Here is a 57,671-nt window from a genome sequence, read left to right on the forward strand (position 1 = left end):
TGATATATCTCTTTTTCTTGGGGCAATATAGTTAATGCAGGCTGTTTTTTTGTCATACATATAGAATGTGCAAGTCAGAAACACAATGTTACCGTCTTTTTGGAAAGTATGGTAAAATGCAATACATACTCGTTTCGTTTCAAGAATCATTTTCTTTTGCTCTGCCGGTAAAAGAAAAAGTGAGACAAGATTAAGGGGTGAAAGAATGTTTAAATTCAACGAGGAAAAAGGACAATTAAAATGCTCGTTCTGTGGAAAAACACAAGATCAGGTTCGTAAGCTTGTAGCTGGACCTGGTGTATATATATGTGACGAATGTATCGAACTCTGCACTGAAATTGTGGAGGAAGAACTCGGAACAGAAGAAGAAGTAGAATTTAAAGATGTGCCGAAGCCGCAGGAAATTCGTGAAATTCTGAATGAATATGTAATCGGTCAGGATCAGGCGAAGAAATCACTAGCTGTTGCGGTGTATAACCACTACAAACGCATCAACTCCAACAGCAAAGTGGACGATGTCGAGCTTTCGAAAAGTAACATTTCATTAATCGGCCCGACAGGAAGCGGTAAAACCCTTCTTGCGCAAACTTTAGCCCGTATTTTAAATGTGCCGTTTGCGATTGCTGACGCTACGTCCCTGACAGAAGCTGGATATGTAGGTGAAGATGTAGAGAATATTCTCTTGAAACTCATCCAAGCTGCTGACTATGACGTGGAAAAAGCGGAAAAAGGCATTATTTATATTGATGAAATCGATAAAGTGGCAAGAAAGTCTGAAAACCCGTCTATTACACGTGATGTGTCAGGTGAAGGCGTGCAGCAGGCATTGCTAAAAATTCTTGAAGGAACTGTGGCGAGCGTGCCGCCTCAAGGTGGACGTAAGCACCCTCATCAAGAGTTTATTCAAATTGACACAACAAACATTTTGTTCATTTGCGGCGGTGCCTTCGATGGTATCGAACAAATCATCAAACGCCGTTTAGGACAAAAAGTGATTGGCTTCGGTTCAGATAATAAGGCTGCAGATCTGGAGAAAGAAGACCTTCTTTCAAAAGTGCTTCCAGAAGACTTGCTCCGTTTCGGATTAATTCCGGAATTCATCGGACGTCTTCCGGTTATTGCAAGTCTTGAAAAGCTTGACGAAGAAGCGTTGGTTGCGATCTTAACAAAACCGAAAAACGCTCTTGTGAAGCAGTTCAAGAAAATGCTTGAGCTTGATAATGTTGAGCTTGAGTTTGAAGAAGAAGCACTGTCTGAAATTGCTAAAAAAGCAATTGAGCGTAAGACAGGAGCACGCGGACTCCGTTCCATCATTGAAGGCATTATGCTTGATGTGATGTTTGACCTGCCTTCCCGTGATGACATTGAAAAATGTGTGATTACTGGGGCGACTGTAACGCATGGAGAACCGCCTCGCCTTTTGTTAAAGGATGGAACTGAAGTTAGCCAAGATAAAACGTCTGCTTAAAAATGAAAATGAACCTCCTGAGTGGTAACATTCAGGAGGTTTTTTTGTTGTGTAAACTCTTCCGGAAAACGTTTATTCCCCTCTTTTGTGGGAGATACTAGCAATCAGAGGAATGAATTGGATACATAAATTGTTTTTCAGGAGGGACCACCATGAGTTGGACAGGGATCGCATTATTTATTCAGCTGTTTTTTGGGATTATCATTGGTTTGTATTTTTGGAATTTGCTTAAAAATCAAAGGACACAAAAAGTCACGATAGATAAGGAATCAAAGAAGGAAATGGAGCAGCTTCGCAAAATGCGGGCTATCAGCCTGTCCGAACCGTTATCTGAAAAGGTGCGCCCTAAAAGCTTTCAAGATATCGTCGGTCAGGAAGACGGGATTAAAGCGTTAAAAGCGGCATTGTGCGGACCGAATCCCCAGCACGTCATTGTCTATGGACCGCCGGGAGTCGGAAAAACAGCTGCTGCAAGGCTTGTGTTAGAGGAAGCCAAAAAACATAAGCAATCACCTTTTAAAGAGCAGGCTGTTTTTGTGGAACTCGATGCGACAACGGCTCGATTTGATGAAAGAGGAATTGCCGATCCGCTCATTGGATCTGTACATGATCCGATATACCAAGGGGCCGGAGCGATGGGACAGGCGGGTATTCCGCAGCCGAAGCAGGGGGCTGTCACGCATGCCCACGGCGGTGTATTGTTTATTGATGAAATTGGGGAGCTGCATCCTATTCAAATGAATAAAATGCTGAAGGTGCTTGAGGACCGGAAAGTCTTTTTAGACAGCGCTTATTACAGCGAAGAAAATACACAAATACCGAACCATATTCACGACATTTTTCAAAATGGGCTTCCGGCTGATTTTCGTTTGATCGGTGCGACAACGAGAATGCCTAATGAAATCCCTCCGGCAATCCGATCCCGCTGTTTAGAGGTATTTTTCCGCGAGCTTGAGAAAGATGAGCTGAAATCAGTTGCCAAAACAGCAGTGGATAAGATTGAAAAGAATATTTCTGAAGAGGGGCTTGATTTGCTGACCAGCTATACGCGGAACGGCCGGGAAGCCGTCAATATGATTCAAATCGCGGCGGGAATGGCGGTGACCGAAGATCGGAAGGACATCACCATTGAGGATATAGAATGGGTGATTCATTCCAGCCAGCTTACCCCTAAGCACGAGCAGAAAATCGGCACTGCACCGCAAATCGGCATTGTAAACGGACTCGCAGTGTATGGCCCTAACAGCGGTTCGCTGCTGGAAATCGAAGTGAACGTAACACCGGCTCAGGATAAAGGGTCAATTAACATTACCGGAATAGCAGAAGAAGAAAGCATCGGCAGCCAATCAAAATCAATTCGCCGGAAAAGCATGGCAAAGGGCTCGGTTGAGAATGTGCTAACCGTACTGCGTACAATGGGAATGAAGCCTTCAGACTATGATATCCACATTAATTTTCCGGGCGGCATTCCGATTGACGGGCCGTCGGCAGGTATTGCCATGGCGGCGGGAATTTTTTCAGCCGTTCATAAAATTCCGATTGACAACACGGTTGCCATGACAGGCGAGATCAGTCTAAACGGACTTGTAAAACCGATTGGAGGCGTGATCCCGAAAATTAAAGCGGCAAAACAGTCCGGTGCCAAAAAAGTTATTATCCCGCATGAAAATCAGCAATCGATCTTAAAACAGATTGAAGGGATCAAAATTGTGACGGTGAAAACGTTCCAGGAAGTGCTTGATGAAATTTTAGTGAACCCGCCTACTGAACAAAAACCGTTTAACATGCAAATGAATAAAGAATCGGTCTGACCCTATTTTGAAAATAGGGTTTTTTTCATGAAGGACATCTTTTCCTTTTTCAGATCAGAAAGAAAGGGTATACTACAGGAGACTGTGTTATAGAAAATGAAACCATGCCGTTTATTGTACAAGGATGAAAAAGTTGTATTATAATGGTTCATACTAAAGTCACGGAGGTGTCAGTCACATGGCAGAAGAATTAAAACGCAGCATCCCGCTCCTCCCTTTAAGAGGTTTATTAGTGTACCCGACAATGGTTTTGCACTTAGATGTAGGACGTGACAAGTCGGTTCAGGCCCTTGAACAGGCAATGATGCATGATCATATGATATTTTTAGCTACTCAGCAGGATATTTCGATAGACGAACCGGGTGAAGACGAAATTTTTACTGTCGGCACCTATACGAAAATTAAACAAATGCTGAAGCTTCCGAACGGTACGATCCGTGTTCTGGTGGAGGGCATACAGCGCGCCCAGATCATTGAATACAGTGAGCATGAGGATTATACATCGGTAGACATTCAGCTGATCCATGAAGATGATTCAAAAGATACAGAAGACGAAGCGCTGATGCGGACTTTGTTGGACCACTTTGATCAGTACATAAAAATTTCTAAAAAAATCTCAGCCGAAACGTATGCCGCGGTTACTGATATCGAAGAGCCGGGCAGAATGGCAGACATTGTTGCTTCTCACCTGCCTCTTAAACTAAAGGATAAGCAGGATATTTTAGAAACGGCCGATGTCAAAGACAGACTGAATAAGGTCATTGATTTTATCAACAATGAAAAAGAAGTGCTTGAGATCGAGAAAAAAATTGGCCAGCGTGTCAAACGTTCAATGGAGCGTACGCAAAAGGAATATTATTTGCGCGAACAGATGAAGGCGATCCAAAAAGAGCTAGGCGATAAAGAAGGCAAAACAGGTGAAGTTCAATCGCTGACCGAAAAAATCGAAGAAGCGGGTATGCCTGAACATGTGAAGGAAACGGCTCTTAAGGAATTAAACAGATATGAAAAAATTCCGTCCAGTTCTGCCGAAAGTTCTGTTATCCGCAATTATATTGACTGGCTGGTCGCTCTCCCATGGACGGATGAGACAGAAGATAAGCTTGATTTAAAAGAGGCTGAACATCTTTTGGACAAAGAACATCACGGACTTGAAAAAGTGAAAGAGCGTATTTTAGAGTATTTGGCTGTTCAGAAGCTGACAAAATCCTTAAAAGGTCCGATTCTCTGTTTGGCTGGACCTCCAGGGGTCGGAAAAACGTCCTTGGCCAAATCGATTGCTAAAAGTATGGATCGGAAATTTGTCAGAATTTCACTTGGCGGGGTGCGCGACGAATCAGAAATTCGCGGGCACAGACGGACATATGTCGGGGCAATGCCGGGACGTATTATTCAAGGCATGAAAAAAGCCGGCAAGCTGAATCCGGTCTTCTTACTAGACGAAATTGACAAAATGTCTTCTGATTTCAGAGGCGATCCGTCATCCGCAATGCTTGAAGTGCTTGATCCGGAGCAAAACAGCACCTTCAGCGACCACTACATTGAGGAGACCTTTGATCTGTCAAAAGTGCTCTTTATCGCTACGGCTAACAATTTAGCGACAATCCCGGGACCGCTTAGAGACAGAATGGAAATCATTAATATTGCGGGCTACACAGAAGTGGAAAAACTTGAAATTGTGAAAGATCACCTTCTTCCGAAGCAGATCAAGGAGCATGGGCTCAAAAAGAGCAACCTGCAGCTGCGTGATCAGGCCATTCTTGATATTATTCGCTATTATACGAGAGAAGCAGGTGTGAGAAACCTCGAACGCCAGCTTGCTGCCATCTGCCGCAAGGCCGCAAAAGCCATTGTTTCTGAAGATAGAAAACGGATTACAGTTACGGAGAAAAATCTTCATGACTTTATCGGAAAACGAATTTTCAGATATGGACAAGCAGAAACGGAAGATCAGGTGGGCGTAGTCACGGGGCTGGCTTATACAACTGTCGGCGGAGATACGCTGTCGATCGAAGTATCGCTTTCTCCAGGGAAAGGAAAATTGATCCTGACGGGTAAGCTTGGCGATGTCATGAGAGAGTCTGCTCAGGCGGCTTTCAGCTACGTGCGTTCAAAAACAGAAGAACTTGGCATTGAACCTGACTTTCATGAGAAGTATGATATTCATATACATGTTCCTGAGGGTGCGGTGCCTAAAGATGGTCCGTCTGCCGGTATCACAATGGCGACTGCGCTTGTTTCTGCTTTAACAGGACGGGCTGTATCGCGTAAAGTCGGAATGACTGGCGAAATTACGCTTCGCGGACGCGTGCTTCCGATCGGCGGACTGAAAGAAAAAGCACTCGGGGCACATAGAGCGGGATTGACGACCATTATTGCGCCTAAAGATAATGAAAAAGATATAGAGGATATTCCAGAAAGCGTCAGAGAGGGGCTTACCTTTATATTGGCATCCCACTTAGACGAAGTTTTGGAACATGCCTTAGTAGGAGAGAAGAAATGAAAGTCACAAAGTCAGAAATCGTAATCAGTGCAGTTAAACCTGAACAGTACCCTGAAGGGGGGCTTCCGGAGATTGCACTGGCCGGAAGATCGAACGTTGGAAAGTCATCTTTTATCAATTCATTGATTAATCGTAAAAATCTTGCGAGAACATCATCAAAACCGGGAAAAACACAAACATTAAATTTCTACATTATTAATGACGAATTGCATTTTGTTGATGTACCGGGTTACGGTTTTGCCAAAGTGTCAAAATCCGAGCGTGAAGCTTGGGGCAGAATGATTGAAACCTACATCACGACACGCGAGGAATTGAAAGCAGTGGTGCAGATCGTTGATTTGCGGCATGCACCGTCTAATGATGATGTGCAGATGTATGAATTCTTAAAGTATTACGGCATTCCTGTTATTATTATCGCTACAAAAGCCGATAAGATCCCGAAAGGAAAATGGGACAAACACGCGAAGGTTGTAAGACAGACATTAAATATTGATCCGGAAGACGAGCTGATTCTCTTCTCCTCAGAAACGAAAAAGGGGAAAGACGAAGCTTGGGGAGTGATCAAAAAAATGATAAACCGGTAGAGAATACTCTCTGCCGGTTTTATTTATCGTATAGATTTTTTTCGTTTTATCAATAATAACAATAAACTGATTCCGATAAATACAAATGGCCAATACTCTTTCAGCAGGGCCGTGGGAACATGCGCAGACTCGAGCCATGCCATAATCTGTTTGAAAAAGTAAAGAAACAGGGAAAAACAAATCATCGAAACAGATTCATATACATATTCTTTTTTCTGAACGGTTGAAACGAGCAGTGAGAAGCCGACCATGAAGAGTAGCATTTCAAAATCATCCGGCCACCATGTCCACTTTGGCTTAGCGAAAAAGTGCAAACCGATTCCGAAGAGAAGCAAGCCGATAAAGAAATGGGGGGAGACAGCTTCTTTTTTTCCTTGGTATATAAAGGATGCGCCTAACAGCATAAGAAGAACAGGCCATTGATCCTGACCTGAAAACAGTTCGGCTTGGCCGCTTTCAAGCCATGCGTAAACGGATGCGGCGAGCAGCAGACAAGGAAATAAAATTGATTTTTGTTTCATGCATATCACCTTCTTGTTTTCTAGAGCTGATTTTGAGTAAGTTTCTGCTGTTTTTGGTATTGTCAATAGGAACATATTTTGTTCGTGAAGCTTTTTCTAATATAGCACAAGATTTTTGAAATCTGTTCACAATTTGCGAAAGAAACTATGTTATAATTATTATAAATAATGAATTCTATGTTAGAATGATTATAAATTAAAGTTTGGGTGTTGGGGGTGTAAGGAAAGCTATGCATATACTTGTTGTGGGAGTAGATTATAAATCCGCCCCTATTGAGATACGTGAAAAAGTAAGTTTTCAGCCGAATGAGCTTGCAGAAGCGATGGTGCAGCTAAAAGCAGAGAAAAGCATTCTCGAAAATATCATCGTATCTACCTGCAACCGCACTGAAATTTATGCGGTAGTCGACCAGCTCCATACCGGCCGTTATTATATAAAGAAATTTTTAGCTGACTGGTTTCACTTAAGCAAAGAAGACCTGTCGCCGTTTTTAAGATTTTATGAAAGCGATGCGGCTGTTGAGCATTTGTTCCGTGTAGCCTGCGGATTGGATTCTATGGTGATCGGTGAAACGCAAATTCTCGGCCAGGTGCGCGATAGCTTCAAAACAGCTCAGCAAGAAAAAACGATCGGCACGATTTTTAATGAGCTGTTTAAGCAGGCGGTTACAGTGGGTAAACGGACTCACGCCGAAACAGACATTGGCTCTAATGCAGTGTCTGTTAGCTATGCGGCCGTTGAGCTTGCGAAAAAAATCTTCGGAAACCTTTCAAGCAAGCATATATTGATCCTTGGTGCAGGAAAAATGGGCGAGCTTGCAGCCGAAAATCTGCACGGACAGGGAATCGGAAAAGTGACCGTCATTAACAGAACATACTTGAAAGCGAAAGAACTTGCAGACCGTTTCTCCGGTGAAGCACGAAGCTTAAATCAGCTTGAAAGCGCGCTTGCAGAAGCCGATATTTTAATCAGCTCTACCGGTGCGAGTGATTTTGTTGTGTCTAAAGAAATGATGGAAAACGCGAATAAGCTTCGCAAGGGCCGTCCTTTATTTATGGTGGACATCGCCGTGCCAAGAGACTTGGATCCCGCTTTAAACGATCTAGAAGGCGTCTTCCTTTATGATATAGACGATCTTGAAGGGATCGTAGAAGCGAACCTGAAAGAGCGGAGAGAAACCGCTGAGAAGGTTGAACTGTTAATCGAAGAAACCATTGTGGAGTTTAAACAATGGCTGAATACACTCGGTGTAGTGCCCGTCATTTCCGCATTGCGTGAAAAAGCGCTGGCAATCCAGTCTGAAACGATGGACAGCATCGAACGGAAGCTGCCGCATTTGACGACAAGAGAGAAAAAACTTTTGAATAAACATACGAAAAGTATCATTAATCAAATGCTCCGCGACCCGATATTAAAGGTGAAAGAACTGGCGGCAGAGGCTGATTCTGAAGAAAAGCTGGCTTTGTTTAAGCAGATTTTTGATATAGAAGAAGCTGCGGGCCGGCAAATGATCAAAAGCGTTGAAGGCAGCCAAAAGGTCCATTCTTATAAGAAGGCTGAATCAAGAGCGGGGTTTGCCCCACTTGTAAGTGAGTGAAAGCTGAATGATTGATACTGCAATGGCAAGACTTAATGAAGGGACAATCGTCATTTACGCATTAAGTGTACTCTTTTATTTTATAGATTTTCTTCAACACAACCGGAAGGCTGGGAAAATGGCCTTCTGGTTGCTTTCTATTGTCTGGACTCTGCAAACCGTGTATTTAGCCTACTTTATGTGGGTGACGGGGCGGTTTCCGGTATTAAATGTGACGGAGGCGCTTTATTTTTATGCTTGGGTGCTTGTCACACTGTCACTTGTACTGACGAAGCTGCTGCGTGTTGATTTTATTGTGTTTTTTACAAATGTAATAGGGTTTGCTATGATCGCCATTCATACATTTTCACCGACGGAGCAGCAGTCAGCGGCTTTTTCGGGTCAGCTCGTATCGGAGCTGTTAGTGATTCATATTACAATGGCGATTCTTTCTTACGGCGCTTTTTCCCTTTCTTTTGTATTTTCTGTGCTCTATTTGTTTCAATATCATCTGTTAAAAAAGAAAAAATGGGGAAAGTGGCTGTTGAGAATAGAAGATTTGTCTAAGCTTGATTATATGGCGTATGTTCTGAATGTCATCGGAGTTCCGATGCTTTTGCTGAGTTTGATTCTTGGCGTCATTTGGGCGTATGTGTCTCTAGAAACGCTGTATTGGTTCGACGCCAAAGTGCTTGGTTCGTTTGTCGTCCTGCTTCTGTACAGCTATTATCTCTATATCAGGCTGATTAAAGAGCTTCAGGGGAAGGTCGCCGCACTGTGGAATACGGCTTGTTTTCTCGTGCTGATGATCAATTATTTCCTGCTCGGAAGCCTGTCTCAATTCCATTGGTTCAGTTAAATAATGTGCCCAAGCAGATTCGGGAGGAAAGAAAAAATGAGAACGATAAAAGTAGGTTCCAGACGGAGCAAACTCGCTATGACCCAAACAAAATGGGTGATTCGCAAACTGAAGGAAATCAATCCTTCTTTTGCTTTTGACATAAAAGAAATCGTCACAAAGGGTGACCGGATCGTTGATGTTACCCTGTCAAAAGTGGGAGGGAAAGGGCTGTTTGTCAAAGAAATCGAACAAGCGCTTTTAAACGAAGACATTGATATGGCTGTTCACAGCATGAAGGATATGCCTGCCGTTTTGCCTGAAGGCCTTGTGATCGGCTGTATTCCTGAACGGGAAGATCCTCGTGACGCTCTTATTTCAAAGAATCGTGTAAAGCTTTCTGAATTGAAGGAAGGTGCTGTAATCGGCACAAGCAGTTTAAGAAGAAGCGCGCAGCTTTTGATTGAGCGTCCTGACATTACAATTAAATGGATTAGAGGTAATATAGATACGAGACTTCAAAAGCTGGAAAACGAAGATTATGACGCAATTATTTTAGCTGCAGCAGGGCTTTCCAGAATGGGCTGGAAGCAGGATGTCGTAACTGAATTTCTTGAGCCTGAGCGCTGTCTTCCGGCTGTTGGCCAAGGCGCTCTTGCAATTGAGTGCCGCGAATCCGATCGACAGCTTTTAACGTTATTTTCTCAGTTTACGGATGAGTACACAAAACGGACTGTACTGGCAGAACGTGCCTACTTAAACGCGATGGAGGGCGGCTGTCAGGTGCCGATCGCCGGCTACTCGGTGATAAACGGCCAGGATGAAATTGAACTGACAGGGCTTGTGGCTTCGCCTGATGGAAAAATCATTTTCAAAGAAACCGTCACCGGAAACGATCCGGAGGAAGTCGGTAAGCGCTGTGCGGCTCTCATGACTGATAAAGGCGCTAAAGATTTAATCGATCGCGTAAAACGGGAGCTTGATGAGAATGGTAAATGATTTTCCTTTGAAAGGAAAAACAGTGCTTGTCACCCGAAATAAGACGCAGGCAAAATCGTTTCGGCAGAAAGTGGAGCAGCTTGGCGGAAAAGCGGTATTGGCCTCATTGATCACGTTTCGCAGAGCTCTGCCGAATGATCTGGCGGAACAGGTGCGACTAGATCTAACCATACCCGGCTGGCTTGTGTTTACGAGTGTAAATGGAGCGGATTTCTTTTTTTCTTATCTGAAAGAAAATCAGCTTATTGTTCCCGGTCATAAAAAAATTGCGGCTGTTGGTGAAAAAACCGCACGCCGTTTAGAATCGTACAACGTATCGGTTGATGTAATGCCTCATGACTATATTGCAGAACAATTGGCGGACGCTCTTAAGCAGCATGCCGAACCGTCAGAACGAATTTCAGTCATAAAAGGCAATTTATCTCGCGATGTGATAAAAACAGAGCTTGCGCCTCTTGGCTTTGAGGTGAAGGAATGGGTCGTATATGAAACTGTTCCTGATGAAGATGGCATCGAGGAATTAAAAAATGCCGCGAATCAGTATTCATTTGATTATATGACATTTACAAGCTCATCAACCGTACATACATTTATGCATGTTCTGGGAGAAGGAATAAAAAAATGGCCGGCGCACCAGACGGCCTGCATCAGCATCGGACCGCTAACGAGGGACGCTCTGCTGTCGTACGGAATCACGTCGTATATGCCTGATACATTTACAATTGACGGCATGCTTGATTTAATGTGCCGCATGTCTAGAAAGGAAGATAGAATATGAGTCAATCATTTAACAGACACCGCCGTTTGCGGTCATCAAAAGCAATGAGAGAGATGGTGAAAGAAACTCGTCTGCATCCATCTGATTTTATTTATCCGATCTTTGTCGTTGAAGGTTTAGAAGGAAAAAAAGCTGTTCCTTCAATGCCTGATGTTTATCATGTATCTTTAGATCTATTAAAGGATGAAGTGGCTGAGCTGGTCAGTCTCGGAATTCAATCCGTCATTGTTTTCGGCATACCTGAAGAAAAAGATGATTGCGGAACGCAAGCTTACCATGACCACGGGATTGTGCAAGAAGCAATTGCCGAAATTAAAAAGCACTTCCCTGAGATGGTTGTCGTTGCTGATACATGCCTATGTGAATATACAGATCACGGACATTGCGGTCTCGTCAAAGACGGACAGATCCTGAATGATGAATCCTTGGAGCTATTGGCACAGACAGCTGTCAGCCAAGCAAAAGCCGGAGCGGATATCATTGCGCCTTCTAACATGATGGACGGATTTGTGACGGTTATCAGAGAAGCGTTAGATAAAGAAGGCTTCATCAATATTCCGATCATGTCTTACGCCGTGAAATATTCAAGTGAGTTTTACGGTCCGTTCCGTGATGCAGCAAACAGCACGCCTCAATTTGGCGACCGCAAAACGTATCAAATGGACCCTGCCAACCGTCTGGAAGCACTCCGTGAAGCCCAATCAGATGTTGAAGAAGGCGCGGACTTCCTGATTGTGAAACCTTCACTTTCTTATATGGATATCATGCGGGATGTAAAAAATGAGTTTACATTGCCGCTTGTGGCTTATAATGTAAGCGGAGAGTATTCTATGGTGAAGGCTGCAGCTCAGAACGGCTGGATCAAGGAAAAAGAGATTGTCTTAGAAATTTTGACAAGCATGAAGCGTGCGGGTGCCGACCTGATTATTACGTATCATGCAAAAGACGCAGCAAAATGGCTTGCGGAGTAATTTTATTCAGTTGACAGGAGTTGAGGCAGATGAGAAGCTATGAAAAATCAAAAGCGGCTTTTAAAGAAGCGCAAAAACTCATGCCGGGCGGTGTAAACAGCCCCGTTCGCGCCTTTAAATCGGTAGACATGGACCCGATTTTTATGGAGCGCGGAAAAGGCTCTAAAATCTATGATATTGATGGAAATGAGTATATTGATTACGTCTTGTCATGGGGGCCTTTAATTTTAGGACACACAAATGACCGCGTTGTAGAGAGCCTCAAAAAAGTGGCTGAATACGGGACAAGCTTCGGAGCTCCGACTGAGGTGGAAAATGAATTGGCGAAGCTCGTCATTGACCGAGTGCCGTCAGTAGAAATTGTACGGATGGTCAGCTCGGGAACCGAGGCGACCATGAGCGCGCTTCGTTTGGCAAGAGGATATACAGGCCGCAATAAGATTTTAAAATTTGAGGGCTGCTACCATGGACACGGAGATTCTCTGCTGATTAAAGCGGGTTCAGGAGTGGCAACACTCGGTCTGCCTGACAGCCCGGGCGTACCTGAAGGAATAGCGAAAAACACCATCACCGTTCCGTACAATGATTTAGAAAGTGTAAAGCTTGCATTCCAACAGTTCGGTGAAGATATTGCAGGCGTCATCGTAGAACCGGTTGCCGGAAACATGGGAGTAGTTCCGCCGCAAGAAGGCTTCCTGCAAGGATTGCGTGATATTACTGAACAGTACGGCACGCTGCTGATTTTTGATGAAGTCATGACTGGCTTCCGGGTCGATTACAAATGCGCTCAAGGCTATTTCGGCGTAACGCCTGATCTGACTTGCTTAGGAAAAGTAATCGGGGGCGGACTGCCTGTCGGCGCTTATGGCGGTAAAGCCGAAATTATGGAGCGGATTGCTCCGAGCGGTCCGATTTATCAGGCAGGTACGCTGTCAGGCAACCCGCTTGCGATGACGGCTGGACTCGAAACATTAATGCAGCTCACGCCTGAATCATACAAGACCTTTATGAAAAAAGGTGACAGGCTGGAAGAAGGCATATCAAAAGCGGCAGAGGCGCACGGTATTCCGCATACCTTTAACCGCGCAGGTTCAATGATCGGTTTCTTCTTTACAAATGAACCTGTCATCAATTATGAAACAGCCAAAGCATCGGATTTGAAGCTGTTTGCCAAGTATTATAAAGGAATGGCAAACGAAGGTGTGTTCCTTCCGCCGTCTCAATTTGAAGGGCTTTTCCTCTCGACGGCTCATACTGATGAAGATATTGAAAAAACAATTCAGGCAGCTGAGAACGTATTCGCTGAGATCAGCCGCGGATAAGTACGATAAAAACCGGTATCAAGGACATCCTTGTACCGGTTTTTCTATGCTTCCCCATTCATATTTTCTCCATTTCATACATACACCTTTAGTGACATCTAATTTTAAGGATTAGATGAAAGGAGGATATGAACTTGCCGCAAAATCATCGATTGCAATTTTCTGTAGAAGAATCGATCTGTTTCCAAAAAGGACAGGAAGTTTCTGAACTGCTTTCCATTTCATTAGATCCTGATATTAGGGTTCAGGAAGTAAATGATTACGTTTCAATCAGAGGATCGCTTGAACTTACAGGTGAGTACAACATAGATCAGAGCAAAAATACTGAAGAGTTTTATACCGATAAGCGGTTTGTCGAAGAGGTCAGAACGAGAGAGGATGGAACTGCGGAACTGACTCATTGTTTTCCTGTCGATATTACCATCCCGAAAAATAAAGTCAGTCATTTACATGAAGTTTTTGTGTTTATTGATGCATTTGACTATCAACTAACAGACTCGCGCATCCTGACGATCCAGGCTGATTTAGCAATAGAAGGCCTTCTTGATGACACAGCAGACAGAGAGCAAGACATTCCTCTCTATGAAGCTCCTGATGAAGGTTTTTCTGAGCCGCCAGAGCTATTTGCTTTAGAAGCAGAGGACAGCGAAGAAGAAGCGCCAGCCGAGCCGCCGGAGCTTCTAGTCTCGGAAGCAGGGCTTCGTGAAGAGCAGGAAAATGAAGAGGAAGAAGCTGAGCGGTCAGAGCCATTGGCTTTGAAATCAGAGGACAGCGAAGATATAAAGGCGGAAGAAGCGCCAGCTGAGCCGCCAGAGCTTGTTGTCTCGGAAGCGAGGCTTCGTGAAGAGCAAGCAGATGAAGAGGAAGAAGCTGAGCGGTCAGAGCCATTGGCTTTGAAATCAGAGGACAGCGAAGATATAAAGGCGGAAGAAGCGCCAGCTGAGCCGCCAGAGCTTGTTGTCTCGGAAGCGGGGCTTCGTGAAGAGCAAGCAGATGAAGAGGAAGAAGCTGAGCGGTCAAAGCCATTGGCTTTGAAATCAGAGGACAGCGAAGATATAAAGGCGGAAGAAGCGCCAGCTGAGCCGCCGGAGCTTGTTGTCTCGGAAGCGAGGCTTCGTGAAGAGCAGGAAAATGAAGAGGAAGAAGCTGAGCGGTCAGAGCCATTGGCTTTAAAAGCAGAGGACAGCGAAGGTATAAAAGCGGAAGAAGCTGAGCGATCAGAGCCATTGGCTTTAAAAGCAGAGGACAGCGGCGGTATAAAAGCGGAAGAAGCACCAGCTGAGCCGCCGGAGCTTCTAGTCTCGGAAGCGAGGCTTCGTGAAGAACAGGAAAATGAAGAGGAAGAAGCTGAGCGATCAGAGCCATTGGCTTTAAAAGCAGAGGACAGCAAAGATATAAATGCGAAAGAAGCGAAGCCGCCGGAGCTCATTCTTTCAGAGGCAGAGCTTCGTGAGGAAGCGGAAACAATAGAAGCAGATTCCCCAAAGGCTGCTTCAGGAATAGAGATCCGCGAAAAAGCAGAGACGGAAGAAGAGCAGGCTGAACTGTCAAAACCGCTTGTTTCAGCGGCGGAAATATCACCTGCTGTAGAAGCTGAGCTTCAGCAAGAGGCTGAGCGTGGTGAAGAAAAAATAGAAAAGCCAGATTCTCCTATTCTTGAGCATGCTCTGCGTCAAGAATCCCAAAAAACAGAATCGGAGCTATCGGATCACATAGAGCCTGCACCTCGACAGGATGCAGAACAACCGGAGGAAGTCGAGGAAACTATACGTGAAGACGTTGTTTCTTTAGAAGGAAGCAGAGAGCAGGAAGAAGCGCCAGCTGCACTTTTAAAGGAAGAAGCAGCAGCTCCAACCCTGCATTTTAATCAAAAGATAAGTGCTGAAGAGGAATCTCAGGAAGAAGAGCTTACGCCGGCCTACCGTACCTTCCTGCCGGAACAAGATTCAGAAGAGCATTCCTTTTATTCAGCGCCTAAGCTGCTGGAGGAAGAAGAGCAGAAGAAAGAAAGCTTTGAAATTGAAGTGAGAAAAACACCTACACCTGAAGAACCTGAGGAAGAGGCGTCTTTTCATTCTTACCAGCTGCCAGACACTTCCGAACCTGAAAGGAAGGAAACAGATGCTATTGCTGGGGCTGTTCCTGCTGCTCAAACAAAGGGAACTGAAACAAAGGAAAATCATAATTCTCTTTATTTAACAAAACTCTTTACGAGAGAAGAGGATGAGTTTTCTAGAATGAAAATCTGTATTGTTCAGCAGGAAGATACCATTGAACGTTTATGCGAACGGTACGACATTACCTCCCAGCAGCTGATCAGGATGAATTCTTTGGCGCTGGATGATGAATTGAAAGCAGGGCAGATTCTTTATATCCCTCAATACAACAGCAGCCATGCGTAAGCCGTAAGCGATCGGAAAATGTGGTGAATGGAATGGAAGATGTCCAATCGGTTCTTCAGGAATACGGACTGACGGCTCAATTTATTGAGCCAGTCAGTTCTCGTGTGTGGAAAGTGTATTCAGATTATGGGGTATTTGCGCTGAAAAAAATGAAATCGGTTCGCGGCAAACATTTTACAGATCAAATGGTGGCAATTGAGGAAAAAGGCTTTCATTCCTTTGTTCCCATTTACAGAACAAATGGGGGAGAGTTTTTCTCCGGGGGCGTACAAACTGGAGACTCCTATTACTTAATGCCTTGGCTCCAATTTGACCAAGAGGAAGAGCGGGATCAGAAACATGCCTATCTATTTAGAGAAACAGCCCGCCTTCACGAGAGAACTGCGCAGGAAATCAAGGTCAGGCGTGAAGACATTGAACACCACTATGAACAAACGAGAAAAAAGTGGGAAAATGAAAAGGTCATTTATGAACAGTTTGTAGACAGAGCTGAGAAAGAATGGTACCTTTCCCCCTTTGAATTGCAGGCTGTAACCTATTATTCAGAAACCATTTCCGCCGTAAACTTTGCGCTTGAGCGGATTAAGGACTGGTATGAAACGGCAAAAGAAAAAGGCTCCTCAAGGGTTGTCATTACCCACGGCAGCCTGTCTATTCACCATTTTCTGTATAATGATGCAGGGACCGGATACTTTACGAATTTTGAGAGAGCGTCTGTGGGGCCGCCGCATAACGACTTGCTCGGCTTTTACACACGAATGTTCAGCGGTTTTCCAAAAGCTTGTCCGGAGTGTGTCGATTGGTTTTATGCATATACGAAAGCATTTCCTCTGCATGAGGCTGAAATCAGTCTTTTTCTCAGTTACATGGCTTATCCGGCAGCGGTGTACAAAGTGCTGAACCGCTATCAGACCGGGAAAAGACGGCGTGAAAAAGATGAATGTACACACTTATTAAAGGCATACTGGCAAATGAAAAATATTGAGCCGTTTGTGATGAAAATCCATCAAATTGAACAAGAGAAAAAATTTCAGGCGGAAAACGAGTCCACGTCTTAATTGGCGCGGACTTGTTTGTTTATATCCATTCCAAATGAAGCGCACAGGCTAACAGAATCAATATTGCGAGCAGCAAGACATCAAAGGTTGTCGGAAAGAAAATGGTTCTGATACCTTGGAAAATCGTAATCGGGATAATCACTTGCGCGGATACAAGCCGAATTTGCCTGACCCACGGCGGCAGGGAATAAGAGCTGAAACGTTTCTTCACGGTGCATCCTCCTCAACGCATTTACAAGCATCATATGTATACTTGGTCAATAGGTGCCTGCCCATCTTGTATAGGACGCAGTATTTTTGGAAAAGATGATTGACGAATCAAAAACACTTTTACTATAATAAAGAACATAAATAAAGTATATAATGAGCTGATAGATACACCTGCTTAGAACGGGAAGAGTACAAGAAAGACGCATGCAGAGAGAGGAGCCGCTTGCTGAAAGGCTTCTTATGTTGTCTGATTGGAAGGTCGCCCGGGAGCATAATTTCTTGAAAGAAGAGTAGAGAAATTCGGGAAACCCCCGTTATCCGTTGAAGCGCATGAACTGACAAAGTTCATGAAAAAAGGTGGTACCGCGAAAGAGCTTTTTCGTCCTTTTCCCAAGGATGAAGGGCTCTTTTTTCGTTCTCAGCCATTTTAAACATGCTGGAGGGTTATGATGGAAACGAATGAACAAACAATGCCGACGAAATACGATCCGGCTGCGGTTGAAAAAGACCGATATGATTTTTGGCTAAAAGGTAAGTTTTTTGAAGCAGGCAGCGATCAGACAAAGGAGCCGTACTCTGTCGTTATTCCGCCGCCAAACGTAACAGGAAGGCTTCACCTTGGCCACGCTTGGGATACAACGCTGCAAGACATTGTAACAAGAATGAAACGCATGCAGGGTTATGATGTACTGTGGCTTCCGGGTATGGACCACGCCGGTATTGCGACACAGGCTAAAGTTGAAGCGAAACTTCGTGAAGAAGGCACAAGCCGTTACGATTTAGGCCGTGAGAAATTCCTTGAAGAAACGTGGAAGTGGAAGGAAGAGTATGCTGACTTCATCCGCAGCCAGTGGGCGAAATTAGGGCTTGGCCTTGATTATTCCCGTGAGCGCTTCACGCTTGATGAAGGCTTAAACAGAGCGGTTCGCGAAGTGTTCGTCAAACTTTATGAAAAAGGCTTGATCTACAGAGGCGAATACATCATAAATTGGGACCCTGCAACAAAAACAGCTTTATCAGACATTGAGGTCATTTACAAGGATGTTCAAGGCGCGTTTTATCACATGAGCTATCCGCTTGCTGACGGATCAGGTTCAATTGAAATCGCGACGACACGTCCAGAAACGATGCTTGGTGATTCAGCCGTTGCGGTTCACCCTGAAGATGAGCGCTACAAGCACCTTATCGGAAAAACGGTTATTCTGCCTATCACAAATCGTGAAATACCGATTGTCGGCGATGACTATGTTGATATGGAATTTGGTTCAGGTGCGGTAAAAATTACGCCTGCCCACGATCCGAACGACTTCGAGCTGGGCAACCGTCATAACTTAGAGCGCATTCTTGTCATGAATGAAGACGGCACGATGAATGAAAATGCGCTGCAATATCAAGGCATGGATCGCTTTGAATGCCGCAAAAAGCTCGTTAAAGATTTACAGGAGGCAGGCGTTCTCTTCAAAATCGAGGATCATCTGCACTCTGTCGGGCATAGTGAACGAAGCGGAGCAGTTGTTGAACCTTATCTTTCTACCCAATGGTTTGTGCGCATGCAGCCGCTTGCTGATGCAGCAATAGAATTGCAGGAGAAAGAAGAAAAAGTCAACTTTGTTCCTGACCGCTTCGAAAAAACGTATTTGCATTGGATGGAAAATATCCGCGACTGGTGTATTTCCCGTCAATTATGGTGGGGCCACCGCATTCCTGCCTGGTATCATAAAGAAACAGGCGAGTTATATGTCGGTCTTGAAGCGCCGGAGGACAGCGAAAATTGGGAGCAGGATACAGACGTGCTGGATACATGGTTCAGTTCTGCGCTCTGGCCTTTCTCCACTATGGGCTGGCCTGATTTGACAGCTGAAGACTTTAAACGCTATTATCCGACTGACGTTCTCGTTACAGGCTACGACATCATTTTCTTCTGGGTGTCACGCATGATTTTCCAAGGGATTGAATTTACTGGCGAACGTCCGTTTAAAGATGTTTTAATCCATGGCTTAATCCGTGATGAGCAAGGCAGAAAAATGAGTAAATCTCTTGGCAACGGTGTCGATCCGATGGACGTGATTGACAAGTACGGAGCCGATTCTCTTCGCTATTTCCTGGCGACTGGAAGCTCTCCTGGCCAAGATCTTCGCTTCAGCTATGAAAAAGTGGAATCGACTTGGAATTTTGCCAATAAAATTTGGAACGCTTCTCGTTTCGCATTAATGAACATGGATGGCATGACATATGATGAGCTTGATCTTTCAGGTGAGAAATCAGTAGCTGACAAGTGGATTTTAACGCGTTTAAACGAAACGATCGAAAGTGTGACACAGCTAGCTGATAAATATGAATTTGGTGAAGTCGGCCGCCATTTATATAACTTTATTTGGGACGATTTCTGTGATTGGTATATTGAAATGGCGAAGCTTCCTCTATACGGAGAAGACGAAGCGGCTAAGAAAACAACCCGTTCCATTCTTGCTTATGTTCTGGACCAAACGATGCGCCTGCTCCATCCGTTTATGCCATTCTTAACGGAGGAAATTTGGCAGCACCTGCCTCACCAAGGAGAATCCATTACTGTAAGCACATGGCCTGCTGTTGTGCCTGAGCATACAGACACTGAAGCTGCTGCTGACATGAAGCTTCTCGTTGAACTGATCCGTTCTGTGCGTAATATCCGCAGCGAAGTAAACACACCGATGAGCAAGCAAGTTGAATTGTACATTAAAGCGAGCACGGACGAGGTCGCAGCCCGTCTCGAAGCAAACCGTTCTTATGTGGAACGCTTTACAAATCCGAGCGCGCTGAAAATCGGTACAGATATCGAAGCTGTTGATAAAGCAATGACGGCAGTTGTCACAGGAGCAGAGGTCATACTTCCGCTTGAAGGTTTAATTAATATCGATGAAGAAATCGCCCGTCTGCAAAAAGAATTCGATAAGCTGACGAAAGAAGTCGAGCGTGTCCAAAAGAAACTTGGAAACGAAGGATTTATAAAAAAAGCGCCTGCACACGTAATTGATGAAGAACGTGAGAAAGAGAAAGATTATGTGGCAAAGCGTGACGCTGTTCAAAAACGAATGGCTGAGCTGAAGGGCTAATGAAAAGCCGAGGCGGTTTCTTGAGAAACCGCCTTGTCTTATAAAAGAGGGGATTATCATTGTTTACTGCATATGAAGAAGCGCGCAGCTGGATTCACAGCCGTCTAAAATTCGGAGTGAAGCCCGGTCTTGATCGAATGAAGCAGCTGATGGCGCGATTGGACCATCCTGAAAAGAAAATCCGCGCGCTCCACGTGGCGGGAACAAACGGCAAAGGATCAACTGTCGCTTTTATCCGTTCTATGCTGCAAGAAGCGGGATACACTGTCGGTACGTTTACATCGCCTTATATCATCACATTTAATGAGCGCATCAGCGTAAACGGCACACCTATTACAGATGAGGAGTGGGTCACACTCGTTAATCAGGTGAAACCGATCGTTGAAGAGCTTGATCAAACTGAACACGGTCAGCCGACAGAATTTGAAATTATGACGGCTTGTGCATTTTTATATTTTGCTGCGTATCATCAGGTCGATTTTGTTATTTTTGAAACAGGTCTGGGCGGAAGGTACGATTCTACTAATGTTGTCGAGCCGCTTTTAACCGTCATCACAAGTATCGGACACGACCATATGAACATTTTAGGAAACACCATTGAAGAAATCGCAGGCGAAAAAGCCGGGATTATAAAAGAAGGCATTCCGATCGTGACAGCCGTTACCCAGCCGGAAGCCTTACAGGTAATCCAGCATGAAGCTGAGCGAAAATCTGCTCCTTTTCAGTCATTGCATGATACAAGCAGGATTTATAATGAAAAGGCTCTCCCTGCAGGAGAACAGTTTTCTTTAAAAACCGGAGAAACGTGTTATGAAGATATTCGAACATCTCTCATCGGTACGCATCAAAGACAAAATGCGGCATTGTCCATTTTGGCTGCCGAGTGGCTTAACAGGGAAAACATTGCTGAAATGAGTGATTCTGCGTTAAGAAGCGGGCTCGTAAAGGCTGCTTGGCCGGGCAGATTAGAGTTGGTTCAGGAACATCCGCCGGTATATTTAGACGGCGCCCATAATGAAGAAGGGATCGATAAGCTGACTGAAACGATGAAGCAGCGTTTCCCAGATTCCGATATTTGTGTGGTGTTCAGTGCGTTAAAGGATAAGCCGTATCATGACATGATTAAGAAACTGGAAACGATCGCGCACTCGATTCATTTTGCTTCTTTTGATTTTCCGCGTGCTTCTCTTGCGAAAGATCTGTATGATGCTAGTGAAATCAGCAGCAAAAGCTGGAATGAAGATCCGGAGCATGTGATCAAATTAATAGAAAGCAAAAAAGGCTCAAATGATATCGTGCTCATTACGGGATCACTTTATTTTATTTCTGACATTCGAAAAAGAATGCTGTAATGACTTTGGCCCGGCAGAATCAATAATGATATTCTGCCGGGATTTTTTCTGTCAAAATCTAAAATTGCTTATTATAGATCAATATGCTTGCTGTGCTACAATCCATAGCATAATCTAAAGAGAGTAAAGGTGTGTTGTCTATGATTCAGATTCTTTTTGTCCTCGGCCTTATCCTCGGTTCATTTTATTATACGGTTGGATGCCGTATCCCCTTGCACATATCCATCATAAGTCCGCGTTCGGCATGTTCCTTTTGCCGTCGAACCCTAACCCCGACGGAATTAATCCCTGTTTTATCTTTTATTCTGCAAAAAGGCAATTGCAAAAGCTGCGGCCAAAAGCTCTCTCTTATGTACCCGGCGGCAGAGCTCTCGACAGCGAGTTTATTTGCAGCCGCGGGATTTCGTTTTGGTTTGTCTTGGGAACTGATTGTTGCGTTGGTGTTTCTATCTCTTCTAATTATTGTTTCTGTGACAGATATTCACTTTATGCTGATTCCAAATCGCATATTGCTATTCTTTCTTCCCTTTCTGGCAGCTGGCAGAATCATTTCTCCGCTTCTTTCTTGGTATGAAGGCTTTATAGGCGCGGCTGCCGGTTTTCTTTTACTGGCCTTTATTGCCGTCATCACTCATGGAGGAATAGGGGGAGGGGATGTTAAATTATTTGCCGTTATCGGCCTTGTGCTTGGTGTGAAAATGCTTGCTGCCGCCTTTTTCTTTTCAGTTTTTATAGGCGCATTGTACGGAGCTGCCGCTGTACTGTTCGGAAGGCTGGCCAGAAAACAGCCGATTCCCTTTGCCCCGGCAATTGCGGCAGGAAGCATTTTCGCTTATTTATACGGTGACTCTATCATTTCCTTTTATGTCAAAACGGCGTTAGGCTGACTGATGAAAAATTTGACGAACGTTTTTTGGACAAGACGACAAAAGTCTTGTTCTTTTTTTTTTCGCCTGTGCTAAAGTGTGTAGCATGAAAAGCCACAAGAACGGTCACACAAATGAAGGGAGGAAGCAGAATTGAAAAAAAGGAAGCAAAAAAAAATCAGTAAAGCGGAAGAAAAAGCCCTTAAGGTGACGATTAATGGAAAAGAAGAAACAGTTTACGAGCAGGAGACACCGAAGACAGAGCAAGAAAAAAACATGACGTTTTCAAATTGGGAGGAAAAGAGAAAGGCGGAGCAGGAGGTTGCAGCCTCCCATGAACATCCTGATGAAGATGAATTTAACTGGGATTCAGAGGAGGATAAGGTGTTTAAAGATGATCCCAAAGTTGTTCCGCCCTATCAAAAGAAAAAATCGAAGCTCTATTCAAAAGGAAAGACAGGGACGGCCAAGCCGGTAAAAAGAGTGGCGGCAACGATTGCCTTTGCAGCGGTTTTAGGCACCGGCTTAGGGTTATTTGCATTAAATATATCAGGCAATAAAGAAGCGTCGGCGCCAGCCTCTTTAGATGCCTCTTTAGGCAGCCAGACGGCAAAAGCAGGAGATACAGCTGCGGAGAAACAAAGCACCGCCGGAGAAAAACAAGCGGCACAAACGGAAGGTACATATAAAACATATGCAGTGCAAGCAGGAAAGTTTTCAAATGAAAAGGGTGCAGAGACGTTAACTGAACAGCTGACTGAAAAAGGATATTCCGCCGTTTACCTGTCAAAGGATGACGGGTACACGTATGTCATCGCGGGCCTGGCAAGTGATAAGGCTGTATCACAGCAGGTAGGGCAGCTTTTAATCGACAGCGATTTTGAAGCCTGGGGGGGCAAGGAACTATCTTTATCAATAGAGTCGGATATGACAGATCCTTTCAAGAAAACAGCGGAGCTCTCAGCGAAGGCGATCCTGGGAGAAGATATTACAAAAGCGAGTGTTGAAAAAATAAAAAATTCGCTCGGTAAAACAGAAGCAGCTGAAACGGGAGAGAAAAAAGCAATTTTGCAGGCGTTAAAGGAATTAGAGGACCCAAGTGCTGAAGCCGGATGGAAGGCTCAGCAGCAGCTTTTAGCCGTAATTAAATAATAGAAAGTGCCTGAGCCTTCGTCCTTAGTGACAGGCTTTTTTTATTTTGTCATGAAAAAGTTATTTTTCTGAAATTGTGGCGAGCCTCGTGATTTGGTAGGATAAATGAGTATCTTTTTTTCTTAAGCAAACCCTGAAAGGATGACGAACATGGCTAAGCCGCTTATACTTGCATCACAATCTCCGCGAAGAAAAGAACTCCTCGATCTGCTTCAGATCCCCTACACCATTATTGTCAGTGAAGTAGAGGAAAAATTAAATCGAAACTTTTCACCTGAAGAAAACGTCCAATGGTTGGCAAAACAAAAAGCTAAGGCTGTGGCCGATCTCAATCCGGGCGCAATTGTAATCGGTGCTGATACAATGGTATGTCTTGACGGTGAGTGCCTTGGCAAACCGCAAGATCAAGAAGAAGCCGCTGCAATGCTTCGCAGGCTTTCCGGCCGTAGTCATTCAGTGATAACCGCTGTCAGTATTCAAGCCGCAAATCACAGCGAAACGTTCTATGATAAGACAGAGGTTGTGTTTTGGCCCCTCAGCGAAGAAGATATTTGGACTTATATTGAAACGAAAGAGCCGATGGATAAAGCAGGTGCATACGGCATCCAAGGAAAAGGCGCACTTTTTGTAAAAAAAATAGACGGAGATTATTATTCAGTCGTAGGGCTCCCTATATCAAAAACAATGAGAGTTCTGAAGGATTTTGATGTAGAAGCCTGACGATTTTTATAAACGGGAAGGGAAAGAAAAGGAGGGCTTGATCATACACGATCTGCCATTAAAACTCAGAGATTTCCCAAAGAAAGAAAAACCTAGAGAACGGCTGCTGAAAGTAGGAGCCGAGAACTTAGCAAACAACGAACTTTTGGCTATTTTATTGCGGACAGGCACAAAGAACGAATCTGTTATGAACCTTTCAAACAGACTTCTGCGCTCGTTTGACGGGCTGCGTCTGCTGAAAGAAGCTTCCGTTGAGGAGCTGTCCAGCATCCCGGGAATCGGTCTGGTGAAGGCTGTGCAAATACTGGCAGCAGTTGAACTGGGAAGCCGTATTCATAAACTAGCCAATGAAGAACATTTTGTAATCCGCTCCCCGGAAGACGGCGCAAACCTGGTCATGGAGGATATGCGCTTTTTAACCCAGGAGCATTTTGTCTGTTTATATTTAAATACAAAAAACCAAGTCATCCATAAACGCACTGTTTTTATCGGAAGTCTGAATTCATCTATTGTCCACCCCCGGGAGGTATTTAAAGAAGCGTTCAAACGATCTGCCGCTTCCTTTATTTGTATCCACAATCATCCTTCGGGGGATCCGACGCCGAGCAGGGAAGATATTGAAGTGACAAGAAGGCTGTTTGAATGCGGAAACCTGATTGGCATCGAGCTGCTTGACCATTTGGTGATTGGCGACAAAAAATTTGTGAGTTTAAAGGAAAAAGGATATTTGTAACACTTTTTTTTTCGTCGAATTAAGCTATAATAGAGTTTATGAGTTTTTCCCTTTAGGGTATTTTTGCTTTAAGAAAGGAAGATACATACATATGTTTGGAATTGGTACAAGAGACCTTGGTATAGATCTTGGAACTGCGAATACGCTTGTTTTTGTGAAAGGTAAAGGAATTGTTGTGAGAGAGCCGTCAGTCGTTGCTCTGCAAACGGATACGAAATCGATTGTTGCTGTCGGAAATGATGCGAAAAATATGATCGGACGGACTCCTGGAAACGTAGTAGCTCTTCGCCCGATGAAAGACGGCGTTATCGCTGATTATGAAACGACGGCTACCATGATGAAATATTACATCAATCAGGCCATTAAAAATAAAGGCATGTTTGCCAGAAAACCTTATGTGATGGTTTGTGTGCCATCCGGCATTACTGCGGTTGAAGAGCGTGCTGTTATCGATGCGACAAGACAAGCCGGAGCGCGTGACGCGTATCCGATCGAAGAACCGTTTGCTGCGGCTATCGGCGCCAATCTGCCGGTTTGGGAACCGACTGGAAGCATGGTTGTTGATATCGGTGGCGGAACGACAGAAGTTGCGATTATTTCCCTCGGAGGTATTGTAACATCTCAATCCATCCGCGTTGCCGGTGATGAAATGGACGATGCGATTATCAACTACATCAGAAAAACATACAACCTGATGATCGGGGACCGCACTGCTGAAGCGATTAAAATGGATATCGGCTCTGCTGAATCCGCAGAAGAATCCGATAAAATGGAAATCCGCGGCCGTGACTTGCTGACAGGTCTGCCGAAAACGATCGAAATTACTGGAAAAGAAATTTCTAATGCTTTGCGTGACACTGTGTCAACTATTGTAGAGGCAGTGAAAAGCACACTTGAAAAAACACCGCCTGAGCTTGCCGCAGATATCATGGACAGAGGTATTGTGTTAACCGGCGGCGGAGCGCTTCTTCGTAATCTGGACAAAGTCATCAGCGAAGAAACAAAAATGCCGGTCCTTATCGCTGAAGACCCGCTTGATTGTGTAGCGATCGGTACAGGAAAAGCACTGGAGCACATCCATCTTTTCAAAGGAAAAACAAGATAATCGGGAGTTCAATAGAAGAGGTGTAACACGATGCCGAATAAACGGTTAATGCTATTACTTCTGTGTATTATCATATTGGTGGCTATGATTGGATTTTCGCTGAAGGACGGCCGTAATACCACCTGGCCTGAGAAACTGATCGGTGATACGACGGGAGTATTTCAAAACATTTTTCATACGCCTGCCGAATTTTTTGCAGGGATATTTGAGAACATTAGTGATTTAAAAAACACATACGAAGAAAACGAGCGTCTGAGAGAAAAGCTTGACGGACAGACAAAATATGAAGCCAAGCTCCAAGAACTTGAAGACGAAAACAAATCCTTGCGTGACGAACTCGGCCATGTGAAATCAATAAAAGATTACAAGCCGATTTTGGCGACAGTCATTGCCAGAAGTCCTGATAACTGGGCGAAGCAGGTGACCCTTAACAAAGGGACTCAGCAAAACGTAGCGAAAGATATGGCTGTAACGAACGAAAAAGGCGCATTAATCGGGAAGATTAAAAGCTCCGGCCTTAATAACTTTACGTCTACGGTCCAGCTTTTAAGCGATACTGACCGGAATAACAGAGTCGCAACAACCATTTCCGGGAAAAAAGGCAGCAAAGGCTACGGTTTAATCGAAGGCTATGATAAAGACAAAAAACGGCTGAAGATGACCATAATCGAACGCAAGGATAAACAAGACGTGAAAAAAGGCGATCTGATTGAAACGTCGGGCACAGGAGGCGTATTTCCAGAAGGGCTGACAATCGGTGAAGTGACTGAGATTGAGTCTGACTCTTATGGATTAACGAAAGTTGCCTATGTAAAGCCTGCGGCTGATCTTTCTGATTTAAATAATGTGATCGTTGTTAATCGTGATGTGCCGACTGTCGATACAGAGGAGGAAGGATCGTGAAACGTTTCCTTCTCCCTTTCGTTATGATGTTGGTTTTTTCGGCGGAAAGCATCTTTACTGATCTGGTGCATTTCCCGTTCGTCACGGATGACCAGGTGCTCGTCCCGCGTTTTCTGATGCTTGTGCTGATTTTTATGTCGGCTTTTATCAATCAAAAACACGCGGTGATCTACGGTTTTATTTTCGGCTTTCTATATGATATGAATTATACAAGTCTATTAGGTGTTTATATGTTTGGCTTTGCGGGGCTAAGCTATTTGGCGTCAAAAGCGTTTAAAGTGCTGCACACAAACGCTTTTGTCGTCATCCTGATTGCTGTTCTCGCAGTTTGCCTGCTTGAATTTTATGTATTCGGCATTCAGTCGCTGATTCACAAAGACATTATGACGTTTAATGGCTTTGTGCTAGACCGGTTTATACCGACAGTTTTATTAAATATGATAAGCGCACTCATCCTGGTTCTCCCATTTAGATTATTTTTTATGAGTCTAAAGAAAGAATTGAGAGATGAGTAAAAAGGATTTTATCTTTTTTTGACGAAATGAGTATGTTGTTGAGGTGAATATTGTGAAGACCAAAAAGCAGCAATATGTAACGATAAAAGGAACAAAGAATGGTTTGACATTGCATCTTGATGATGCATGTTCTTTTGATGAGCTTCTCGATGGTCTTCAGAATATGCTGTCAATTGAACAATATACAGATGGAAAAGGCCAGAAAATCAGTGTTCACATTAAGCTGGGCAATCGCTGCTTATATCAGGAACAAGAAGAACAGCTGACCGAATTAATTGCGTCAAAGAAAGATTTGTTTGTTCATTCTATTGAGAGTGAAGTCATTACTAAAAAAGAAGCACAGCGTATGAAAGAGGAAGCTGAAATTATTTCTGTTTCAAAAATTGTCCGTTCAGGCCAAGTGCTCGAGGTGAAGGGCGATTTGCTTCTAATCGGAGATGTGAACCCGGGCGGGACAGTCAGAGCCGGCGGAAACATTTTTGTTTTGGGTTCGCTGAAAGGGATTGCCCACGCCGGATTTAACGGAAATAATCATGCGGTCATTGCTGCCTCTGAAATGCTGCCGACACAGTTAAGAATCAATCACGTGTTAAATCGCTCCCCAGACCACATTCAAAAAGGGAACGAAATGGAATGTGCTTATTTAGATACAGACGGAAATATGGTCATTGAACGCCTTCAACATTTGGCTCATTTAAGACCTGATCTAACAAGGCTTGAGGGAGGAATGTGAATTGGGTGAGGCTATCGTAATAACTTCGGGAAAAGGCGGAGTAGGTAAAACAACAACATCTGCTAACCTCGGTACCGCCTTAGCCATTTTAGGGAAGCGTGTATGTTTAGTAGATACTGATATAGGACTGCGCAACCTGGATGTAGTAATGGGTCTTGAAAATAGAATTATTTATGATCTCGTAGACGTTGTAGAGGGCAGATGTAAAATGCATCAGGCGCTCGTAAAGGATAAACGTTTTGATGATTTGCTCTATTTAATGCCCGCTGCTCAAACGAGCGATAAAACGGCTGTTGCTCCTGAACAAATTAAAACTATGGTCCAAGAGCTCAAGCAGGAATTTGATTATGTCATCATAGACTGCCCCGCAGGAATTGAGCAAGGATACAAAAACGCCGTTTCCGGGGCTGACAAGGCGGTAGTGGTCACAACGCCTGAAATTTCAGCTGTGCGAGATGCTGATCGCATTATAGGGCTTTTGGAACAAGAAGAAAATATTGAACCGCCGCGGCTCGTCGTAAACAGAATCAGAAATCACCTGATGAAAAACGGTGACACGATGGATATCGATGAAATCGTTCAGCATTTGTCGATTGATTTGCTCGGTATCGTTGCCGATGATGATGAAGTGATTAAGGCATCTAACCATGGCGAACCGATTGCAATGGACCCTAAAAATCGCGCCTCCATCGCATATCGCAATATTGCCCGCCGCATTTTAGGCGAATCTGTTCCTTTGCAGGTGCTTGAAGAGCAAAACAAGGGAATGATGGCTAAGATTAAGTCATTTTTCGGAGTAAGATCATAATTTCATAGAATAAAAGAGAAGAATCTGACAAAGCAAATGCTGTGTCAGGTTTTTTTGTTTCTGACTGCTCTGTGCTGAAGGTAAATCGAATAATTGCCGTGGACAAGACATATGATGTACAAACCCAACGAATGCAAAGGATGATGGCAATGAGTCACAGAGCAGATGAAATCAGAAAACGATTAGAAAAAAGAAGGAAACAGGTTTCCGGCTCAAAACGTTTCCCTACTCAGACAGGTTCCGAAAAGGAAAAACCGCCGTCTTGGGTCATGATGTCTGATCAGGAAAAACATGGAACCCTACCGGTATATGAAGATGGCAATTCGAATTTCAGCGGAAGACACCCTTTGGTGAAAACAGACTCAATTATTCTGAAATGTCTTCTATCGGCCTGCCTTGTTCTTGTTTCTGCCATAGCCTATAAAACAAATATTGGACCCGTCAGCCAGATCAAGCCGGTCGTTGCACAAACCTTCGAAACAGAATTTCAATTTGCTTCAGCAAGCCATTGGTTTGAAACGAAATTTGGCAGCCCGCTTGCATTTCTTGCTCCTGAAAAGAAAAATAAGGAACAGCAGGTTGAAGTGGGTCAGGATCTCGTCGCACCCGCATCTGGTAAAGTTCAGCAGGATTTTCAGGACAACGGGGAAGGCATTAAAGTCGAAACAAGCAGCGATACAATCGATTGTATAAAAGAAGGCTATGTTGTTGAAGTCAGTAAAGACGGTGAGACGGGGCTGACAGTGAAAGTGCAGCATGCTGACAATACCTACAGCATTTATGGTGAACTGAAAGACGTGGATGTCGCTTTATATGATTTTGTAGATAAAGGCAAAAAGCTCGGTTCGATTAAACTCGATGATCATAACAAAGGGCTCTATTATTTTGCCATGAAAGACGGCGACAAATTTATTGATCCGATTCAGGTGATCTCATTTGAATAAATGGCTTGACCTCATCTTGAAAATTCATGTTCATCCTTTTCTTTGGATTATCATGGCGCTGGGGCTGATTACAGGGCATATGAAAGCATTGCTGTGTTTGCTTGTGATTGTTCTGATCCATGAGCTGGGGCATGCCGCTCTGGCCGTGTTTTTTTCTTGGAGAATCAAGCGTGTTTTTTTGCTGCCATTTGGAGGAACAGTTGAAGTGGAAGAGCACGGAAATCGGCCGTTAAAGGAAGAGTTTGCGGTTATTATTGCCGGACCTCTTCAGCACATTTGGCTTCAGCTTGCGGCTTGGATGATTGCAGGCCTCTCAATAATTGATCAGCAGACCTTTGAACTGTTTACATTTTATAATCTATCTATTTTATTTGTGAATCTGCTGCCGATTTGGCCGCTTGATGGCGGCAAGCTGTTATTTTTAATTTTTTCAAAGCATCTGTCTTTTCAAAAAGCGCACCGGCTGAATCTGAAGACTTCACTTGTGTGCTGCCTGCTTCTCGCATGCTGGGTTTTATTTGCGGTTCCTCTGCAAATCAGCGCATGGGTTTTGTTTGTCTTTCTGGCTGTTTCTCTGTTTGAGGAGTACAGGCAAAGACACTACATCCATGTGAGGTTTCTCCTGGAAAGATATTATGGGAAAAACCGTGAGCTTGAAAAATTGCTACCGCTTACCGTTAATGCTGAGGACAAAGTCTATCATGTCATGGCGGAATTCAAACGAGGCTGCAAGCATCCCATTATTATAGAAAAATCCGGCGAGAAGCTAAGCCAGCTGGATGAGAATGAAGTGCTGCATGCCTACTTTGCTGATAAACGGACAAATTCCTCCATGGAAGAGCTGCTGCTCCCTTATTAAAATCGATTGACAAACGCCTTGTATTCTGATATATTTTTTAATGTTATGGATGTAGCACCAATGCTACAACCGCTCAGTACAGGTGTTAAGAGTTGTTTTACAGCCCCCTGGTATCTGGCGAGTCTTAGTCTAATAGGAGGTGCAGAGAATGTACGCAATCATTAAAACAGGCGGTAAACAAATTAAAGTTGAAGAAGGCCAAACTGTTTACATCGAGAAACTTGCTGCTGAAGCAGGTGAAACAGTTACTTTTGAAGACGTTTTGTTTGTTGGCGGAGACAATGTGAAAGTCGGCAACCCTACAGTTGAAGGCGTAACAGTAACGGCTAAAGTTGAAAAACAAGGCCGTGCGAAAAAAATCACTGTTTTCAGATACAAAGCAAAGAAAAACGTTCATAAAAAACAAGGTCATCGTCAGCCTTACACTAAAGTGACGATCGAAAAAATCAACGCGTAAGCATGATTCAGGCAACAATCAGACGGTCCCGTACTGACAAAAGCTTATTGTCTTTTGAAATGACGGGCCACGCCAACTTTGCTGAACATGGACAAGATCTCGTTTGTGCCGGAGTAACAGCCGTTGTGTTTGGATCCGTTAACGCGGTCATCGCGCTGGCGGGCTTCGAGCCGCTTCTTGATATAGGAGAAGACGGGGGTTATTTCTACTTTGAATTCCCTGAATCTCTTGATCCGGAGGCGCGCCAAAAAGCTCAGTTGCTGATTGAAGGCATGATTGTTTCGTTAGAGACAATTGAGCGGGATTATAAAGATCACTTGCGTGTGACCACAAACATAATATAGGAGGTGAGCTACATGCTTAGATTAGATCTTCAGTTTTTCGCTTCTAAAAAAGGAGTAGGTTCTACAAAGAACGGACGTGACTCTGAGGCTAAACGTTTAGGTGCTAAACGTGCTGACGGTCAATTCGTAACAGGCGGTTCTATCCTTTACCGTCAACGCGGAACAAAAATTTACCCAGGTGAAAATGTGGGCCGCGGCGGAGATGACACTCTTTTTGCGAAAATCGACGGAACTGTTAAATTCGAACGTTTCGGCCGTGACCGCAAAAAAGTGAGCGTATATCCTGTAGCTCAATAATGATTCAAAAACTCCGGTCGATGATGACTGGAGTTTTTTTTGCAATATGCGGAGTAAGCATCAAGAATGTTATGCAGAGTATGTGCGAGCAGACCCCGCCAAGAATGAGAACGAATGTCTCAAACCCACTGGATATGTTCCCCAAGCAGTAATACATAAAATGTTCTGCCTGGCTGAAAATCAACCGAAGCCAGAAAAAAGGAACATGATATTTCTGGGAAAAACAATTGTTTTTCTATCAAAGCCTTCTCTGTTATAATTCATAATACACACTTATACAGACTCCTAAATAAGAAATCAAATGATTGGGAGTGCGAAAATGAAGGATGTTTCAAAAAATCAAGAAGAAAATATAAGCGATACGGCTTTAACAAATGAACTGATTCATCTTCTTGGCCATTCCCGGCATGATTGGATGAATAAGCTGCAGCTAATTAAAGGAAACTTAAGCTTGCAGAAGTATGACCGCGTCTTTGAAATCATTGAAGAAATGGTGATAGACGCTAAGCACGAATCAAAGCTCTCAAACCTGAAAACACCGCATTTAGCGTTTGATTTTCTTACGTTTAATTGGAAAGCCCAATGTATGACACTTGAATATGAAGTTCTCGGGGAAATTAAGGATTTGTCAGCTTATGATCAAAAATTGGCGAAACTGATGAGAAAGCTGTTTGATCTGTTTGAACAAGCAGTCACTAGAGGCAGTGAAAATCATTTAACCGTTTCGCTTCAAACCGATCATCCTGACAGACAGCTGATTCTGTACCTTGATTTTCACGGCACTTTTGCCAATATATCTGCCTTTGACGATTTTCGGCAAAATGGATATGAGGACTTTGATATCATGCGTTTTGAGATCACAAGTCACGAATGTCTGATTGAAATTGGGTTGAACTAGCGGAGTTTTTTAACGGTTTAGAACGGAGGACATTATGTTTGTAGATCAGGTGAAAGTGTATGTAAAAGGCGGCGACGGAGGCAACGGGATGGTTGCGTTTCGCCGTGAAAAATATGTGCCGAAAGGCGGCCCTGCCGGCGGCGACGGCGGAAAAGGAGGAGACGTCGTTTTTGAAGTGGACGAAGGTCTCCGTACTCTTATGGATTTTAGATATAAAAAACACTTTAAAGCGATTCGCGGCGAGCATGGCATGTCAAAAAACCAGCATGGACGAAATGCTGATGATATGGTCATTAAAGTTCCGCCTGGCACTGTTGTGACAGACGATGATACAAAACAGGTCATTGCCGATTTAACCGAACATGGACAGCAGGCTGTCATCGCAAGGGGCGGAAGAGGCGGAAGAGGGAACTCACGCTTTGCCACACCGGCGAACCCCGCACCTCAGCTCTCAGAAAACGGTGAACCGGGAAAAGAACGCTATGTTGTTCTTGAATTAAAAGTGCTTGCAGACGTCGGGCTTGTCGGGTTCCCAAGTGTAGGAAAATCGACTTTGTTGTCCGTCGTTTCATCTGCAAAACCGAAAATTGCGGATTATCATTTTACGACACTTGTTCCGAATCTTGGCATGGTCGAAACAGATGATGGACGGAGCTTCGTTATAGCCGATTTGCCTGGACTGATTGAAGGGGCTCATCAAGGCGTCGGGCTTGGCCACCAATTTTTGCGCCATATTGAGCGGACCCGTGTTATCGTTCATGTCATTGATATGTCCGGCTTGGAAGGCCGCGATCCGTATGAGGATTATGTGACAATTAATCAGGAATTGAGCGAGTACAATTTGCGTCTCACTGAGCGCCCGCAAATTATTGTCGCAAATAAAATGGACATGCCGCAGGCGGCGGAAAATCTTGAAGGGTTTAAAGAAAAGCTGACGGATGATTATCCGGTGTTCCCGGTCAGTGCAGTGACAAGAGAAGGTCTTCGCGAGCTTCTGTATGAAGTTGCCAATCAGCTGGAAAACACTCCGGAATTCCCGCTGTATGACGAGGAAGAGCTTACGCAAAACCGTGTTATGTACACGATGGAGAATGAAGAAGTGCCATTCAGCATCACGCGAGATCCTGACGGAGTCTTTGTGCTTTCAGGAGACAGTCTTGAGCGGTTATTCAAGATGACTGATTTCTCACGTGATGAATCTGTTAAACGATTTGCAAGACAGATGCGGGGAATGGGTGTTGATGAAGCACTCAGAGAACGCGGGGCCAAAGACGGAGACATTATCAGACTTCTTGAATTCGAATTTGAATTTATTGATTAATGATGGGTGAGAGCCTGGATATCAGGCTCTCTATTTTCAAAAGGGGGGATGCAAGTGAAAGAGGAGACGTTTTATCTTGTCCGTGAAGATGTGTTGCCTGATGCGATGAGAAAAACATTGGAAGTCAAAAAACTGCTGGATCGAAAAAAAGCAGAATCAGTGGCAGATGCCGTTCAAAAGGTGGATTTAAGCAGAAGTGCATTTTATAAATACAGAGATGCCGTTTTTCCTTTTTATACAATGGTTAAAGAGCAAATTATCACACTTTTCTTTCATTTAGAGGATCGCTCCGGGGCGTTATCTCAGCTCCTTCAGGCGGTGGCTGACTCTGGAAGCAACGTTCTTTCCATTCACCAGACCATCCCGCTTCAAGGGAGAGCAAACGTAACGCTGTCTATCAGTACATCTGCAATGGAAGAGGATATTCATACATTAATGAACAAGATGAGAAAGTTTGACTTTGTAGAAAAGGTTGAAATATTAGGTTCAGGAGCGTAAGGGGAGAGAATATCGTCATGAAAGTCGGTTATTTAGGTCCAGCAGCTACATTCACACATCTAGCAGTCAGTTCTTGTTTCCAAAATGGCGCCGAGCATGTTGCTTACCGCACGATACCGGAATGTATAGATGCGGCAGTCGCAAGTGAGGTTGATTTTGCTTTTGTTCCTTTAGAGAACGCATTAGAAGGATCAGTAAATTTAACAATAGACTATTTAATACATGAACAGCCTCTGCCCATCGTAGGTGAAATGACATTACCGATTCATCAGCACTTACTCGTTCATCCTTCCAGAGAAAATGCGTGGAAAGATCTAGACAAAATTTATTCTCACTCACATGCGATTGCGCAGTGCCATAAATTTCTGCATCGGCATTTTTCTTCCGTGCCGTATGAATACGCCAATTCAACCGGAGCGGCGGCAAAGTTTGTCAGTGACCATCCCGAGCTGAATATCGGGGTGATTGCCAATGAAATGGCGGCTTCTACATACGAATTAAAAATCGTAAAACGGGATATACAGGATTATAGAGACAATCATACGCGATTTGTCATTCTGTCTCCTGATGAAAATATAACCTTTGAAGTGAATTCAAAATTGAATTCAAGACCAAAAACAACACTGATGGTGATGCTTCCGCAGGATGATCAGTCCGGAGCGCTGCATAGAGTGCTGTCTGCTTTTTCTTGGAGAAACTTAAACCTGTCAAAAATCGAATCCCGTCCGACCAAAACCGGGTTAGGGAATTATTTCTTTATTATTGATATTGAACAGGCGTTTGATGAAGTATTAATCCCTGGGGCTATGCAGGAGCTTGAAGCGCTCGGATGCAAAGTAAAGCTGCTTGGTACATATCAATCTTATCAATTATAAAAAGCCCTATTAGGGCTTTTTTTAGTCTTCAATCAAAATACCGGCTTCTTCGAGTGCTTGACAGGCTTGATCGATGCGATGTTCATCGGGTGCTGTCAGTGTATGAAGATGCACACCATCTGTCAACTGTGATAAATAGGCGGCATTTGTGGAATTGATCTTTTTGATGAAATGTTCGACTTCTTTTCGCGTGCCGACTTGGATCGCTGCAGTTAAATCTCCGTATACAGGATGCTCAATTTTTACGTCTTTTACAGTTACCCCTTCATCCACGATGAGCTGCAATTCTTCTTCTGTCCGTTCAGGCCCGTGCAGACACGCTATAATTCTTTCTGCCTGCTGATGCTTCTGAGCGGCGGCGTCCAGATAGACATAGCCTTGGCTTGTGGCGATAATCGGCTCGTTTCTCGCTTTTAAAAGCGAGATATCCTGAACGATCACCTGTCTCGAAACATTTGCTTTTTTTGCGAGCTCTCCTCCTGTCAGCGGCGATGTGGATTCCTTCAGCCACAAAAGAAGCTGCTCACGCCTATTGGCGCCCAAGAGCTTTAATTCTTCGGTCAATATGATATTCTCCTTTCCTTTGTTCCAAAAGCGCTGTAAACGTATGTAATAACATATCCAGCTGTTCAGTTGTTGTGTTTTTTCCGAAAGAGATGCGGATAAATTGCAGGGCTTCCTGTTCTGTTTTTCTTAACGCTTTCATCGTTTCAGACGGCCCGTGATAACCTGCAGAACAAGCGCTGCCCGTTGAAATGCAAATATTATTCCGATTACATTCTAACATAACATATTGTCCTTCAAATGAGCCAAAAAAACACCCGATAATATGGGGCAGACATTCTGTGTTTGCACCATCTGCCGCAAGGGTTACAGGGAGAGACCGAATACGGATTTGTTCTAAAAAGTATTGTCTTAACATTTGATTATGGGATATCTGACTTTCCATTTCACTTACGATCAGCTCCGCTGCCGCTGTAAAGGCTCCGATACCCGGTACGTTTATCGTGCCTGCTCGAAACCCATTCTCATGAACGGTGTCAGGGTACACCGGTTTCCAATTGACGTCCGGCCGAATATAGACAGCTCCGACTCCTTTAGGGCCGTGAATTTTGTGACTGGAAATAGAGAGAGCATCCACCCCCATTTCTTCAGTATGGATGGGCAGTTTGCCGAATGTTTGTACCGCATCACAATGAAGAAGAATTTGCCTGTTGTGAAGATACGATGACAGGTGTTTAATGGGCTGAATAATTCCTGTTTCTGAATTGGCATGCTGAATAGAAACCAGGCCTGTGTCCGGGCGAATATGAGCTGCCAATATTTCCTCGGTAATAAGTCCGTACTCGTTAGGCTTAATGATTGTCACGTCAAAGCCATGATTCTGCAGTAAAGCAGCACAGTTATGGATTGATTGATGTTCCATGGCAGTCGTAATAAAATGTCTTTTTGTTTTTGGCAGGCCGTTTAACAATGATTGAATGGCAAGAAAATTGGATTCAGTGCCGCCGCTTGTAAAATATATACCGCCTGTTTCTCCGCCGATTATGTCAGCTATTTTCCCCCGGCAGTACTCCAGTATATGATTTGCTTTTCCCCCAGCGTCATGCAAGCTGCTGGCATTCCCGTACATATCAATGCTGAGCTTCTGAAATACGTCCAGTGCTTCCTCGCAAATTGGCGTGGTTGCTGCATAATCTAAATAAATCATCCGGTCTTTCCTCCATATGTTCTTCATAAAAAACTCTTGAGTTTATTTTATCGTTGTGTAAATATAGGTGTCAAGACAGGTGTAAACAACAGGAGGTGGCATATGTCTATAAAGACGATTGTGGTTATTGGTTCAGGAGCGGCGGCACTTGCCCTGGCTTCTGCACTTCCGCCATCATACCAGGTGACTGTCATCACGAAAAAAAGCACAAAAAACAGCAATTCAAGACATGCACAGGGCGGAATTGCGGCGGCTTATGCAAAAGATGACTCGATTGCGTCTCATATGGAGGATACGTTATATGCAGGCTGCGGACATAACGATCAAAACATCGTATCAGACGTTTTACTTGATGGAAAAACCATCATTGAGAACTTTTTGGAGAATGACTTTCCATTTGACCGGGATAAACAAGGCAAAGTCAGCCTTGGCAGGGAAGGAGCCCATACGCGTAACCGCATATTTCATGCGGGAGGAGACGCTACAGGCAGCATGCTTATTGATTACTTGCTGAAACAAATCAATAGCCAAATCGAAGTCATCGAGAATGAAACAGCGGTTGATTTGCTGATGAAGAATGGGCGCTGTGCCGGTGTAGTGACGAAAGACAGCCGCGGCCGGATCAATTTGCGGCATGCGGATGAGGTTGTGCTGGCAGCTGGCGGATGCGGAAGCTTGTTTCAGCACCATACGAACGATCCATCTGTCACGGGTGATGGTCTTTCACTTGCTTACCGGGCCGGAGCGGAATTAACTGATTTAGAGTTTACCCAGTTTCATCCTACACTTCTCGTCAAAAATGGCGTCTCGTGTGGGCTTGTTTCAGAGGCAGTCAGAGGTGAGGGCGGTTTTATAACAGACCAAAACGGCCGCCGTATTATGGCCGGACGGCATCCGCTGGAGGATTTAGCACCACGGGACGTCGTCTCGCGGGTGATTCATGAAGAAATAGCAAAAGGAAAACGTGTGTATATTGATTGCAGCGCTATTTCTGACTTCGAAGTGCGTTTTCCCACAATCACCTCTATTTGCGAAAAGGCAGGGGTTGATATTCGTAAAAGAAAAATACCTGTTGCGCCGGGAATGCATTTCTTAATGGGAGGCGTTTCAGTCAATCGGTGGGGAGAAACAACTGTGCCCGGGCTTTACGCGATAGGGGAAACTGCATGCACCGGCTTACACGGAGCCAATCGTCTTGCGAGCAATTCCTTGCTGGAGGCACTTGTATTTGGTAAAAGAGCAGCAGAACATATCATGAGAAAACCGGTTGATAACAGGTATAGTCAATTCAACGGTGAAACCAGCGGTGTTTATGAGGTGCCTAATATTAAGCTTTCTGAACTGCAAAACAGAATGACAAGCGATATGTCCATAATAAGAGAAAAAGACAGGCTGATTGAGATGAGCAATTGGCTTTATGCGCTCCCATCTCAGAAGATAAATGTGAAAGATATCACAATTCCGCAGCTGGAGCTTTCTCACTTGTGGCAGGTCGCAAAGCTGATGACTTCGTCTGCTCTATTGCGGGAAGAAAGCAGGGGGGCGCATTTTCGAGTTGATGTTCCTCAGGCTGATGCAGGCTGGCAAGGAAAACAAATTGTCCATACAAAAAAGGGAACCAAAATGAGAAAAAACGAAGGGATTTGGAGAAATGAATCATTTACAGCTGAAAAAATTGCTGAATCACTTTTTTCATGAGGATATAGGGACGGGAGATCTTACATCACAGTCCATCTTTGAAGGACAGAACTGTGAGGCCTCAATTGTTGCAAAGTCAGACGGCATTTTCGCCGGAGCTGCGGTGATTAAGGAAGGCTTTGCTTTATTAGATGAAAAGGTTCAGACGTTTTTACACAAAAAAGATGGAGATCATTTGCGAAAGGGTGATGTGATTGCCGTCTTACGCGGGCCGGCCGCTGCTCTTCTTTCTGGAGAGAGGGTAGTATTAAATCTTATTCAAAGGCTGTCGGGTATTGCGACGATGACAAGGCAGGCTGTTGAACGGCTTGATGATGAACAGATTAAGGTTTGTGACACAAGGAAAACGACGCCGGGGTTAAGAATGCTCGAAAAATATGCGGTCAGGGTCGGAGGAGGATATAACCATCGATTCGGCCTGTACGACGGAATCATGATCAAAGATAATCATATTGCAGCTTGCGGTTCCATTGTAAAGGCGTGTGAAAAAGCGCGGCAGGCAGCAGGGCACATGGTGAATATTGAAGTGGAAATTGAATCTGAGGAGCAGCTCAGAGAAGCCATTCTTGCTGAAGCTGATGTCATTATGTTTGACAATTGCCCGCCTGACACTGTCCGCCATTTTGCAAATATCACACCGGATCACATTAAAACCGAAGCTTCCGGAGGAATTACATTAGAATCTCTGCCCGCTTTTAGAGGGACGGGTGTGAATTATATTTCCTTAGGATTTCTGACTCATTCGGTCAGAAGCTTAGATATCAGCATGGATGTAGCGTTAACAAATCAGTCAGTGGAGGAATGCGGTTATGTCAATTCTTGAGGCAATCAAACAATTTGAAATGATGCCTGACCATTATAAAGTGCTGTCAATGAAAGAGATGGAGAGACGTGTTGCAGCCATTAAGGAAAAGTTCGGGAGCAGGTTGTTTATTCCAGGCCATCATTATCAAAAGGATGAAGTAATTCAATTTGCTGACCAAACGGGCGATTCACTCCAGCTTGCCCAAATGGCGGAAAAAAATAAGGATGCGGAATATATTGTATTTTGCGGCGTACATTTTATGGCAGAGACCGCTGATATGCTGACAGGTACGGACCAAACAGTCATCCTGCCAGATATGAGAGCGGGCTGCTCTATGGCTGATATGGCTGACATGCAGCAGACGAACAGGGCGTGGGAGAAACTTCAGCATATATTCGGCGACACGATCATACCATTAACCTATGTGAATTCTACAGCGGAGATCAAGGCATTTGTCGGAAAGCACGGCGGAGCGACTGTAACCTCATCCAATGCCAAAAAAGTGCTTGAATGGGCGTTTACACAGAAAAAACGCATTTTATTTCTGCCTGATCAGCATTTAGGAAGGAACACCGCTTATGAACTTGGTATCCCGCTTGAGGACATGGCTGTCTGGGACCCGATTCAAGATCAATTAGAGAACGAGGCAGAACAAAACGATATCAAGGTTATTCTTTGGAAAGGCCACTGCTCTGTACATGAAAAATTCACCGTGAAAAACATAAATGATTTGAGAGAACGAGATTCTGACATCCGGATCATTGTTCATCCTGAATGCTCCCATGAAGTCGTAATGCAAAGCGACGACAGCGGATCAACGAAATATATTATTGATACAATCAGCCACGCTCAGCCGGGAAGCAAATGGGCAATCGGTACAGAAATGAATCTTGTTCAGCGACTGATTCAAGAGCATTCCGACAAACAGATCGAATCACTCAATCCGGATATGTGTCCATGTCTGACGATGAATCGAATTGACCTCCCGCACTTGCTCTGGTCTTTAGAACAAATAGAAAAAGGAGAACCAGCAGGCGTGATCAAAGTGCCGAAAGTCATTCAGGACGATGCCCTTCTTGCGCTGAATCGAATGCTTTCCATCACGTAAACCAGAAATATTTCCCCTCCTGTACTCATAATTACTTTTGATCAGGCATATGTTGTGAAGAAACATATTGTAATCACAACTGAACTGTTCACGTTTTGCATAGGAGGGGAAAACGTTGAAAATCCATATCGTTCAAAAAGGCGATTCACTCTGGAAAATAGCTGAAAAATACGGAGTTGATGTTGAGGAAGTAAAAAAACTCAATACGCAGCTCAGCAATCCAGATTTAATCATGCCTGGAATGAAAATAAAAGTGCCGTCTGGGGGTGTTCCAGTCAGAAAAGAGATAAAAGCGGGCAAAAGTCCGGCGGCAGTCGGGGATGAGAAGCAAGAACACCCATTTTCCAAGGAGAAGCCTAAATCCGTTGTCGACGTAGAAGACACAAAACCGAAAGAAAAGCAGTCTGTTCCTTTTGTGCCGCCGATGCCGAATTTGCATGATAATGTGTATCCTGAAGCTGATGTGAACGATTATTATGATATGAATCAGCTTTTTCAGCCTTGGTCACCTCCTAAACCGGAGGAGCCTAAAAAGCATCATGACGGAAATATAGATCATATGTATGACATGCAAGATCAATTTCCACAACAGGAGGCAATGAGTAATATGGAAAATGCAAATTATCCGAATATGCCCAATACGCCTAAGGCGCCAGATGTAGGCGGTATGGAAGAAGAAAACATCCACCACACTGTTCCGAATATGCCGGCAGTTCAGCCATATTATCCGTATCCAGCCCATTTTGTGCCATGTCCGGTTCCTGTCTCACCGATACTGCCTGGATCCGGCCTGTGCTACCCATACTATCCTGCACATGCATTTCCGATGCATCAGCCTTATGGCTACCAGCCAGGTTTTGTATCACCTTCGCAATATGATCCGGGTGAATATGATAACCAGCATCATGAAAACAGCCATCACGGGCATTACGGATATCAGCCTTCGCACGGCGCGCCTCAATATGCATCGCCGGCTTATGGATCTCCTTATGGGCATATGCCATATGGTCCTTATTATGGCGCTCCTCAAGTGATGGGTGCTTATCAGCCAAATGTGGCACATGGTTATATGCCGCCATTTAAGGATCATGATGATTGCGGGTGTGACGATGATCAGCAGCCATACTTCTCAGCACCTGGATATCAGGGAGGAGCATATGGAACTCCTTATATGCCTTACGGAGGAGCAAATCCGAATCCGTATGCAGCCGGAACTTCCATGCCAAATCAGCCTTCAACAAACCAGATGTTTGGACGCCCGGAAGAAGAAAGTGAATGATTGTTCGGGACGATGTAAATCGTTCCTTTTTTTATATTGTCTTACAATCGTCGAATGGTCATAACTGACACGCTTAACATATCTCCCTGATGCACATGATAAAAACGAGCACAACATGCTCAATCAGTCCTCGGGGGGTTTTTCCATTGGGTAGAAAGTTAACAATTGCAGGCCTCATTTTGATGACAGCCGGATTAACAGCATGCGGCGCAAATAATGATGCCCTTAATGATACGCGTAATAACGGTAATAACGGCAATACCCGTCCAATCGGATATTATACAAATGAGAATGACGCTGACAGACAGGGAGACGGGATGGATCACGACGGCCCGGTCTCTGAATTGATGGAGGACCAGAACGGCCAGAACGGCCGTGACCGAAACACAACCAATGTAAACGACCGTGTTACTGCAGATGATCGCGTCCCATTGGCAACTGACGGAACATATAACAACACAAATAACAGAAACATGAACCGAAATGGGACGAACAACAACGGGTATGACAACCAAGAGAACAGAAGACTTGCCGCAAAAATCGCCAATCGTGTGAAACAAGTCAAAAACGTCAACGACACACAAGTGATGGTAACGGATGACAAAGTAGTCATCGCAGTCAGAAGCCACGCTGATTTTACACAGTCTGACAGGCAAAATGTCAAAAAAGCCGCACGAAACTATGCGGATGGCCGTGACGTTCAAGTATCTACAGATAAAGGACTGTTCACAAGACTTCATAAAATGAACAGACGCTAGGACTAAGAAGGCTGCCGGAGAGTGATTCCCGGCGGTCTTTTTCTTTACAACGGCTTGCAATACCCATTAAAGTGTACATAGAAATATCAAGGAAGGTGAAAGCATGGCTGGCCATTCTAAGTGGAAAAACATCCAAAAAAGAAAAAATGCGCAAGACGCAAAGCGCGGAAAAGTATTTATGAAGCTTGCTAAAGAAATCTATGTGGCAGCAAAGCAAGGCGGAGCCGATCCTGAAGCAAATTCAGCATTGCGGCTTGTGATTGAAAAAGCAAAAGGCGCCAATATGCCAAATGATAATATAGACCGTGCCCTAAAAAAAGCCGCAGGAAGCCAGGACGGCAGCAGCTACGAGGAAATCACCTATGAAGGCTACGGTCCCTCAGGGGTTGCCGTCATGGTGGAGTGCTTAACTGATAATAAAAACCGTACGGCGACAAATGTGCGGACAGCTTTCAATAAAAACGGCGGAAGTCTCGGAGAAAGCGGATGTGTAGCATTTTTGTTTGAACGGAAGGGGTACATTGCAATTGACCGCACACATCGGCAAATAGAAGAGGATGACTTGATGCTTGATGTCATAGAAGCGGGCGGCGAAGAGCTGCAGACAGAGGATGAATTCTTTGAGGTATTAACAGCGCCTGAACGTTTTGAAGAGGTAAAAACAGCACTTGAAGCAAATTATCCAGTTGATTCAGCTGAAGTAACCATGATTCCGAAAACATATGCAGAGGCTGATGATGAGGCTGTTGAAAAACTGGAAAAATTGATCGATGCGCTTGAAGACGATGATGATGTTCAGGCAGTGTATACAAATTACCAGTAATATAAAAATGACCGGCGCGAAGTGATCTCAGGCCGGTCTTTTTTCATCTTAAGAGACGCGCTCATTTTCGTGTGTGTATTCTTTCTCCCAGAAATCAGCGTTTTTGATGCCGAGAGCTTTAGGATCAAAGACTGGGTCTAAGCCTTGTTTCTTCTGTTGCTCATAATCCTTTAACGCAATAAGCGCCGGCTTGGCGAGCAAAACAATGGCAATGACGTTCAGCCAAACCATAATGCCAAGTCCCGCGTCACCTAATGCCCAAGCAAGTGTAGCGGTTTTGACAGCACCGTAGAATGTCGCGGCTAAAATGATCAGTTTTAAGCCCAGCATTGCCCACTTGCTTTCTCTGCCTCTCGCTAAATATGCGATATTTGTTTCAGCGATGTAGTAATAAGCCATAATGGTTGTAAAAGCGAAGAAGAACAAAGCAATAGCGACAAAGCCTGCACCAAAGCCGGGCAGCACACTGTCAATGGCGGCCTGAGTGAAGCCCGGTCCAGCTTCTACACCTTTCAGGTGATTGACAATAAATGAACCGTCGGCAGCCTGTGTATTGTACATACCGGTAAATAAAATCATGAATGCTGTAGCGGAACATACAAATAAAGTGTCGATATAAACAGAAAATGCCTGAACCAATCCTTGCTTTACCGGATGAGATACCTCTGCGGCGGCAGCAGGATGAGGGCCTGTTCCTTGTCCGGCTTCGTTTGAATAAATGCCTCGTTTGACGCCCCATGAAATGGCCATGCCGATGAGACCGCCGAATGCGGAATCTAATGCAAAAGCACTTCTGAAAATCAAAGAAATGACAGCAGGCAGTTCAGAAATATTCATCACAATGATGATCAGAGAGAGCAGAATGTATCCGACTGCCATAAACGGGACAATCATTTGTGCGGCACTGGCGATACGTTTTACACCTCCGAAAATGATAAAACCTAATAAGAGAACAAGAAAACAGCCAGTAATGGCAGGAGAGATGCCGAATGCATTTTGGACGCCCGCTGCAATGGAGTTGGACTGGACCCCTGGCATAAGGAGAGCCATTGCAATAAGGGCCGCAGCCGCAAATAAAACAGCAAACCACTTAATGCCTAATCCTTTTTCTATATAATAAGCGGGTCCGCCTCGATATTGGCCGCCTTGTTTCACTTTATAAATTTGGGCAAGAGTAGATTCAACAAAGGCGCTCGAAGCACCGATAAAAGCAATGGCCCACATCCAGAACACCGCGCCGGGTCCGCCGAACGCAATTGCTGTTGCCACACCTGCGATGTTTCCGGTCCCCACCCTGCCGGACAGCGCGATTGATAATGCTTGAAACGAAGATACCCCTGCCTCTGAGCTCTTGCCTTGAAACATCAGCACAATCATTTCCTTGATGTGTCTGACTTGTAAAAAACGGGTCACAATAGAAAAGATCAATCCAATTCCTAATAAAATATAAATGACGGGTGTACTCCATAAGACCGCGTTTAAACTAGCAACAACATCTGCCATCAAGCTTCCTCCTCACGTCGTTTCGATTGCATTTATAAAGAGGATTTTGGGTTAATTGAACTATTTTTACAATCAATCTGTCACATTATATAACGTGTAATGATCATGAGAGGGGAGAATGGGGTGAAAAAAGCGCAGCGTATGAAGTACGCTGCGCTTCTGTTTATAAAGGCATGTGGACACCAATTATGAAACAGTCTTTGAGAAATAAATAGCCAAGCTGATTGCGTATATAAAAAGCAAAACGAGAAGGATATTTCATTATCTCATCTCACTGATGCTTGCGGCGGTTCCTCACGAATCCAATGATCATCCTTTCGCCAATCATAAGTTTCATCGATATCAAGATGTAAAGTCTGGCCGCCGATTTTTACTGTATTGTTGTTCAACCATTTAACAGCTGGTCTGCTGTCAGGATAATTCCAGTAGATTGTTTTTTTGACAAGTGTTTTTTCATTCACGAGTTCGCCTCTGGCGGCATCTAAGCCTAAGGTATTTTTGGATACATAAGTGTTTAGCGTATAGCTTCCGTCCGGTGATTCCACTGATTGTACGAGGCTGCCTTTCGGAACGTTTTTGAGTGAAAAAAACATCCAATAAACGGCACCGCCGAAGAACAGAAGACATGAGAATATAATAAGAGGGACTTTACTGCGTGTTTTGATGTGACTCTCACCCTTTTTTTCTCTCATTTTATCATATCGCGGATTTTATACGATCTTTACATTTCTTTAAAATTTCCTCAATAAAGTGAAGGTATGATAAAGGAAAATAGATAAAGGGTGGGGGAGACAGAAATGGAAAACACATATTGTCATTCCAGCGAAAAGAACTCAGAAGCGGTTTATTTGAGTGTGAGAGGGTATCGCATCAAGCTGTCGTCTGAACAAATGAAATTAATTTCTGCTGTCAGAAAATAAAAATAAAATGATAAAGGCAGCCGCATATGCTGCTGCCTTTTCTATGAAGAATATTTTCTTTTCCGTTGTGCAAAGTGCTTCTGAAACCAAACTTTTTTATATAAAAAAGCAATAACCTCAAGCCAAAAGCCCGGGATTTTTTTCGGGAAAATCGGCTTTTTATAAAGCGTATGATACGCCGTTTTTAAATCGTCCCACTGCGTGCACGTTTTCTTCTGTTCAAATCTCGCAACATCAATGACCCGCACTGCTCCGGATTCAGTCAGAATCAGATTGCGCAAATGAATGTCTGACGGGTTGAGGCCGGCTGCACGGGCGTCAGAAAGTGCGTCCTCTACCTGCTGAATCATATCGTCGCTGATCGCGATGCCTTTTTTCAGGCAGTTGTAAAAGGTATCGCCTTTAATATATTCCATTAAAATAAATGAATCACCAGTTTCATAAATGTCAGGGTAGAATGCGGATCCGGCTAATTTTTCATAAATCGCTGCTTCTTTGACGGCTGTCGCTTGATACTCCGGAAAAAATACCTTCAGCGCCATTTTCCGGTCACCTTCTGTTATGGCAAACACATAGGCGCTTCGTCCCTTGCCGATCAATGTTAATTCCTCGGGTTTCTCTTTGACTTTATCAAATCTGCTGTTTTGGCGGTATATGACTGAATGGGCCAGTGCCTCTGCTTTTGTCAGCATTTCATTCACCTTCTTTGCTCTATTTTATGCAGTTGTTTATAGGAAAATCCAAAACTGTTCAGGAAAAAGAGCCTAAATATAGTGTATCTGGTCTTGGGAAAGAAGGCTACCTATAAGCTTTGATTGTGATAAAAGAGACATGAAAACGTTGATTCCCCTCCTTGAAAAGCGCTTACAAATGGGATACTATTAATTTGAAATAAAGCGCTTTCGTAAACTATCAAGGGGGAACACGCTATGACGAAACAGATGGTGACAGGAATTATCGGTGCAGGGCGCATCGGCAAACTTCATGTTCAAAATATACATCGGATTCCTCATATGAAAATAAAAGCGGTTTCTGATATTTCTGCAAGCTGTTTACAGGATTGGGCCGCCAGTCACCACATTGAATACATAACCGCTGACTATAGAGATTTATTGCTTGATCCTGATATTGACGCTGTTTTTATCTGTTCGCCAACAAACACACATGCGCAAATCATCAGAGAAGCAGCTGAGGCGAAAAAACATATTTTTTGTGAAAAACCAATCAGTTTTTCTCCCGATGAAACGAAGGAGGCGCTTGCGGCCGTGCGGAAACACGGGGTTAAGCTGCAAGTCGGATTTAACCGCCGTTTCGACCCTCATTTTAAGAAAATCAAAACCATTGTCTCAAATGGTGAAATCGGCACGCCTCATTTATTAAAAATTACGTCACGGGACCCTGAACCGCCGAATGTTGATTATGTCCGCACATCAGGCGGCTTATTTATTGATATGTCGATTCATGATTTTGATATGGCGAGATACATCATGGGAAGTGAAGTGACGGAAGTGTATGCAAAAGGAGCGGCTTTGGTGAATCCGTCCTTTGCAGAGCTGGGGGACATTGATACGGCTGTCATTACCTTGACATTTGCAAACGGTGCCATGGGTGTGATAGACAACAGCCGTCAAGCTGTGTACGGATATGACCAGCGGGTCGAGGTTTTCGGCACGAAAGGCTCGGCAGCAGCGGCTAACAGCAGGCCGACGACGGTAGAAGTGTCAACGGCTGACTTTGTCATGAAGGATAAACCGCATTTCTTTTTTCTTGAACGCTATAAGGAAGCCTACACAGAAGAGATTCTTCAGTTTGCAGATGCGATCAAAACCAATCGGGAGACTGCCTGCACCGGCGAGGACGGCTTTCAGGCGGAACGAATAGCAAGGGCGGCTCAGCAGTCGCTCGCTTTAGGCATGCCTGTCAGCATTGAACATACTGAAAAAAATGTTTTTTAATATTCAGATAAAGGGATTACAATACAGCAAGCTTGGGTATATACATTCCATTGATACTTTATAAAAAGTAGGCGGTGGAAATCATGAATACAGCACATGCTAAAGGAAATGCTTTAAACAAAATCGGTATTCCTTCTCACATGATTTGGGGTTATATTGGTGTGGTCATCTTTATGGTTGGAGACGGACTTGAGCAAGGATGGCTGTCTCCTTTTCTTGTTGATCACGGTCTCAGTATGCAGCAATCTGCTTCGCTGTTTACGGTGTATGGCATTGCTGTCACGATTTCGGCTTGGCTATCAGGAACCTTTGTCCAGACTTGGGGGCCAAGAAAGACGATGACGGTCGGTTTACTTGCTTTTATCCTCGGTTCGGTTGCTTTTATCGGCTGGGCGATTCCTCATATGTACTATCCGGCTCTCTTGGGCAGCTACGCGCTCAGGGGCTTGGGATACCCGCTGTTTGCATACTCGTTTCTTGTATGGGTATCATACAGCACCTCTCAGCAAATCCTTGGTAAAGCCGTCGGCTGGTTTTGGTTTATGTTTACGTGCGGCCTGAACGTGCTTGGACCGTTTTATTCGAGCTATGCGGTTCCGGCGATTGGAGAAATCAATACGCTTTGGAGCGCTTTACTATTTGTGGCAGCAGGCGGAGTTCTCGCACTGTTTTTTAATAAAGATAAATTTATGCCTGTACAAAAACAAGATCAGCCGAAATGGAAAGAGCTGTCGAAGGCGTTTACAATTATGTTTGAAAATCCTAAAGTCGGCATCGGCGGCGTAGTCAAGACAATAAATGCTATCGGACAATTCGGATTTGCGATATTTCTTCCGACCCATTTGGCGCGTTACGGCTATTCTGTTTCAGAATGGCTGCAAATTTGGGGGACGCTGTTTTTTGTCAACATTGTATTTAACATCATTTTCGGCGCGGTCGGAGATAAACTGGGCTGGCGCAATACTGTCATGTGGTTTGGCGGAGTCGGCTGCGGCATTTTTACACTGGCGCTCTATTACACGCCGCAATTGATCGGGCATCAGTACTGGGTGCTGATGATCATTGCCTGCTGCTACGGTGCGGCACTGGCCGGATATGTTCCATTAAGCGCGCTTTTGCCGACGCTTGCGCCTGATAACAAAGGTGCTGCCATGTCTGTGTTAAATCTGGGGTCGGGTCTGTGCGCTTTTATTGCTCCCGGCATCGTGAGCCTTTTTATCGGCCCGCTCGGCGCAGGCGGCGTGATATGGATTTTTGCGGCATTATATTTTCTCAGTGCTTTCCTGACACAATTTCTGACGATTTCAGAACGGCACGCCGATATGTATCCAGAGGAACGGCTTGTCAGGAAAAATGTGCAAACAAATTTTGAGGAAACGGTTAAGCAGTAGCCTCTTTGGTCAGACTAGTCATAAACGTGTGCAAAGAGGTGTAAAGGGTGAAACGATTTAGCACTGCGTATCTGTTGCTGGGGATTTTATGCTCAGCCGCAGCTTTTCTAATGGGTGCTCCCCGCGCGTCAGGGGCGGAAGTGGAGCACTATGAACCGCTGCAAGTGCATGTGCAGCTTGAAAAAGTGTATTTGGATGGAGAGGTCAGCATCGAGCATAAGCGTGAAAAGGTGCTGTCCATGGAAGACTTTTGGGCCGATTATGCGGGATGGACGCTTGTCGAACATAAAAATGGGTACGTTCTATTTCGGAAGCAGGTGGACGATATTTCTCCGCTCAGCAAGGTGAATGGTTATATCGGCGTTTCTGACAGCGGAGTAATTTCCACCTTTCATGGACGGCCGGAGTCGGATTCTGAACCGATTCAATCTTTTTTTCAAATTGACTTAGAAAGACTGGAGAGCCATATGCAAAAAAATCTCGAAAAAGGCATTCCGTTTCGGACGAAAGCGGAGTTTGAAGATGTCATAGAACATATCAAGACGTACAGCGGGTGACCACTGCTGATTGAAGACATGTGCTCATGTCTTTTTTTTCGTGGAACAATGAATGAGAAGCGAACATATGTTAACTTTTCTTTAAGCCTTTGGCTGTTTTTATGGTACAATGAAGAACAGTCAAAGAGGTGAATTTTCGTGATCGAATTTGTTAAAGGGACGATTGATTATGTATCTCCCCAATATATTGTGATAGAAAACGGCGGTATCGGCTATCAGATTTTTACGCCAAATCCGTTTATATATAAGGAGAGAAGTCAAGAAACCATATTTACGTACCATCATGTAAGAGAAGATGCGTTTTTACTATACGGCTTTTCAACAAGGGAGGAAAAAGCGCTCTTTACAAAGCTGTTAAATGTGACCGGAATCGGTCCAAAAGGGGCACTCGCCATTTTGGGATCAGGTGACCCGGGAGCGGTCATTCAAGCAATTGAAAATGAAGATGAAGCCTTTTTAGTCAAGTTTCCGGGTGTCGGCAAAAAAACTGCCCGCCAGATTATCCTTGATTTAAAAGGAAAGCTGGCTGACGTCGTGCCTGAAATGATTGAAAATCTGTTCAATCATGAAGAAAGACTTGAAAAACAAACGGCAGAAACGGAGCTTGAAGAAGCACTCGAGGCCCTCAGGGTACTTGGTTATGCCGAAAAAGAAATCAAAAAGGTACTTCCTCACTTAAAAGAGGATATTGGTCTGACAACAGACCAGTACGTAAAAAAAGCATTACAAAAACTATTGAAGTAAGGTGATGTTCATGGATGAACGGCTCGTCTCAAGTGAAGCAGACAACCATGAATCAGTGATAGAGCAAAGCCTGAGGCCTCAGCGCCTGGTTCAATACATCGGGCAGCATAAGGTAAAAGAGAATTTGCGTGTTTTTATAGATGCCGCAAAAATGAGACAGGAAACGCTTGATCATGTTCTTTTATACGGTCCGCCAGGGCTTGGAAAAACGACGCTTGCTTCCATCGTTGCCAACGAAATGGGAGTGGAGTTGCGGACGACTTCGGGACCTGCGATTGAAAGGCCGGGTGATTTGGCTGCGATCTTAACGGCGCTCGAGCCGGGGGATGTATTATTTATCGATGAGATACATAGGCTGCACAGATCGATTGAAGAGGTGCTTTATCCGGCAATGGAAGATTTTTGTCTTGATATTGTCATTGGAAAAGGGCCTTCTGCCCGTTCAGTCCGTCTTGATCTTCCGCCTTTTACACTGGTCGGCGCCACGACAAGAGTAGGGCTTTTGACTGCGCCTTTAAGAGATCGATTCGGCGTCATGTCGCGGCTTGAGTATTATACACAAGAAGAGCTTGCTGATATTGTTACGAGAACGGCTGATGTGTTTGAGGTTGAAATTGATCAGCCGTCAGCGCTTGAGATTGCCAGAAGATCAAGAGGAACGCCGCGGGTGGCCAACCGCCTGCTGAGAAGGGTCCGGGATTTTGCACAGGTGTTAGGCGACAGCCGGATTACAGAAGAGATTTCTCAGGACGCTTTGGAGCGGCTTCAAGTCGACCGTCTTGGTTTGGATCACATTGATCACAAGCTGCTGATGGGAATGATCGAAAAATTTAACGGCGGTCCGGTGGGGCTTGATACGATTTCAGCCACGATCGGCGAAGAACCGCATACGATTGAAGATGTATACGAACCGTATCTTCTGCAAATCGGTTTTATCCAGAGAACGCCGCGGGGAAGGATCGTCACACCGGCCGTTTATCATCATTTTCAAATGGAGGCTCCCCGATATGACTGAATTTCCTAAGATCATTATGATTCTTGGTGCTGTTTTGCTTATTATCGGAGCGGTTTTGCATTTTGTCGGCAAGATGCCGGGAGATATTTTTGTGAAAAAAGGAAATGTGACGTTTTTCTTCCCGGTTGTCACTTGTATTATCATAAGTGTGGTATTATCAATCTTGCTTAATCTTTTCGGCAGAATGAAATAACAAAAGACTAGAATAAAGGTGAAATTATGAAAGTTGATTTATTTGATTTTGAACTTCCGGAACGTTTAATTGCACAGGTGCCATTGGAACAGCGTGACGCTTCAAGGCTGATGGTGCTTGATAAACATACAGGAGAGCTGACAGACAGCTCGTTTAAACAGATTATCAGTTTCTTTAAAGAAGGGGATTGTCTCGTGCTGAACAATACCCGCGTTTTGCCTGCCCGGTTATTCGGAACAAAAGAGGATACGGGGGCAAAAGTAGAACTGCTTTTGCTGAAACAGGAAGCCGGTGACAGGTGGGAAACGCTCGTCAAACCGGCAAAACGGGTAAAAAAAGGAACCGTTGTAACATTTGGGGACGGCAGATTAAAAGCTGTCTGCACGGAAGAGCTGGAGCATGGCGGCAGAAAAGTTGAGTTCCAATACGACGGTATTTTTTACGAGGTGCTGGAATCACTCGGAGAAATGCCGCTTCCGCCATATATTAAGGAACAGCTTGATGACAGAGAGCGCTACCAAACGGTGTTTTCAAAAGAAATCGGATCTGCCGCTGCGCCTACAGCCGGACTTCATTTCACGGAAGACATTTTACAGCAGCTGAAGGACAAAGGCGTTCAGATTGAGTTCATCACACTGCATGTCGGTCTCGGAACGTTTCGTCCGGTCAGTGCCGATGAAGTTGAAGAGCATAATATGCATGCAGAGTTCTATCAAATGTCAGAAGAAACGGCCGCGGCTTTAAACAGCGTAAGGGAAAAGGGCGGACGGATTATTTCTGTCGGCACGACCTCAACCCGCACGCTTGAAACGATTGCCGGTGAACATGATGGGCGATTTAAAGCATCAAGCGGATGGACATCTATTTTTATTTATCCGGGCTATGAATTCAAAGCCATTGACGGAATGATTACAAACTTTCACTTGCCGAAATCATCATTGATTATGCTGGTCAGTGCGCTTGCAGGCAGAGAAAACGTTCTGCGTGCGTATAACCATGCGGTTGAAGAAGAATACCGTTTCTTCAGCTTCGGCGACGCAATGCTGATTATATAAATTGAGAACAGGAGGCCTCATAAAAAGTGGCTGAACAACCAATACGCTATGAATTTATAAAAGAATGCAAACAAACAGGGGCGCGCCTGGGCAGAGTGCATACTCCCCACGGCTCCTTTGAAACGCCTGTTTTTATGCCGGTCGGCACACTGGCGACAGTTAAAACAATGGCGCCTGAAGAGCTGAAGGCAATGGACGCGGGCATCATATTAAGCAACACATATCACCTATGGCTTCGCCCGGGACAGGATATTGTAAAAGAAGCGGGCGGACTCCATAAATTTATGAACTGGGACCGCGCAATTTTAACAGATTCCGGCGGTTTTCAGGTCTTTTCATTAAGCAAGTTTCGTAATATAGAGGAAGAGGGCGTTCACTTCCGCAATCACTTAAATGGAGATAAGCTGTTTTTATCTCCGGAAAAAGCGATGGAGATCCAAAACGCACTCGGCTCTGATATTATGATGGCATTTGACGAATGCCCGCCATATCCGGCAGAATACGATTACATGAAACGGTCAGTTGAGCGGACAAGCCGCTGGGCTGAACGCTGCCTGAATGCCCATGCCCGGCAGGACGAGCAAGGCCTGTTTGGTATTGTTCAGGGGGGAGAATACGAAGATTTGCGTACACAAAGCGCGAAAGACTTGATTTCCCTTGATTTTCCGGGATATGCTATAGGTGGATTGTCCGTTGGTGAACCGAAAGACGTTATGAACCGGGTGCTTGAATTTACGACACCGCTTTTACCGAAGGATAAGCCGAGGTATCTGATGGGAGTCGGTTCTCCGGATGCTCTGATTGACGGAGCGATCCGCGGAGTAGACATGTTTGACTGTGTGCTGCCTACCCGTATTGCACGGAACGGCACGGTGTTTACTGCTGAAGGACGGCTCAATATGAAAAACGCAAAATTTGAGAGAGACTTCCGTCCGATTGATGAAGAGTGTGATTGCTACACATGTAAAAATTACACACGGGCGTATATCAGACACTTGATTCGCTGCAATGAAACGTTTGGACTCCGATTAACAACTTACCATAACCTTCATTTTCTGTTACACTTAATGGAGCAGGTAAGACAGGCTATTCGCGAGGATCGTCTGGGTGATTTCAGAGAAGAGTTCTTTGAGCGTTACGGCTATAACAAGCCAAATGCGAAAAGCTTCTAATATAAAAAGCCATAATGGCAAGTTTGTTTCAGAAAGGGGGGAAAAAGATGACAGGTACTTTAGGTACATTAGTTCCTATTATTTTAATGTTTGCGGTTCTTTATTTCTTGCTGATCCGTCCGCAGCAGAAGCAGCAAAAAGCTGTGCGTCGAATGCAGGAGGAACTGAAAAAAGGCGATTCAGTCGTGACAATCGGTGGATTGCACGGTACAGTTGACTCTATCGACGAAAGCAAAGTCGTCATTAAGACTGGTGATAACACACGTCTTACTTTCGACCGCCGCGCGATCAGAGAAACTTCTGCTGCTGAATAACAGCAGGAGTTCATACATAGCAAACAAAAAAAGAGCGGGTAACCCCCGCTCTTTTTTTATTAGGAAGATCTGCTTCCTCTCAAATTCACTCCGAAAATGCCGCCAAGCATACATACGCCTAAAAAGCCAAGATGGAAGAGCAGCTGTTCTGCTGTAAATGTTTTTCCGAATCCCAGATATTGAAACAGTAAAATAATCAAGGAAAAGCTTAAAGCAGTCAATGCCCCAATCAGCCATCCTCTTTCCTTCCCTTTCCCGCCAGATATGAATCCGCCGATAAATAAAGAAAGAAATGATACGGCGGTGATCAGCCAGTTGAATGATGATTCTTCAAGCGAGGTTGCTGTCAGTAAAAGTGAAACGGCTAAACTCGTTAGGAGCATGGCTGAAAAAATAGCGATTAAGCCGTAGAGTATGCCTTTTCCAACTTGTTTCGTTTCCTCCATGAATTTCTCCTCCCTGCCTATCTATAAAGGCTTCTGTTCTTTTTAAACAAAGCCTCAGACATGCTGATGGCTCGTCTTTGTAAAAATGTATTCCCTCGTTCCGTGAATTAGACGTAAAAGCTTTATGAAATACGATCACTTTTTCTTACATAAATCGTATGTTTTGTTGCATGCTATGATGAGTTGGAGGTGCATGATGGAAGAGCTTCTTACTATAACGTTTCGCACAGTCGTATTATATTTTGTGATCCTGATTATTTTTCGTTTCATGGGCAAGCGGGAGATCGGAGAGCTTAGTATATTAGATCTCGTTGTCTTTATCATGATGGCAGAAATTGCTGTCCTGGCCATAGAAAACGTAGAGGACCATCTGTTTCATACCATTTTGCCAATGCTTGTGCTAATGATGATCCAAGTGACGTTTGCATACATATCCTTAAAAAACCGGAACGTACGTCAGCTTCTTGACGGCAAGCCCACCATTATCATTAAATACGGAAAAATTGACGAAAACGCCATGAAATCACAGCGTTATAATTTTGATGATTTGATGGTTCAGCTAAGAGAAAATAATATCGACAGAGTGGCTGAAGTATCATTTGCTATATTAGAGCCGTCAGGCAAACTGACTGTCGTAAAAAAACAAAACAATGATGAACATAGACAGCTGGAGATGCCGCTTATCATTGACGGTGACATTCAAACTGAGAACCTGGCTCGGATCGGCAAAGATAACCAGTGGCTTGAGGAGAATTTATTGAAACAGGGATATACGAATCCTTCAGCTATATCATTTTGTTCGTTTACTGACGGCGAATTTTTTATTGATGAAAAAGATGGGCGCCGCACCTGATTTTCATCGGACGATCAGGCGTCCGATAATAGGGATGCGGCGAAGCTCATCTTTTTTGATTAAACGGAAAACGAGCAGCAAGATGATATAGAAAACAGCGCTTATCGCAATCCATCCGGCAACATTCACAGCCTCCGACTCTCCGAACCGCACATATTGTTTGACAGCAGAGCTGAGGAACCCGCATATAAAAATAACCGCAAAGCAGAGCACGTACTCTTTTATTTTGATGCTGATCGGCAGCACTTTGCTCACTGTCGCTGCATGCAAAAGGGTGACGAGCACCATGCCCGTTACAATCGCTAATGCAGCACCCATGATGCCGAGAGACGGTCTCGTGGCAAGGACGAAAATAAGGCCTGTTTTTACAAGGGCTCCGATCAAGCTGTTCATCATTGCAGCTCCTGCTAAATTAAGCGCCTGCAGCACAGCCTGAAGCGGACCCTGGAAATAATAAAGCAGAAAAAACGGAGCCATGACTTTTATAAACACAGCTGCGCCTGAGGACCCATACATCACGCTCATCAGCTCATCCGCAAACACATATAAAATCACTACTGAAATGCCCCCGCTAAGCAGGCACAGCCGCATGGCCTGCTCCAATCGATATTCAACCACCTGAAGTTTTTTCTGTTCCATTCCTTCACTTATCGCAGGAACAAGCGCGGTCGACAAAGAATATGTAATAAAGCTGGGCAGAGTCAGCAGCGTCATGGCAAAGCCGGTCAGTTCCCCGTATTGCTTTGTAGCCGCAACTGTCGCCACTCCGGCAATTGCAAGGCTTTGCGCGACAACAATGGGTTCAAAAAACCAAGACAGGTTGCCGATAAAACGGCTGCCGGTTGTAGGAAGTGAGACGCTCATTAATTGAGAAAAAGTTTCTTTTCCATTTTTAATCGATTGAAAAAAATGTTTTCTGATTTTCATTGTCTTTTTGAATTTGAAACAAATGAATAAATAAACAAGTGACGCCAGCTCTCCTGCAACTGAAGAAAGCATGGCTCCCGCTGCGGCATATTCAATTCCGTAAGGGAGAAAAATCGTCGTACATACAGCCACGAGAGAAATGCGGACGACCTGTTCCAGGACTTGTGAAACGGCAAGCGGGTTCATGTTTTGTTTTCCTTGAAAATACCCTCTCAGCACACTGGATATGGCGATAATCGGCACGACCGGAGTAATGGCCAAGAGGGGGTACAGCGTCCTCTGATCTGTCAGCATGGTTTCCGCCATTACCGGGGCGAAAAATAAAAATAGCGGTGTGAAAATCAGGCTGAGAATCCCAGTGATGGTAAGAGACATGACTAAAATATTTTTCGTTTTTTGATGATCTCCGCGTGCGCTGGCTTCAGCGACAAGCTTACTGATCGCGACGGGAAGACCGAATTGAGTTAATGTAGTGGCTAAGAAAAAGGTAGGAGCCGCCATCATATAGAGCCCGACCCCTTCTTCGCCGATAAAACGGGCGATGACCACCCGGTTGACAAAGCCGAGCATTCTTGTGACCATCCCTGCTGCGATAAGGATAAGAGTGCCCTTTAAAAACGTCTGTTTCGCCATTTTTACCCCCTGCCTTCTCAAACTACCTGGAATCATATACAATAAAGATATGCGTATATATCGTCCAAGCATGACAAGTCTTCTTGAAAAACAATAAAAAAGGAGCGTGGAATTCGTGGATAAGCATCCAGCCGATCTGTATAAAGACCACGTAAGGCCGTTTCTTTACAGCAAACTGGAAGAGTTTAAGATTCTGGGATATGATGATGTTGAGCTCGATAGTTTGTGGTCATACTTAAAAAACAAGAAGTGGAAAAAGAAATCGGAGCTGCACATCTATGAACTGACAAGGGATAT

The 57,671-nt window shown here is 44.4% G+C and carries 60 protein-coding genes and 2 other annotated features (1 of these 62 cut by a window edge); of the genes, 50 read left to right on the forward strand and 10 right to left on the reverse strand.

Annotated elements, in window-relative coordinates:
• The first annotated feature begins 205 nt into the window (after positions 1–205).
• The 4 genes from clpX to yihA all read left to right on the forward strand — a co-directional run bounded on the left by clpX (position 206) and on the right by yihA (position 6,366).
• The gene (gene clpX / locus ACQVGS_RS07075) at positions 206–1,468 is read left to right on the forward strand and encodes an ATP-dependent protease ATP-binding subunit ClpX (protein ID WP_024122377.1); all 1,263 of its coding nucleotides are present in this window, start codon (positions 206–208) and stop codon (positions 1,466–1,468) included.
• A 152-nt stretch (positions 1,469–1,620) separates the two neighbouring features.
• The gene (gene lonB, locus ACQVGS_RS07080; protein ID WP_254517815.1) at positions 1,621–3,279 is read left to right on the forward strand and encodes an ATP-dependent protease LonB; all 1,659 of its coding nucleotides are present in this window, start codon (positions 1,621–1,623) and stop codon (positions 3,277–3,279) included.
• A gap of 178 nt (positions 3,280–3,457) precedes the next feature.
• Entirely contained in the window at positions 3,458–5,782 is a 2,325-nt protein-coding gene (lon, locus tag ACQVGS_RS07085; RefSeq protein ID WP_127696682.1) for an endopeptidase La, read from the forward strand.
• On the forward strand, positions 5,779–6,366 hold the full coding sequence (gene yihA / locus ACQVGS_RS07090) for a ribosome biogenesis GTP-binding protein YihA/YsxC (protein ID WP_024122374.1): 588 nt from the start codon (positions 5,779–5,781) through the stop codon (positions 6,364–6,366). Before lon ends, yihA begins: the two co-directional genes overlap by 4 nt.
• Positions 6,367–6,389: 23 nt before the next feature.
• Here the strand turns inward: yihA and ACQVGS_RS07095 are convergent, their stop codons facing one another.
• Complete coding sequence (locus ACQVGS_RS07095) at positions 6,390–6,887, reverse strand: hypothetical protein (protein WP_101863440.1); 498 nt, start codon at positions 6,885–6,887, stop codon at positions 6,390–6,392.
• Positions 6,888–7,117: 230 nt separating this feature from the next.
• Here ACQVGS_RS07095 and hemA point away from each other — a divergent pair, with 230 nt between their 5' ends.
• The 8 genes from hemA (at position 7,118) to cotN (ending at position 16,832) form a co-directional block, all read left to right on the forward strand.
• Positions 7,118–8,485, forward strand: a complete 1,368-nt coding sequence (hemA, locus tag ACQVGS_RS07100) for a glutamyl-tRNA reductase (protein ID WP_044156696.1) — start codon at positions 7,118–7,120, stop codon at positions 8,483–8,485.
• Positions 8,486–8,492: 7 nt separating this feature from the next.
• Positions 8,493–9,323 carry a cytochrome c biogenesis protein gene (locus ACQVGS_RS07105; protein ID WP_010335178.1) on the forward strand — a complete coding sequence of 277 codons (831 nt, stop codon included), beginning with the start codon at positions 8,493–8,495 and terminating at the stop codon, positions 9,321–9,323.
• Positions 9,324–9,359: 36 nt separating this feature from the next.
• A complete protein-coding gene (gene hemC / locus ACQVGS_RS07110) occupies positions 9,360–10,301 on the forward strand; it encodes a hydroxymethylbilane synthase (protein WP_255004761.1) in 942 nt (313 codons plus the stop codon).
• The gene (hemD, locus tag ACQVGS_RS07115) at positions 10,291–11,079 is read left to right on the forward strand and encodes a uroporphyrinogen-III synthase (RefSeq protein WP_127696686.1); all 789 of its coding nucleotides are present in this window, start codon (positions 10,291–10,293) and stop codon (positions 11,077–11,079) included. Before hemC ends, hemD begins: the two co-directional genes overlap by 11 nt.
• Positions 11,076–12,050, forward strand: a complete 975-nt coding sequence (gene hemB / locus ACQVGS_RS07120) for a porphobilinogen synthase (protein ID WP_024122369.1) — start codon at positions 11,076–11,078, stop codon at positions 12,048–12,050. The genes hemD and hemB overlap by 4 nt, the downstream gene beginning before the upstream one ends.
• A gap of 29 nt (positions 12,051–12,079) precedes the next feature.
• Positions 12,080–13,372: a glutamate-1-semialdehyde 2,1-aminomutase gene (gene hemL / locus ACQVGS_RS07125; protein WP_127696687.1), complete on the forward strand. Its 1,293-nt coding sequence runs from the start codon at positions 12,080–12,082 to the stop codon at positions 13,370–13,372.
• Positions 13,373–13,506: 134 nt separating this feature from the next.
• Positions 13,507–15,774 carry a LysM peptidoglycan-binding domain-containing protein gene (locus ACQVGS_RS07130; RefSeq protein ID WP_316961082.1) on the forward strand — a complete coding sequence of 756 codons (2,268 nt, stop codon included), beginning with the start codon at positions 13,507–13,509 and terminating at the stop codon, positions 15,772–15,774.
• Positions 15,775–15,806: 32 nt separating this feature from the next.
• The gene (gene cotN / locus ACQVGS_RS07135) at positions 15,807–16,832 is read left to right on the forward strand and encodes a spore coat protein CotN (RefSeq protein WP_263463215.1); all 1,026 of its coding nucleotides are present in this window, start codon (positions 15,807–15,809) and stop codon (positions 16,830–16,832) included.
• Positions 16,833–16,851: 19 nt separating this feature from the next.
• Here the strand turns inward: cotN and ACQVGS_RS07140 are convergent, their stop codons facing one another.
• On the reverse strand, positions 16,852–17,043 hold the full coding sequence (locus ACQVGS_RS07140) for a YszA family small membrane protein (RefSeq protein ID WP_024122364.1): 192 nt from the start codon (positions 17,041–17,043) through the stop codon (positions 16,852–16,854).
• Positions 17,044–17,209: 166 nt separating this feature from the next.
• Positions 17,210–17,432 (forward strand) — a binding site (T-box leader).
• A 59-nt stretch (positions 17,433–17,491) separates the two neighbouring features.
• Between ACQVGS_RS07140 and valS the strand changes: the two genes are divergently transcribed.
• The 16 genes from valS to rpmA all read left to right on the forward strand — a co-directional run bounded on the left by valS (position 17,492) and on the right by rpmA (position 31,922).
• Entirely contained in the window at positions 17,492–20,134 is a 2,643-nt protein-coding gene (valS, locus tag ACQVGS_RS07145) for a valine--tRNA ligase (protein WP_103672514.1), read from the forward strand.
• Positions 20,135–20,193: 59 nt separating this feature from the next.
• Complete coding sequence (locus ACQVGS_RS07150) at positions 20,194–21,486, forward strand: bifunctional folylpolyglutamate synthase/dihydrofolate synthase (RefSeq protein ID WP_151174403.1); 1,293 nt, start codon at positions 20,194–20,196, stop codon at positions 21,484–21,486.
• A gap of 140 nt (positions 21,487–21,626) precedes the next feature.
• On the forward strand, positions 21,627–22,373 hold the full coding sequence (locus tag ACQVGS_RS07155) for a prepilin peptidase (RefSeq protein ID WP_127696691.1): 747 nt from the start codon (positions 21,627–21,629) through the stop codon (positions 22,371–22,373).
• 132 nt (positions 22,374–22,505) lie between these two features.
• Positions 22,506–23,504, forward strand: a complete 999-nt coding sequence (locus ACQVGS_RS07160; protein ID WP_106020200.1) for an SPOR domain-containing protein — start codon at positions 22,506–22,508, stop codon at positions 23,502–23,504.
• Positions 23,505–23,654: 150 nt separating this feature from the next.
• Positions 23,655–24,224: a Maf family nucleotide pyrophosphatase gene (locus ACQVGS_RS07165; RefSeq protein ID WP_024122358.1), complete on the forward strand. Its 570-nt coding sequence runs from the start codon at positions 23,655–23,657 to the stop codon at positions 24,222–24,224.
• A 37-nt stretch (positions 24,225–24,261) separates the two neighbouring features.
• Positions 24,262–24,957, forward strand: coding sequence for a RadC family protein (radC, locus tag ACQVGS_RS07170; protein ID WP_024122357.1), 696 nt, complete (start codon positions 24,262–24,264; stop codon positions 24,955–24,957).
• A 91-nt stretch (positions 24,958–25,048) separates the two neighbouring features.
• Entirely contained in the window at positions 25,049–26,062 is a 1,014-nt protein-coding gene (gene mreB / locus ACQVGS_RS07175) for a cell shape-determining protein MreB (protein WP_010335164.1), read from the forward strand.
• Between the two features lie 30 nt (positions 26,063–26,092).
• The gene (mreC, locus tag ACQVGS_RS07180) at positions 26,093–26,965 is read left to right on the forward strand and encodes a rod shape-determining protein MreC (RefSeq protein ID WP_024122356.1); all 873 of its coding nucleotides are present in this window, start codon (positions 26,093–26,095) and stop codon (positions 26,963–26,965) included.
• Entirely contained in the window at positions 26,962–27,480 is a 519-nt protein-coding gene (gene mreD, locus ACQVGS_RS07185; protein WP_010335162.1) for a rod shape-determining protein MreD, read from the forward strand. Before mreC ends, mreD begins: the two co-directional genes overlap by 4 nt.
• A 52-nt stretch (positions 27,481–27,532) precedes the next feature.
• Complete coding sequence (gene minC / locus ACQVGS_RS07190) at positions 27,533–28,213, forward strand: septum site-determining protein MinC (protein WP_024122354.1); 681 nt, start codon at positions 27,533–27,535, stop codon at positions 28,211–28,213.
• Between the two features lies 1 nt (position 28,214).
• Positions 28,215–29,021: a septum site-determining protein MinD gene (gene minD / locus ACQVGS_RS07195; protein ID WP_024122353.1), complete on the forward strand. Its 807-nt coding sequence runs from the start codon at positions 28,215–28,217 to the stop codon at positions 29,019–29,021.
• 149 nt (positions 29,022–29,170) lie between these two features.
• The gene (locus ACQVGS_RS07200) at positions 29,171–29,965 is read left to right on the forward strand and encodes a M23 family metallopeptidase (protein ID WP_127696692.1); all 795 of its coding nucleotides are present in this window, start codon (positions 29,171–29,173) and stop codon (positions 29,963–29,965) included.
• Positions 29,958–30,824, forward strand: a complete 867-nt coding sequence (locus tag ACQVGS_RS07205; protein ID WP_044154177.1) for a M50 family metallopeptidase — start codon at positions 29,958–29,960, stop codon at positions 30,822–30,824. The genes ACQVGS_RS07200 and ACQVGS_RS07205 overlap by 8 nt, the downstream gene beginning before the upstream one ends.
• Positions 30,825–30,881: 57 nt before the next feature.
• Positions 30,882–30,959: a sequence feature (ribosomal protein L21 leader region), on the forward strand.
• Between the two features lie 13 nt (positions 30,960–30,972).
• A complete protein-coding gene (gene rplU / locus ACQVGS_RS07210; RefSeq protein WP_127696693.1) occupies positions 30,973–31,281 on the forward strand; it encodes a 50S ribosomal protein L21 in 309 nt (102 codons plus the stop codon).
• Positions 31,282–31,283: 2 nt separating this feature from the next.
• Positions 31,284–31,625 carry a ribosomal-processing cysteine protease Prp gene (locus tag ACQVGS_RS07215; RefSeq protein ID WP_069487111.1) on the forward strand — a complete coding sequence of 114 codons (342 nt, stop codon included), beginning with the start codon at positions 31,284–31,286 and terminating at the stop codon, positions 31,623–31,625.
• 12 nt (positions 31,626–31,637) lie between these two features.
• Positions 31,638–31,922 carry a 50S ribosomal protein L27 gene (gene rpmA / locus ACQVGS_RS07220; RefSeq protein ID WP_003222623.1) on the forward strand — a complete coding sequence of 95 codons (285 nt, stop codon included), beginning with the start codon at positions 31,638–31,640 and terminating at the stop codon, positions 31,920–31,922.
• A gap of 119 nt (positions 31,923–32,041) precedes the next feature.
• Here rpmA and ACQVGS_RS07225 read toward each other — a convergent pair whose 3' ends face one another.
• Positions 32,042–32,164: a hypothetical protein gene (locus ACQVGS_RS07225; protein ID WP_125825434.1), complete on the reverse strand. Its 123-nt coding sequence runs from the start codon at positions 32,162–32,164 to the stop codon at positions 32,042–32,044.
• Between the two features lie 77 nt (positions 32,165–32,241).
• On the opposite strand from ACQVGS_RS07225, the gene spo0B reads away from it, so the two are divergent.
• The 4 genes from spo0B to pheA are packed head-to-tail and all read left to right on the forward strand — an operon-like array spanning position 32,242 to position 35,514.
• On the forward strand, positions 32,242–32,820 hold the full coding sequence (gene spo0B, locus ACQVGS_RS07230) for a sporulation initiation phosphotransferase Sop0B (protein ID WP_095714292.1): 579 nt from the start codon (positions 32,242–32,244) through the stop codon (positions 32,818–32,820).
• A 34-nt stretch (positions 32,821–32,854) separates the two neighbouring features.
• Positions 32,855–34,141, forward strand: coding sequence for a GTPase ObgE (gene obgE, locus ACQVGS_RS07235; protein ID WP_024122348.1), 1,287 nt, complete (start codon positions 32,855–32,857; stop codon positions 34,139–34,141).
• Positions 34,142–34,195: 54 nt separating this feature from the next.
• Complete coding sequence (thrR, locus tag ACQVGS_RS07240; protein WP_010335153.1) at positions 34,196–34,639, forward strand: transcriptional regulator ThrR; 444 nt, start codon at positions 34,196–34,198, stop codon at positions 34,637–34,639.
• A 17-nt stretch (positions 34,640–34,656) separates the two neighbouring features.
• On the forward strand, positions 34,657–35,514 hold the full coding sequence (gene pheA / locus ACQVGS_RS07245; RefSeq protein WP_151174402.1) for a prephenate dehydratase: 858 nt from the start codon (positions 34,657–34,659) through the stop codon (positions 35,512–35,514).
• A gap of 21 nt (positions 35,515–35,535) precedes the next feature.
• On the opposite strand, the gene ACQVGS_RS07250 is transcribed toward pheA, so the two are convergent.
• Complete coding sequence (locus tag ACQVGS_RS07250) at positions 35,536–36,078, reverse strand: transcription repressor NadR (protein ID WP_095714293.1); 543 nt, start codon at positions 36,076–36,078, stop codon at positions 35,536–35,538.
• Positions 36,044–37,225 (reverse strand): IscS subfamily cysteine desulfurase, encoded by a 1,182-nt coding sequence (locus ACQVGS_RS07255; protein WP_106020197.1) that lies wholly within the window; start codon positions 37,223–37,225, stop codon positions 36,044–36,046. The genes ACQVGS_RS07250 and ACQVGS_RS07255 overlap by 35 nt, the downstream gene beginning before the upstream one ends.
• Positions 37,226–37,327: 102 nt before the next feature.
• Between ACQVGS_RS07255 and nadB the strand changes: the two genes are divergently transcribed.
• The 6 genes from nadB (at position 37,328) to ACQVGS_RS07285 (ending at position 43,696) form a co-directional block, all read left to right on the forward strand.
• The gene (gene nadB / locus ACQVGS_RS07260) at positions 37,328–38,923 is read left to right on the forward strand and encodes an L-aspartate oxidase (RefSeq protein ID WP_487446299.1); all 1,596 of its coding nucleotides are present in this window, start codon (positions 37,328–37,330) and stop codon (positions 38,921–38,923) included.
• Positions 38,877–39,746: a carboxylating nicotinate-nucleotide diphosphorylase gene (gene nadC, locus ACQVGS_RS07265; RefSeq protein ID WP_106020195.1), complete on the forward strand. Its 870-nt coding sequence runs from the start codon at positions 38,877–38,879 to the stop codon at positions 39,744–39,746. The genes nadB and nadC overlap by 47 nt, the downstream gene beginning before the upstream one ends.
• Positions 39,733–40,836, forward strand: coding sequence for a quinolinate synthase NadA (gene nadA / locus ACQVGS_RS07270; protein WP_106020194.1), 1,104 nt, complete (start codon positions 39,733–39,735; stop codon positions 40,834–40,836). The genes nadC and nadA overlap by 14 nt, the downstream gene beginning before the upstream one ends.
• Positions 40,837–40,951: 115 nt before the next feature.
• Positions 40,952–42,115, forward strand: coding sequence for a spore coat assembly protein SafA (gene safA / locus ACQVGS_RS07275; protein WP_106020193.1), 1,164 nt, complete (start codon positions 40,952–40,954; stop codon positions 42,113–42,115).
• 146 nt (positions 42,116–42,261) lie between these two features.
• Positions 42,262–42,873: a spore germination protein SgpA gene (sgpA, locus tag ACQVGS_RS07280; protein WP_024122340.1), complete on the forward strand. Its 612-nt coding sequence runs from the start codon at positions 42,262–42,264 to the stop codon at positions 42,871–42,873.
• A 103-nt stretch (positions 42,874–42,976) separates the two neighbouring features.
• Positions 42,977–43,696 (forward strand): YebC/PmpR family DNA-binding transcriptional regulator, encoded by a 720-nt coding sequence (locus ACQVGS_RS07285; protein WP_106022198.1) that lies wholly within the window; start codon positions 42,977–42,979, stop codon positions 43,694–43,696.
• Between the two features lie 48 nt (positions 43,697–43,744).
• Here the strand turns inward: ACQVGS_RS07285 and ACQVGS_RS07290 are convergent, their stop codons facing one another.
• A complete protein-coding gene (locus ACQVGS_RS07290; protein ID WP_106020191.1) occupies positions 43,745–45,199 on the reverse strand; it encodes an alanine/glycine:cation symporter family protein in 1,455 nt (484 codons plus the stop codon).
• A gap of 266 nt (positions 45,200–45,465) precedes the next feature.
• Positions 45,466–45,792 carry a DUF5412 family protein gene (locus ACQVGS_RS07295; RefSeq protein ID WP_254517810.1) on the reverse strand — a complete coding sequence of 109 codons (327 nt, stop codon included), beginning with the start codon at positions 45,790–45,792 and terminating at the stop codon, positions 45,466–45,468.
• A gap of 204 nt (positions 45,793–45,996) precedes the next feature.
• Between ACQVGS_RS07295 and ACQVGS_RS07300 the strand changes: the two genes are divergently transcribed.
• Positions 45,997–46,119: a hypothetical protein gene (locus ACQVGS_RS07300; RefSeq protein WP_254517809.1), complete on the forward strand. Its 123-nt coding sequence runs from the start codon at positions 45,997–45,999 to the stop codon at positions 46,117–46,119.
• Positions 46,120–46,160: 41 nt separating this feature from the next.
• Here the strand turns inward: ACQVGS_RS07300 and ACQVGS_RS07305 are convergent, their stop codons facing one another.
• Positions 46,161–46,811, reverse strand: coding sequence for a phosphotransferase (locus tag ACQVGS_RS07305; protein ID WP_254517808.1), 651 nt, complete (start codon positions 46,809–46,811; stop codon positions 46,161–46,163).
• A 237-nt stretch (positions 46,812–47,048) separates the two neighbouring features.
• Between ACQVGS_RS07305 and iolG the strand changes: the two genes are divergently transcribed.
• The 9 genes from iolG to yajC all read left to right on the forward strand — a co-directional run bounded on the left by iolG (position 47,049) and on the right by yajC (position 54,515).
• Positions 47,049–48,074, forward strand: coding sequence for an inositol 2-dehydrogenase (iolG, locus tag ACQVGS_RS07310; protein ID WP_254517807.1), 1,026 nt, complete (start codon positions 47,049–47,051; stop codon positions 48,072–48,074).
• 83 nt (positions 48,075–48,157) lie between these two features.
• Positions 48,158–49,465, forward strand: a complete 1,308-nt coding sequence (locus ACQVGS_RS07315; RefSeq protein ID WP_254517806.1) for an MFS transporter — start codon at positions 48,158–48,160, stop codon at positions 49,463–49,465.
• A gap of 47 nt (positions 49,466–49,512) precedes the next feature.
• The gene (bofC, locus tag ACQVGS_RS07320) at positions 49,513–50,022 is read left to right on the forward strand and encodes a sporulation cell-cell signaling protein BofC (RefSeq protein WP_254517805.1); all 510 of its coding nucleotides are present in this window, start codon (positions 49,513–49,515) and stop codon (positions 50,020–50,022) included.
• A 138-nt stretch (positions 50,023–50,160) separates the two neighbouring features.
• Positions 50,161–50,766, forward strand: a complete 606-nt coding sequence (ruvA, locus tag ACQVGS_RS07325; protein ID WP_213417787.1) for a Holliday junction branch migration protein RuvA — start codon at positions 50,161–50,163, stop codon at positions 50,764–50,766.
• Between the two features lie 10 nt (positions 50,767–50,776).
• Positions 50,777–51,781: a Holliday junction branch migration DNA helicase RuvB gene (gene ruvB, locus ACQVGS_RS07330; RefSeq protein WP_024122329.1), complete on the forward strand. Its 1,005-nt coding sequence runs from the start codon at positions 50,777–50,779 to the stop codon at positions 51,779–51,781.
• Positions 51,774–51,974 carry a DUF2905 domain-containing protein gene (locus ACQVGS_RS07335; RefSeq protein WP_003222669.1) on the forward strand — a complete coding sequence of 67 codons (201 nt, stop codon included), beginning with the start codon at positions 51,774–51,776 and terminating at the stop codon, positions 51,972–51,974. The genes ruvB and ACQVGS_RS07335 overlap by 8 nt, the downstream gene beginning before the upstream one ends.
• Before the next feature lie 26 nt (positions 51,975–52,000).
• On the forward strand, positions 52,001–53,029 hold the full coding sequence (queA, locus tag ACQVGS_RS07340) for a tRNA preQ1(34) S-adenosylmethionine ribosyltransferase-isomerase QueA (protein WP_024122327.1): 1,029 nt from the start codon (positions 52,001–52,003) through the stop codon (positions 53,027–53,029).
• A 26-nt stretch (positions 53,030–53,055) separates the two neighbouring features.
• Positions 53,056–54,201, forward strand: a complete 1,146-nt coding sequence (gene tgt, locus ACQVGS_RS07345) for a tRNA guanosine(34) transglycosylase Tgt (RefSeq protein ID WP_024122326.1) — start codon at positions 53,056–53,058, stop codon at positions 54,199–54,201.
• A 47-nt stretch (positions 54,202–54,248) separates the two neighbouring features.
• Complete coding sequence (yajC, locus tag ACQVGS_RS07350; RefSeq protein ID WP_024122325.1) at positions 54,249–54,515, forward strand: preprotein translocase subunit YajC; 267 nt, start codon at positions 54,249–54,251, stop codon at positions 54,513–54,515.
• A gap of 59 nt (positions 54,516–54,574) precedes the next feature.
• On the opposite strand, the gene ACQVGS_RS07355 is transcribed toward yajC, so the two are convergent.
• Positions 54,575–54,961 (reverse strand): TIGR04086 family membrane protein, encoded by a 387-nt coding sequence (locus ACQVGS_RS07355; RefSeq protein ID WP_024122324.1) that lies wholly within the window; start codon positions 54,959–54,961, stop codon positions 54,575–54,577.
• Positions 54,962–55,157: 196 nt separating this feature from the next.
• Here ACQVGS_RS07355 and ACQVGS_RS07360 point away from each other — a divergent pair, with 196 nt between their 5' ends.
• Positions 55,158–55,814: a DUF421 domain-containing protein gene (locus ACQVGS_RS07360; RefSeq protein ID WP_127696702.1), complete on the forward strand. Its 657-nt coding sequence runs from the start codon at positions 55,158–55,160 to the stop codon at positions 55,812–55,814.
• Between the two features lie 3 nt (positions 55,815–55,817).
• Here ACQVGS_RS07360 and spoVB read toward each other — a convergent pair whose 3' ends face one another.
• Positions 55,818–57,374 (reverse strand): stage V sporulation protein B, encoded by a 1,557-nt coding sequence (gene spoVB, locus ACQVGS_RS07365; protein WP_024122322.1) that lies wholly within the window; start codon positions 57,372–57,374, stop codon positions 55,818–55,820.
• 115 nt (positions 57,375–57,489) lie between these two features.
• On the opposite strand from spoVB, the gene comN reads away from it, so the two are divergent.
• Positions 57,490–57,671, forward strand: partial view of a post-transcriptional regulator ComN gene (gene comN / locus ACQVGS_RS07370; protein WP_010335127.1) — the 5' portion only. 115 nt of this gene lie beyond the right edge of the window; the window shows 182 of its 297 coding nt (coding positions 1–182); it begins with the start codon at positions 57,490–57,492; the stop codon falls past the right edge of the window.

The organism is Bacillus sp. SD127 (assembly GCF_058566445.1).

Coding starts and splice junctions, on each gene's coding strand:
- clpX (WP_024122377.1), top strand. CDS start 206: ATGTTTAAATTCAACGAGGAAAAAGGACAATTAAAATGCTCGTTCTGT.
- lonB (WP_254517815.1), top strand. CDS start 1,621: ATGAGTTGGACAGGGATCGCATTATTTATTCAGCTGTTTTTTGGGATT.
- lon (WP_127696682.1), top strand. CDS start 3,458: ATGGCAGAAGAATTAAAACGCAGCATCCCGCTCCTCCCTTTAAGAGGT.
- yihA (WP_024122374.1), top strand. CDS start 5,779: ATGAAAGTCACAAAGTCAGAAATCGTAATCAGTGCAGTTAAACCTGAA.
- ACQVGS_RS07095 (WP_101863440.1), bottom strand. CDS start 6,887: ATGAAACAAAAATCAATTTTATTTCCTTGTCTGCTGCTCGCCGCATCC.
- hemA (WP_044156696.1), top strand. CDS start 7,118: ATGCATATACTTGTTGTGGGAGTAGATTATAAATCCGCCCCTATTGAG.
- ACQVGS_RS07105 (WP_010335178.1), top strand. CDS start 8,493: ATGATTGATACTGCAATGGCAAGACTTAATGAAGGGACAATCGTCATT.
- hemC (WP_255004761.1), top strand. CDS start 9,360: ATGAGAACGATAAAAGTAGGTTCCAGACGGAGCAAACTCGCTATGACC.
- hemD (WP_127696686.1), top strand. CDS start 10,291: ATGGTAAATGATTTTCCTTTGAAAGGAAAAACAGTGCTTGTCACCCGA.
- hemB (WP_024122369.1), top strand. CDS start 11,076: ATGAGTCAATCATTTAACAGACACCGCCGTTTGCGGTCATCAAAAGCA.
- hemL (WP_127696687.1), top strand. CDS start 12,080: ATGAGAAGCTATGAAAAATCAAAAGCGGCTTTTAAAGAAGCGCAAAAA.
- cotN (WP_263463215.1), top strand. CDS start 15,807: ATGGAAGATGTCCAATCGGTTCTTCAGGAATACGGACTGACGGCTCAA.
- valS (WP_103672514.1), top strand. CDS start 17,492: ATGGAAACGAATGAACAAACAATGCCGACGAAATACGATCCGGCTGCG.
- ACQVGS_RS07155 (WP_127696691.1), top strand. CDS start 21,627: ATGATTCAGATTCTTTTTGTCCTCGGCCTTATCCTCGGTTCATTTTAT.
- ACQVGS_RS07165 (WP_024122358.1), top strand. CDS start 23,655: ATGGCTAAGCCGCTTATACTTGCATCACAATCTCCGCGAAGAAAAGAA.
- mreB (WP_010335164.1), top strand. CDS start 25,049: ATGTTTGGAATTGGTACAAGAGACCTTGGTATAGATCTTGGAACTGCG.
- mreC (WP_024122356.1), top strand. CDS start 26,093: ATGCCGAATAAACGGTTAATGCTATTACTTCTGTGTATTATCATATTG.
- ACQVGS_RS07200 (WP_127696692.1), top strand. CDS start 29,171: ATGAGTCACAGAGCAGATGAAATCAGAAAACGATTAGAAAAAAGAAGG.
- rplU (WP_127696693.1), top strand. CDS start 30,973: ATGTACGCAATCATTAAAACAGGCGGTAAACAAATTAAAGTTGAAGAA.
- ACQVGS_RS07215 (WP_069487111.1), top strand. CDS start 31,284: ATGATTCAGGCAACAATCAGACGGTCCCGTACTGACAAAAGCTTATTG.
- rpmA (WP_003222623.1), top strand. CDS start 31,638: ATGCTTAGATTAGATCTTCAGTTTTTCGCTTCTAAAAAAGGAGTAGGT.
- spo0B (WP_095714292.1), top strand. CDS start 32,242: ATGAAGGATGTTTCAAAAAATCAAGAAGAAAATATAAGCGATACGGCT.
- obgE (WP_024122348.1), top strand. CDS start 32,855: ATGTTTGTAGATCAGGTGAAAGTGTATGTAAAAGGCGGCGACGGAGGC.
- pheA (WP_151174402.1), top strand. CDS start 34,657: ATGAAAGTCGGTTATTTAGGTCCAGCAGCTACATTCACACATCTAGCA.
- ACQVGS_RS07255 (WP_106020197.1), bottom strand. CDS start 37,225: ATGATTTATTTAGATTATGCAGCAACCACGCCAATTTGCGAGGAAGCA.
- nadB (WP_487446299.1), top strand. CDS start 37,328: ATGTCTATAAAGACGATTGTGGTTATTGGTTCAGGAGCGGCGGCACTT.
- nadC (WP_106020195.1), top strand. CDS start 38,877: ATGAATCATTTACAGCTGAAAAAATTGCTGAATCACTTTTTTCATGAG.
- nadA (WP_106020194.1), top strand. CDS start 39,733: ATGTCAATTCTTGAGGCAATCAAACAATTTGAAATGATGCCTGACCAT.
- ACQVGS_RS07285 (WP_106022198.1), top strand. CDS start 42,977: ATGGCTGGCCATTCTAAGTGGAAAAACATCCAAAAAAGAAAAAATGCG.
- ACQVGS_RS07290 (WP_106020191.1), bottom strand. CDS start 45,199: ATGGCAGATGTTGTTGCTAGTTTAAACGCGGTCTTATGGAGTACACCC.
- ACQVGS_RS07295 (WP_254517810.1), bottom strand. CDS start 45,792: ATGTTTTTTTCACTCAAAAACGTTCCGAAAGGCAGCCTCGTACAATCA.
- ACQVGS_RS07300 (WP_254517809.1), top strand. CDS start 45,997: ATGGAAAACACATATTGTCATTCCAGCGAAAAGAACTCAGAAGCGGTT.
- ACQVGS_RS07305 (WP_254517808.1), bottom strand. CDS start 46,811: ATGCTGACAAAAGCAGAGGCACTGGCCCATTCAGTCATATACCGCCAA.
- iolG (WP_254517807.1), top strand. CDS start 47,049: ATGACGAAACAGATGGTGACAGGAATTATCGGTGCAGGGCGCATCGGC.
- ACQVGS_RS07315 (WP_254517806.1), top strand. CDS start 48,158: ATGAATACAGCACATGCTAAAGGAAATGCTTTAAACAAAATCGGTATT.
- ruvB (WP_024122329.1), top strand. CDS start 50,777: ATGGATGAACGGCTCGTCTCAAGTGAAGCAGACAACCATGAATCAGTG.
- ACQVGS_RS07335 (WP_003222669.1), top strand. CDS start 51,774: ATGACTGAATTTCCTAAGATCATTATGATTCTTGGTGCTGTTTTGCTT.
- queA (WP_024122327.1), top strand. CDS start 52,001: ATGAAAGTTGATTTATTTGATTTTGAACTTCCGGAACGTTTAATTGCA.
- yajC (WP_024122325.1), top strand. CDS start 54,249: ATGACAGGTACTTTAGGTACATTAGTTCCTATTATTTTAATGTTTGCG.
- ACQVGS_RS07355 (WP_024122324.1), bottom strand. CDS start 54,961: ATGGAGGAAACGAAACAAGTTGGAAAAGGCATACTCTACGGCTTAATC.
- ACQVGS_RS07360 (WP_127696702.1), top strand. CDS start 55,158: ATGGAAGAGCTTCTTACTATAACGTTTCGCACAGTCGTATTATATTTT.
- spoVB (WP_024122322.1), bottom strand. CDS start 57,374: ATGGCGAAACAGACGTTTTTAAAGGGCACTCTTATCCTTATCGCAGCA.